This is a genomic window from Ruegeria sp. F12, assembly GCF_056533885.1.
The window spans coordinates 1-55,055 of record NZ_JBQFOV010000011.1 but is presented as its reverse complement, the minus strand read 5'-3'; the positions used below and the strand labels follow the sequence as shown (position 1 = coordinate 55,055).

At 57.0% G+C, this 55,055-nt stretch carries 61 protein-coding genes and 3 tRNA genes; 31 read left to right on the top strand and 33 right to left on the bottom strand.

The window, feature by feature from the left end:
• The first annotated feature begins 194 nt into the window (after positions 1–194).
• Positions 195–701 (top strand): hypothetical protein, encoded by a 507-nt coding sequence (locus ACR0CA_RS14785; protein WP_480504918.1) that lies wholly within the window; start codon positions 195–197, stop codon positions 699–701.
• Positions 702–710: 9 nt separating this feature from the next.
• On the opposite strand, the gene ACR0CA_RS14780 is transcribed toward ACR0CA_RS14785, so the two are convergent.
• On the bottom strand, positions 711–1,784 hold the full coding sequence (locus tag ACR0CA_RS14780; RefSeq protein ID WP_480899892.1) for an acyltransferase family protein: 1,074 nt from the start codon (positions 1,782–1,784) through the stop codon (positions 711–713).
• Between the two features lie 183 nt (positions 1,785–1,967).
• Positions 1,968–2,042: transfer RNA gene (locus ACR0CA_RS14775), tRNA-Thr, on the bottom strand.
• Positions 2,043–2,125: 83 nt separating this feature from the next.
• On the opposite strand from ACR0CA_RS14775, the gene ACR0CA_RS14770 reads away from it, so the two are divergent.
• The 10 genes from ACR0CA_RS14770 (at position 2,126) to ACR0CA_RS14725 (ending at position 8,740) form a co-directional block, all read left to right on the top strand.
• Positions 2,126–2,281 carry a hypothetical protein gene (locus ACR0CA_RS14770; RefSeq protein WP_480899890.1) on the top strand — a complete coding sequence of 52 codons (156 nt, stop codon included), beginning with the start codon at positions 2,126–2,128 and terminating at the stop codon, positions 2,279–2,281.
• A 6-nt stretch (positions 2,282–2,287) separates the two neighbouring features.
• Positions 2,288–3,556 (top strand): UDP-N-acetylglucosamine 1-carboxyvinyltransferase, encoded by a 1,269-nt coding sequence (murA, locus tag ACR0CA_RS14765; RefSeq protein ID WP_170786831.1) that lies wholly within the window; start codon positions 2,288–2,290, stop codon positions 3,554–3,556.
• Entirely contained in the window at positions 3,553–4,029 is a 477-nt protein-coding gene (locus ACR0CA_RS14760; RefSeq protein ID WP_170773990.1) for a DUF2948 family protein, read from the top strand. The genes murA and ACR0CA_RS14760 overlap by 4 nt, the downstream gene beginning before the upstream one ends.
• A gap of 46 nt (positions 4,030–4,075) precedes the next feature.
• Positions 4,076–4,579: a GNAT family N-acetyltransferase gene (locus ACR0CA_RS14755; protein WP_480899888.1), complete on the top strand. Its 504-nt coding sequence runs from the start codon at positions 4,076–4,078 to the stop codon at positions 4,577–4,579.
• Positions 4,580–4,600: 21 nt separating this feature from the next.
• The gene (gene hisD / locus ACR0CA_RS14750) at positions 4,601–5,902 is read left to right on the top strand and encodes a histidinol dehydrogenase (RefSeq protein ID WP_480899886.1); all 1,302 of its coding nucleotides are present in this window, start codon (positions 4,601–4,603) and stop codon (positions 5,900–5,902) included.
• Positions 5,903–5,937: 35 nt separating this feature from the next.
• Complete coding sequence (locus ACR0CA_RS14745; RefSeq protein WP_480899884.1) at positions 5,938–6,735, top strand: glycosyltransferase family 32 protein; 798 nt, start codon at positions 5,938–5,940, stop codon at positions 6,733–6,735.
• 76 nt (positions 6,736–6,811) lie between these two features.
• Entirely contained in the window at positions 6,812–7,291 is a 480-nt protein-coding gene (locus ACR0CA_RS14740; RefSeq protein WP_170786826.1) for a UPF0262 family protein, read from the top strand.
• A gap of 3 nt (positions 7,292–7,294) precedes the next feature.
• Positions 7,295–7,747: an arsenate-mycothiol transferase ArsC gene (locus tag ACR0CA_RS14735; protein WP_170353273.1), complete on the top strand. Its 453-nt coding sequence runs from the start codon at positions 7,295–7,297 to the stop codon at positions 7,745–7,747.
• A 2-nt stretch (positions 7,748–7,749) separates the two neighbouring features.
• Entirely contained in the window at positions 7,750–8,148 is a 399-nt protein-coding gene (locus tag ACR0CA_RS14730) for a ketosteroid isomerase-related protein (RefSeq protein WP_480899882.1), read from the top strand.
• The gene (locus ACR0CA_RS14725) at positions 8,141–8,740 is read left to right on the top strand and encodes a GNAT family N-acetyltransferase (RefSeq protein ID WP_480899881.1); all 600 of its coding nucleotides are present in this window, start codon (positions 8,141–8,143) and stop codon (positions 8,738–8,740) included. Before ACR0CA_RS14730 ends, ACR0CA_RS14725 begins: the two co-directional genes overlap by 8 nt.
• A gap of 15 nt (positions 8,741–8,755) precedes the next feature.
• On the opposite strand, the gene ACR0CA_RS14720 is transcribed toward ACR0CA_RS14725, so the two are convergent.
• Positions 8,756–8,971 (bottom strand): hypothetical protein, encoded by a 216-nt coding sequence (locus ACR0CA_RS14720; protein WP_170774005.1) that lies wholly within the window; start codon positions 8,969–8,971, stop codon positions 8,756–8,758.
• Positions 8,972–9,109: 138 nt separating this feature from the next.
• On the opposite strand from ACR0CA_RS14720, the gene ACR0CA_RS14715 reads away from it, so the two are divergent.
• The 7 genes from ACR0CA_RS14715 to ACR0CA_RS14685 all read left to right on the top strand — a co-directional run bounded on the left by ACR0CA_RS14715 (position 9,110) and on the right by ACR0CA_RS14685 (position 12,651).
• Positions 9,110–9,988 (top strand): carbon-nitrogen hydrolase family protein, encoded by an 879-nt coding sequence (locus ACR0CA_RS14715; RefSeq protein WP_480899879.1) that lies wholly within the window; start codon positions 9,110–9,112, stop codon positions 9,986–9,988.
• Positions 9,989–10,075: 87 nt separating this feature from the next.
• Positions 10,076–10,294: a translation initiation factor IF-1 gene (gene infA / locus ACR0CA_RS14710; protein ID WP_005978431.1), complete on the top strand. Its 219-nt coding sequence runs from the start codon at positions 10,076–10,078 to the stop codon at positions 10,292–10,294.
• Positions 10,295–10,305: 11 nt separating this feature from the next.
• Complete coding sequence (locus ACR0CA_RS14705) at positions 10,306–10,884, top strand: Maf family protein (protein ID WP_480899877.1); 579 nt, start codon at positions 10,306–10,308, stop codon at positions 10,882–10,884.
• Complete coding sequence (locus ACR0CA_RS14700) at positions 10,881–11,903, top strand: ribonuclease E/G (protein ID WP_480899875.1); 1,023 nt, start codon at positions 10,881–10,883, stop codon at positions 11,901–11,903. The genes ACR0CA_RS14705 and ACR0CA_RS14700 overlap by 4 nt, the downstream gene beginning before the upstream one ends.
• Positions 11,900–12,082, top strand: coding sequence for a DNA gyrase inhibitor YacG (locus ACR0CA_RS14695; protein ID WP_170790804.1), 183 nt, complete (start codon positions 11,900–11,902; stop codon positions 12,080–12,082). The genes ACR0CA_RS14700 and ACR0CA_RS14695 overlap by 4 nt, the downstream gene beginning before the upstream one ends.
• Positions 12,083–12,161: 79 nt before the next feature.
• A tRNA-Phe gene (locus ACR0CA_RS14690) sits at positions 12,162–12,236 on the top strand.
• Positions 12,237–12,528: 292 nt separating this feature from the next.
• Positions 12,529–12,651: a hypothetical protein gene (locus tag ACR0CA_RS14685; RefSeq protein WP_480899873.1), complete on the top strand. Its 123-nt coding sequence runs from the start codon at positions 12,529–12,531 to the stop codon at positions 12,649–12,651.
• 173 nt (positions 12,652–12,824) lie between these two features.
• Here ACR0CA_RS14685 and mgrA read toward each other — a convergent pair whose 3' ends face one another.
• From mgrA to ACR0CA_RS14670, 3 genes are all read right to left on the bottom strand, one after another.
• Entirely contained in the window at positions 12,825–13,892 is a 1,068-nt protein-coding gene (gene mgrA / locus ACR0CA_RS14680) for an L-glyceraldehyde 3-phosphate reductase (protein WP_480900043.1), read from the bottom strand.
• Positions 13,893–14,017: 125 nt separating this feature from the next.
• Complete coding sequence (locus ACR0CA_RS14675; protein WP_480899871.1) at positions 14,018–14,542, bottom strand: cysteine dioxygenase family protein; 525 nt, start codon at positions 14,540–14,542, stop codon at positions 14,018–14,020.
• A 224-nt stretch (positions 14,543–14,766) separates the two neighbouring features.
• Entirely contained in the window at positions 14,767–15,036 is a 270-nt protein-coding gene (locus ACR0CA_RS14670) for an HlyU family transcriptional regulator (RefSeq protein WP_480899869.1), read from the bottom strand.
• 325 nt (positions 15,037–15,361) lie between these two features.
• Between ACR0CA_RS14670 and ACR0CA_RS14665 the strand changes: the two genes are divergently transcribed.
• Positions 15,362–17,125: an adenylate/guanylate cyclase domain-containing protein gene (locus ACR0CA_RS14665; RefSeq protein WP_480899867.1), complete on the top strand. Its 1,764-nt coding sequence runs from the start codon at positions 15,362–15,364 to the stop codon at positions 17,123–17,125.
• A 380-nt stretch (positions 17,126–17,505) separates the two neighbouring features.
• Here ACR0CA_RS14665 and ACR0CA_RS14660 read toward each other — a convergent pair whose 3' ends face one another.
• The 5 genes from ACR0CA_RS14660 to ACR0CA_RS14640 form a co-directional block, all read right to left on the bottom strand.
• On the bottom strand, positions 17,506–18,633 hold the full coding sequence (locus tag ACR0CA_RS14660; RefSeq protein WP_480899865.1) for an HlyD family secretion protein: 1,128 nt from the start codon (positions 18,631–18,633) through the stop codon (positions 17,506–17,508).
• Positions 18,630–18,911: a DUF3302 domain-containing protein gene (locus ACR0CA_RS14655; protein ID WP_170452293.1), complete on the bottom strand. Its 282-nt coding sequence runs from the start codon at positions 18,909–18,911 to the stop codon at positions 18,630–18,632. The genes ACR0CA_RS14660 and ACR0CA_RS14655 overlap by 4 nt, the downstream gene beginning before the upstream one ends.
• Before the next feature lie 46 nt (positions 18,912–18,957).
• Positions 18,958–20,034 carry a DUF1254 domain-containing protein gene (locus ACR0CA_RS14650; protein WP_170452295.1) on the bottom strand — a complete coding sequence of 359 codons (1,077 nt, stop codon included), beginning with the start codon at positions 20,032–20,034 and terminating at the stop codon, positions 18,958–18,960.
• A complete protein-coding gene (locus tag ACR0CA_RS14645) occupies positions 20,031–21,077 on the bottom strand; it encodes a DUF1214 domain-containing protein (RefSeq protein ID WP_170452297.1) in 1,047 nt (348 codons plus the stop codon). Before ACR0CA_RS14645 ends, ACR0CA_RS14650 begins: the two co-directional genes overlap by 4 nt.
• A 455-nt stretch (positions 21,078–21,532) precedes the next feature.
• Positions 21,533–23,092 (bottom strand): acetolactate synthase large subunit, encoded by a 1,560-nt coding sequence (locus tag ACR0CA_RS14640; RefSeq protein WP_480899862.1) that lies wholly within the window; start codon positions 23,090–23,092, stop codon positions 21,533–21,535.
• A gap of 428 nt (positions 23,093–23,520) precedes the next feature.
• Between ACR0CA_RS14640 and ACR0CA_RS14635 the strand changes: the two genes are divergently transcribed.
• Entirely contained in the window at positions 23,521–24,153 is a 633-nt protein-coding gene (locus ACR0CA_RS14635) for a tyrosine-type recombinase/integrase (protein WP_170469282.1), read from the top strand.
• Between the two features lie 396 nt (positions 24,154–24,549).
• Here the strand turns inward: ACR0CA_RS14635 and ACR0CA_RS14630 are convergent, their stop codons facing one another.
• A complete protein-coding gene (locus ACR0CA_RS14630) occupies positions 24,550–27,693 on the bottom strand; it encodes an efflux RND transporter permease subunit (RefSeq protein WP_480899859.1) in 3,144 nt (1,047 codons plus the stop codon).
• A gap of 12 nt (positions 27,694–27,705) precedes the next feature.
• Positions 27,706–28,767 carry an efflux RND transporter periplasmic adaptor subunit gene (locus ACR0CA_RS14625; RefSeq protein WP_170789592.1) on the bottom strand — a complete coding sequence of 354 codons (1,062 nt, stop codon included), beginning with the start codon at positions 28,765–28,767 and terminating at the stop codon, positions 27,706–27,708.
• Positions 28,768–28,953: 186 nt separating this feature from the next.
• Between ACR0CA_RS14625 and ACR0CA_RS14620 the strand changes: the two genes are divergently transcribed.
• On the top strand, positions 28,954–29,595 hold the full coding sequence (locus ACR0CA_RS14620) for a TetR/AcrR family transcriptional regulator (protein ID WP_480550234.1): 642 nt from the start codon (positions 28,954–28,956) through the stop codon (positions 29,593–29,595).
• A 261-nt stretch (positions 29,596–29,856) separates the two neighbouring features.
• Here the strand turns inward: ACR0CA_RS14620 and ACR0CA_RS14615 are convergent, their stop codons facing one another.
• The 5 genes from ACR0CA_RS14615 to ACR0CA_RS14595 form a co-directional block, all read right to left on the bottom strand.
• Positions 29,857–30,843: a zinc-dependent alcohol dehydrogenase family protein gene (locus ACR0CA_RS14615; protein WP_480899854.1), complete on the bottom strand. Its 987-nt coding sequence runs from the start codon at positions 30,841–30,843 to the stop codon at positions 29,857–29,859.
• Positions 30,844–30,924: 81 nt separating this feature from the next.
• Positions 30,925–31,770 (bottom strand): enoyl-CoA hydratase/isomerase family protein, encoded by an 846-nt coding sequence (locus ACR0CA_RS14610; protein ID WP_480550238.1) that lies wholly within the window; start codon positions 31,768–31,770, stop codon positions 30,925–30,927.
• A gap of 91 nt (positions 31,771–31,861) precedes the next feature.
• Positions 31,862–32,650: an SDR family NAD(P)-dependent oxidoreductase gene (locus ACR0CA_RS14605; RefSeq protein ID WP_480899852.1), complete on the bottom strand. Its 789-nt coding sequence runs from the start codon at positions 32,648–32,650 to the stop codon at positions 31,862–31,864.
• 12 nt (positions 32,651–32,662) lie between these two features.
• Positions 32,663–33,628, bottom strand: coding sequence for an LLM class oxidoreductase (locus ACR0CA_RS14600; protein ID WP_480899850.1), 966 nt, complete (start codon positions 33,626–33,628; stop codon positions 32,663–32,665).
• 12 nt (positions 33,629–33,640) lie between these two features.
• Positions 33,641–34,417, bottom strand: coding sequence for a CmcJ/NvfI family oxidoreductase (locus tag ACR0CA_RS14595; protein ID WP_480899848.1), 777 nt, complete (start codon positions 34,415–34,417; stop codon positions 33,641–33,643).
• A 107-nt stretch (positions 34,418–34,524) separates the two neighbouring features.
• Here ACR0CA_RS14595 and ACR0CA_RS14590 point away from each other — a divergent pair, with 107 nt between their 5' ends.
• Positions 34,525–35,436, top strand: a complete 912-nt coding sequence (locus ACR0CA_RS14590) for a LysR family transcriptional regulator (RefSeq protein ID WP_170789599.1) — start codon at positions 34,525–34,527, stop codon at positions 35,434–35,436.
• A gap of 404 nt (positions 35,437–35,840) precedes the next feature.
• Here the strand turns inward: ACR0CA_RS14590 and ACR0CA_RS14585 are convergent, their stop codons facing one another.
• From ACR0CA_RS14585 to ACR0CA_RS14545, 9 genes are all read right to left on the bottom strand, one after another.
• Positions 35,841–36,128 (bottom strand): hypothetical protein, encoded by a 288-nt coding sequence (locus tag ACR0CA_RS14585; protein WP_480899846.1) that lies wholly within the window; start codon positions 36,126–36,128, stop codon positions 35,841–35,843.
• Entirely contained in the window at positions 36,125–36,622 is a 498-nt protein-coding gene (locus tag ACR0CA_RS14580; RefSeq protein ID WP_480899845.1) for a hypothetical protein, read from the bottom strand. Before ACR0CA_RS14580 ends, ACR0CA_RS14585 begins: the two co-directional genes overlap by 4 nt.
• Positions 36,623–37,129: 507 nt before the next feature.
• Positions 37,130–38,377 (bottom strand): AAA family ATPase, encoded by a 1,248-nt coding sequence (locus tag ACR0CA_RS14575; RefSeq protein WP_480899842.1) that lies wholly within the window; start codon positions 38,375–38,377, stop codon positions 37,130–37,132.
• Positions 38,328–38,822, bottom strand: a complete 495-nt coding sequence (locus ACR0CA_RS14570) for a hypothetical protein (protein ID WP_480899840.1) — start codon at positions 38,820–38,822, stop codon at positions 38,328–38,330. Before ACR0CA_RS14570 ends, ACR0CA_RS14575 begins: the two co-directional genes overlap by 50 nt.
• Before the next feature lie 210 nt (positions 38,823–39,032).
• On the bottom strand, positions 39,033–39,377 hold the full coding sequence (locus ACR0CA_RS14565) for a hypothetical protein (protein WP_480899838.1): 345 nt from the start codon (positions 39,375–39,377) through the stop codon (positions 39,033–39,035).
• Between the two features lie 71 nt (positions 39,378–39,448).
• Entirely contained in the window at positions 39,449–39,805 is a 357-nt protein-coding gene (locus tag ACR0CA_RS14560) for a hypothetical protein (RefSeq protein ID WP_480899836.1), read from the bottom strand.
• Between the two features lie 119 nt (positions 39,806–39,924).
• Positions 39,925–41,124, bottom strand: a complete 1,200-nt coding sequence (locus ACR0CA_RS14555; RefSeq protein WP_480900041.1) for a tyrosine-type recombinase/integrase — start codon at positions 41,122–41,124, stop codon at positions 39,925–39,927.
• Between the two features lie 458 nt (positions 41,125–41,582).
• Positions 41,583–41,658: transfer RNA gene (locus tag ACR0CA_RS14550), tRNA-Ala, on the bottom strand.
• A 141-nt stretch (positions 41,659–41,799) separates the two neighbouring features.
• Positions 41,800–42,126 carry a TIGR02300 family protein gene (locus ACR0CA_RS14545; protein ID WP_170775209.1) on the bottom strand — a complete coding sequence of 109 codons (327 nt, stop codon included), beginning with the start codon at positions 42,124–42,126 and terminating at the stop codon, positions 41,800–41,802.
• 100 nt (positions 42,127–42,226) lie between these two features.
• Here ACR0CA_RS14545 and ACR0CA_RS14540 point away from each other — a divergent pair, with 100 nt between their 5' ends.
• From ACR0CA_RS14540 to ACR0CA_RS14530, 3 genes are all read left to right on the top strand, one after another.
• Complete coding sequence (locus ACR0CA_RS14540; protein WP_480899833.1) at positions 42,227–42,922, top strand: M48 family metallopeptidase; 696 nt, start codon at positions 42,227–42,229, stop codon at positions 42,920–42,922.
• 30 nt (positions 42,923–42,952) lie between these two features.
• On the top strand, positions 42,953–43,600 hold the full coding sequence (locus ACR0CA_RS14535; RefSeq protein ID WP_170775205.1) for a GntR family transcriptional regulator: 648 nt from the start codon (positions 42,953–42,955) through the stop codon (positions 43,598–43,600).
• Between the two features lie 111 nt (positions 43,601–43,711).
• On the top strand, positions 43,712–44,839 hold the full coding sequence (locus ACR0CA_RS14530; protein WP_480899831.1) for a lytic murein transglycosylase: 1,128 nt from the start codon (positions 43,712–43,714) through the stop codon (positions 44,837–44,839).
• Between the two features lie 2 nt (positions 44,840–44,841).
• Here the strand turns inward: ACR0CA_RS14530 and ACR0CA_RS14525 are convergent, their stop codons facing one another.
• Together ACR0CA_RS14525 and ACR0CA_RS14520 are read right to left on the bottom strand one after the other, a co-directional pair.
• A complete protein-coding gene (locus ACR0CA_RS14525) occupies positions 44,842–45,804 on the bottom strand; it encodes an acetyl-CoA carboxylase carboxyltransferase subunit alpha (RefSeq protein WP_480552458.1) in 963 nt (320 codons plus the stop codon).
• An 89-nt stretch (positions 45,805–45,893) separates the two neighbouring features.
• Positions 45,894–46,490 (bottom strand): LysE family translocator, encoded by a 597-nt coding sequence (locus ACR0CA_RS14520; protein WP_480899828.1) that lies wholly within the window; start codon positions 46,488–46,490, stop codon positions 45,894–45,896.
• A 72-nt stretch (positions 46,491–46,562) separates the two neighbouring features.
• Here ACR0CA_RS14520 and ACR0CA_RS14515 point away from each other — a divergent pair, with 72 nt between their 5' ends.
• Both ACR0CA_RS14515 and ACR0CA_RS14510 read left to right on the top strand, forming a co-directional pair.
• A complete protein-coding gene (locus ACR0CA_RS14515) occupies positions 46,563–47,015 on the top strand; it encodes an Lrp/AsnC family transcriptional regulator (RefSeq protein WP_170775197.1) in 453 nt (150 codons plus the stop codon).
• Positions 47,016–47,133: 118 nt separating this feature from the next.
• Positions 47,134–47,712, top strand: a complete 579-nt coding sequence (locus ACR0CA_RS14510) for a PA14 domain-containing protein (protein WP_170775195.1) — start codon at positions 47,134–47,136, stop codon at positions 47,710–47,712.
• A 29-nt stretch (positions 47,713–47,741) separates the two neighbouring features.
• On the opposite strand, the gene ACR0CA_RS14505 is transcribed toward ACR0CA_RS14510, so the two are convergent.
• Entirely contained in the window at positions 47,742–48,704 is a 963-nt protein-coding gene (locus ACR0CA_RS14505; RefSeq protein ID WP_170775193.1) for an L-malyl-CoA/beta-methylmalyl-CoA lyase, read from the bottom strand.
• Between the two features lie 295 nt (positions 48,705–48,999).
• Here ACR0CA_RS14505 and dgcN point away from each other — a divergent pair, with 295 nt between their 5' ends.
• From dgcN to ACR0CA_RS14490, 3 genes are all read left to right on the top strand, one after another.
• Entirely contained in the window at positions 49,000–50,001 is a 1,002-nt protein-coding gene (dgcN, locus tag ACR0CA_RS14500; RefSeq protein WP_170787116.1) for an N-acetyltransferase DgcN, read from the top strand.
• A gap of 62 nt (positions 50,002–50,063) precedes the next feature.
• The gene (gene dgcA, locus ACR0CA_RS14495) at positions 50,064–51,029 is read left to right on the top strand and encodes an N-acetyl-D-Glu racemase DgcA (protein WP_480899825.1); all 966 of its coding nucleotides are present in this window, start codon (positions 50,064–50,066) and stop codon (positions 51,027–51,029) included.
• A 10-nt stretch (positions 51,030–51,039) separates the two neighbouring features.
• Entirely contained in the window at positions 51,040–51,900 is an 861-nt protein-coding gene (locus tag ACR0CA_RS14490; protein WP_170787120.1) for a D-amino-acid transaminase, read from the top strand.
• A gap of 43 nt (positions 51,901–51,943) precedes the next feature.
• Here ACR0CA_RS14490 and ACR0CA_RS14485 read toward each other — a convergent pair whose 3' ends face one another.
• From ACR0CA_RS14485 to ACR0CA_RS14475, 3 genes are all read right to left on the bottom strand, one after another.
• Complete coding sequence (locus ACR0CA_RS14485; protein WP_480505514.1) at positions 51,944–52,258, bottom strand: DUF1244 domain-containing protein; 315 nt, start codon at positions 52,256–52,258, stop codon at positions 51,944–51,946.
• 73 nt (positions 52,259–52,331) lie between these two features.
• Complete coding sequence (locus ACR0CA_RS14480) at positions 52,332–52,571, bottom strand: DUF6868 family protein (protein WP_170791402.1); 240 nt, start codon at positions 52,569–52,571, stop codon at positions 52,332–52,334.
• Between the two features lie 59 nt (positions 52,572–52,630).
• Entirely contained in the window at positions 52,631–53,368 is a 738-nt protein-coding gene (locus ACR0CA_RS14475) for an N-formylglutamate amidohydrolase (RefSeq protein ID WP_170356079.1), read from the bottom strand.
• 133 nt (positions 53,369–53,501) lie between these two features.
• Here ACR0CA_RS14475 and pyk point away from each other — a divergent pair, with 133 nt between their 5' ends.
• A complete protein-coding gene (gene pyk, locus ACR0CA_RS14470) occupies positions 53,502–54,947 on the top strand; it encodes a pyruvate kinase (protein ID WP_170787126.1) in 1,446 nt (481 codons plus the stop codon).
• The last annotated feature ends 108 nt before the right edge of the window (positions 54,948–55,055 follow it).

The window sequence follows — 55,055 nt, the reverse complement described above, 5'->3', positions numbered from 1 at the left end:
TTGTGCGACATGAAATCTACTTGGTGGGAATTGACCGACGTCTGATGCAGCTAATGTTTGCGTTAAATGTCTTTCTGTGACATTTTCGTGAAGACAGTCATTTAACACTTTAGGGAATTTTTGGCGAAAAATCACAATCGAATGTTTTTGGATGTACCCATGTCTTCAGCAGGAGTTAGAGCTGGAGGACGATTATGAACTTAGGAACCGCTGGTACCGCTGTCCCGTCTGCTTTGATCGCTGCGTCTGTGACGTCGCGCGAGGCACAGATTTGCCGAGCCTCTCAGGCGGCTGAGGCAGCTTTCGAACGGATTGCACAGACAGCGAGGGTCACCCAAGAGCACCCGACCGAGTTCCAGGATCGGGTGTTTTCGATCTTTCGTTGGTATTTCCTATCGGCCTTTTGTACCCGGCTTTTGTCGGGCGCGGCGCACAGGATGGAACATCAGACTCTTCAGATGTCGATGGATATCATCAGCGCTGTCAAAATGGTTTTGTCCGATCACGAGGTCGAAAAAGCGATGTCCCTGGTTCAGAAGGAACAGACCTGCCCGACCGAAGTGCGCGCAAATGGCATTGGTGCACGAGGCCATATGGTGGGCTGGGTCGCGGCAGGATTGCATAAGAAAGGCCGTGACTTTCCCAAAGAGATCGAGAGCGCTCTGGCCGGTGCTTTGGCCGCATCCGGGCGCCTGAACTAGACTGGTTCTTCAGGTCCGGGTTGCGGTTCCGAACGGCAGAGAAAGCGTGCGGTTCAACACTCGATCGGGCACTTTGATCAGCCATTGGAGTCTTGATCCTGTCAGCACTTTACAGAAGACGATTCCGAACACTAGCGCCGCCAGAACTGAAAGCGGGATCACCACCAGCGGCTCGGTAATACCCAAAATTTTGGATAGAATGATGCGCGTCCCTGCCACGGGAAGGAAATGGGTGAGGTAGATATACAGGCTGAAACTTCCGATTGTAACCAACCACTTGGCCTTACCCGCGTTCGAGGCCAGAACTACCGTTCCAATGATTGCCGAGGCGGACAGGGCCGATAGGGAAAAGTAGACCAGAGGAAGTTTCTCGAATCCTCCCGACAGCGCAGCGATGCTGAGGCCGAGGAACCCGATCCACAATGCGATCACCGGTAGCGCGCGCGCCTTGACCGCCGAAGATCTGATCCATTCAGACGCATATACTCCGATCGCGAAATAGACGAACAGCTTGGCCAGTTTATCGGCGATGACGACCACGCCTTCGGGCCAGACATTCAGCAGGAACTGCGCCTGTATGATGGCCGCAAACCCGACAATATAGACCGGGGGAACGCCGCGCAGCAGGCGCAATATTACGAAAGACAGCATGAGGGCGTAGAGAAACCAGATCGTCGGCAGCGGGTCCCAGGGGATTATCAGGATTTCCCACCAATAGGTGGTCGAATTGGTAATAGCGTTCAGTCCAAACCGAAAGGTGAAGATGATCATGGACCACAGAAGGTAGAAATAGAGGAAATAGATCACCTTGCCGCGGATGAACTTGTCTGCGGGGCCGTCGATAGCCTTTTTGGCAAACAGCCCGGCTACCAGAAAGAACAGGGGCATGCGCACGGGATCGAGGCTGTAGTTGAAGGTTCTGATCCATTCGGGGAAGGTCGGGTCGAACCGGAACCCGGCGATAGAATGGTGTAGAACCACGAAAATGATCGTCAGGCCTTTTACCGCATCAATCCAGCCCAAGCGCCCTGCCAATGGTTGCGTTGGGGCCGCGTTGCTATTGTCGGAACGAATATCAGTCACTCTTTAACTCCCGAACCTGCACACAAGGTTACAGAGAAATGCCACCTGAAATGGGAAGCTTATGAACACAATGGCGAAGGGTCCCATGCCGCGTTGGGCCGAGTCAACACTGTTGGTGCCGAGGGCAATTGGCCAGCGGCGCCGCAGCAGCGAGACGAGTATTGAAAATCAGTAATTTGGGAATGGTGCTGCTGGAGAGAATTGAACTCTCGACCTCTCCCTTACCAAGGGAGTGCTCTACCTCTGAGCTACAGCAGCGCTGTGGGCGGGTGATTAGACTCAAACGAAACGCGGCGCAAGGGTGTCTGGACGGTTTTTTTCGCCTCCTGTAGAGAAAGATCATGACGGAAAAAAATTCACCAAAAAAACAAGGCAAACCCAGTGATGCGCGCGAAAAGCGGCTGAAGGCCGCGCTGAAGGCAAACATGGCGCGGCGCAAGGCGCAGGCCAAGGCGCGGGCGGTCGCTGGGGGCAAGGCCGATAAGGACGAGGGATAAGAGCAAATGGATTCGATTCTGGTAACGGGTAACGGGCCGCTTAACGGTCAGATCCCGATTGCAGGGGCTAAAAACGCGTGTTTGACGCTGATGCCCGCAACGCTGCTCAGCGATGAACCGCTGACGCTGACCAACGCGCCGCGTCTGAGCGATATCAAGACCATGACCGCCCTACTGCAATCGCTGGGGGCCGAGGTGTCGTCGTTGCAGGACGGGCAGGTGATTGCCATGTCCAGCCATGATCTGACCAGTCAGACGGCGGATTATGACATCGTGCGCAAGATGCGGGCCTCGAACCTTGTGCTGGGGCCTTTGCTGGCGCGGTTCGGGCAGGCGGTCGTGTCGCTGCCCGGTGGCTGTGCGATCGGTGCGCGCCCGATGGATCTGCATGTGGAAGGGCTTGAAGCGCTAGGCGCCGAGATCGAACTGAAAGACGGGTACCTGCACGCCAAGGCCCCCGGTGGGTTGAAAGGCGCGGTGCATGAGATGCGTTTTGCCTCGGTCGGGGCGACTGAGAACATTGTGATGGCGGCCACGCTGGCCAAAGGTACTACCGTCCTGAAAAACGCAGCGCGCGAGCCCGAGATCGTCGATCTGGTCGAATGCCTGCGCAAGATGGGTGCGCAGATTTCAGGCGAGGGGAGCTCGACCATCGAAATTCAGGGCGTCGACCGTTTGCACGGCGCGACCCATCAGGTTGTCACTGACCGGATCGAACTGGGCACTTATATGCTGGCCCCGGCGATCTGCGGCGGTGAGGTCGAGTTGCTGGGCGGGCGGATGTCGCTGATCGCGTCCTTTGCCGAAAAGCTGGAAGCAGCGGGTGTCAGCGTGACGGAAACCGCAAATGGTCTGATGGTCGCGCGCAAGAACGGGCGTGTTCGGTCGGTGGATGTGGTCACGGAACCCTTCCCTGGTTTCCCCACGGATTTACAGGCGCAAATGATGGCGCTGATGTGTACTGCCGAAGGTGTGTCCGTTCTTGAAGAGCGTATCTTTGAGAATCGCTTTATGCACGCCCCTGAACTGGTACGAATGGGGGCCAATATCGAGGTGCATGGCGGCACGGCCACGGTAACGGGCGTCGAACGTTTGAAAGGCGCGCCTGTGATGGCGACCGATCTGCGGGCCTCGGTCTCGCTGATTCTGGCCGGTTTGGCGGCCGAAGGTGAGACGACGGTTAGCCGGGTCTATCATCTGGATCGTGGCTATGAACATGTGGTGCGCAAGCTGGAAGGCGTGGGTGCAAAGATTGAACGGATCAAAGGCCAATGACAGACGCAAGTTTCCATGACGGGCGCGAGGCCCCGCTGAATCTTGGTGCCGAGGATGCAGATGACCTGCAGGTGATCTCGACCCTGACACAGGACGCGGTGTTTCCAATCACCGAGATGACTTGGCGGCCATCCCAACGCCGCTTTGGCCTGCTGTTGAACCGCTTTCGGTGGGAGGACAAAGACGCCGCCACCCTGCGCGACCGCCCGTTTGAGCGGGTACAGTCGGTGCTGGTGTTCGACTCGGTGCTGTCGGTGGCAAGTCAGGGGATCGACCGCAGCGACAAGGACATGGTGATGTCCCTCTTGTCTATTGATTTTGAGCCGGGCGAAGATGGGGCGGGCCGCGTGGTGCTGACTCTGGCCGGGGATGGCGCGATCCGATTACTGGTCGAGGCTGTGGATGTGTCCCTCAAGGACGTCACGCGGCCCTATCAGGCACCGTCTGGGCAGGCGCCGCATCATCCGGAATAAACGGGGCATAGCGCAAGCGTTTTCCGGGCCTTCCACAGGCCTGGTTTTGCGCCGTGCGACCGTGTTCGATGTGTTCCAGATGAGCCGCGCTCTGATCCGCTCGATCACCTATCTTTGTGCGGCAGACCATCACAAGCAGCCCGCGCTGCTGGCGGCTTGGACGGCCAACAAGGACCCTCAGACGATCCGACGCTGGATACAATCCGGCGCCCAGCTTTGGCTGGCCGAGATTGACGGGCAGGTGGCCGGGGTCGGTGGGCTGCACAACCGTTCGGAAGTGTCGCTGCTCTATGTCGAACCAGCCTATGTGCGGCGTGGTGTCGGTTTGGCCCTGTTGATCCGGCTGGAAAGTGAACTGGTCGATCAAGGGTGTGCGGAGGCACATGTTTATGCCACTGCGACGGCACGGGAATTTTATCGCCGGTTCGGCTGGAAGGATGCGGGTGAGGCCGAAGAATGGCAGGGCGTCCTGCAATATCCGATGCGCAAATCGCTGCACCTGACCGACGAAGGGTTGAGGCCTTTCCCCTCGGGCGATATGTCCCGATGAAACGCCCCGGAGTGCAAGACGATGCCAGTTTTCCTTGAGACAAGCTCGACCGATTTCGAAACCGCCTTTGCGGCGCTGTTGTCGGCCAAGCGCGAAGACAGCCCCGACGTGGATGCGGTTGTGGCCGAGATCATTCAGGACGTGCGCGCGCGCGGCGACGCGGCGGTGATCGAGCTGACGGCCAAATTCGACCGGCTGGAACTGACCCCTGATACATTGGCGTTTTCGACTGATGAGATCGCGGCGGCAGTGGCTGAGGTCACGGATGAGGATCGCGCCGCGCTGGAACTGGCTGCGGCGCGCATCCGGGCCTATCACGAAAAGCAAATGCCCGCCGATCACGAATGGACGGATGAGGCCGGGGCCACGCTGGGCTGGCGTTGGTCGGCCGTGTCGGCGGCGGGGCTTTATGTGCCGGGTGGGTTGGCCTCGTACCCTTCGTCGGTCTTGATGAATGCGATTCCGGCCAAGGTGGCGGGGGTTGAGCGTCTGGCGATTGCCGTGCCCACGCCGGATGGGGTGGTGAACCCCTTGGTTCTGCTGGCCGCGCAGTTGTCGGGTGTGGATACGATCTATCGCGTGGGTGGGGCACAAGCGATTGCCGCGCTTGCCTATGGTACGGACAGCATCGCCCCGGTGGACAAGATTACAGGTCCGGGCAATGCCTTTGTCGCCGCGGCAAAGAGGCGGGTGTTTGGCAAGGTGGGTATCGACATGATCGCGGGCCCCTCAGAAATTCTGGTGATCGCCGATAAGGACAACGACCCCGATTGGATCGCGCTTGATTTGCTGAGTCAGGCGGAACATGACGAAAGTGCGCAGTCGATCCTGATCACTGATGATGCAGCTTTCGGTCGGTCGGTTGCCGCTGCCGTGGACAAGCGCCTTGAGACGCTCGAGCGCCGCGCCATCGCAGGCGCAAGCTGGCGCGATTTTGGCGCAGTGATCACCGCGCGCGATCTGGATGAGGCCGCCGCGCTGTCGAACCGTATCGCCCCAGAGCATCTTGAACTCTGCGTTGCCGACCCTGTGGCGCTGAGCGCAAAAACCGTCCACGCAGGCGCCATCTTTCTGGGCCAATACACGCCCGAGGCCATCGGCGACTATGTTGGCGGCCCCAATCACGTGCTGCCCACCGCGCGCTCGGCGCGGTTTTCTTCGGGGCTGAGCGTGATGGATTTCCTCAAACGCACCACGCTGTCCCAGATGACCCCCGCTGCGCTGCGCGCCATCGGTCCTGCTGCGGCGCAACTGGCGCGGTCTGAAAGCCTTGAAGCTCATGGCCTGTCCGTCACGGCCCGGCTGGATCGTCTGAACGACTAAAGGCGCGAACCAACAGATATCAGGTGGAGGGCAGTTTGGAACGCGTAGCAACCTTGTGGATCGGCAAACGGTTCAGCTTTCTCGAGCACCTGTGCCTTAAATCCTTCGCGGATGTGGACCAGACGCCCATCGTCTATCACTACGGCGATCTCGAGGATATCCCGGACTATATCGAGGCCCGCGATGCGCGGGAGATCTTTGACACACCCGAGATCTACCGCGACCCGATCATGCGCTCGGTGGCAGTCCACGCCGATCTGTTTCGCCTGAAACTGATGCAGCAGACCGACTATATCTGGGTGGACGCGGATGCCTATGCGGTACGGCCGTTCGAGACCCGTGAGGGGTATTTGTTTCCCAAAGCCAATCTGGCACGGCAGCGGATGATGAACGGGGTTGTGGCTCTGCCCAGCGACAGCCCGGCTTTGAAGAAGATGTGCGATTTCGCTTTCGACAGCGACCTCGTGCCGTTCTGGTGGTCGGATGACAGAAAGCACGCCTATCGGGACATTTACGGGCAATCCACCTACTGGAGCCTGCCTTTGTCAACGCTTGGGCCGCCGCTGTTTTTCCACAGCCTTTATGGGACGCCGGAGCATGACATGAGCTTGCCGAGGGTCGAGCTTTACGCCGTTCCACTCCGGCATCGCGGTCTGTGGAACGAGCCTGATATGTCCAAGCTGGAATTTCTGGATTGGCAAAGCAAAATGTCCATCCATTTCTTTGGGTCGTGGTTTCGAAAGATATTCAAGGACCGAGAGATCAATTCCGGATCTTTGGTCGACACCTTGTTGCGCAAACATGCGATTGACCCGTGCCTGTATCCGCTGTGACAAAAGCCACAGGGCCGCGTTGCTCATTCAATTTTCTTGCGATAAGTCTGACCCGACCTGAATGGACCACGTACGCATGACCCGCATTTCGCACATAGAACTGGATGACCGAAACCTGCCCCCGCCGACGCCCGAGATCGAGCAGGAGCGCAAGGTCGCGATCTATGATCTGCTGGAGGAGAACTCCTTTGCGCTGCCCGCGCGCGACGATCGCGTGGTGCCTGACGGCCCCTATCATCTGCAACTGTCCATCCGGGACAAACGGCTGGTTTTCGATATCGCCACCGAGACCGAGGAAAAAGCCGCCGAATTCCACCTGTCGCTGGGCCCGTTCAAGCAGGTGGTAAAAGACTATTTCCAGATATGCGAAAGCTATTTCGACGCGGTGAAATCGCTGCCACCCAGTCAGATCGAAACCATCGATATGGCGCGGCGGGGCATTCACAACGAAGGCAGCCGGGTCCTGCAAGATAGGCTGGAAGGCAAGGCCGAAATTGACACCGACACCGCCCGCCGCCTGTTCACGCTGATTTGCGTATTGCACTTTGGGGGCTGACGGGTGACGTCTCTGCCGCAGTCCATTCTGTTCTGTTGCGACCACAACTCGGTTCGGTCCCCGATGGCCGAAGGCATCATGAAAAAGTTCTACGGCACCGGTACCTATGTGCAATCTGCCGGTGTCCATAACGATCTGGAGATCGACGGTTTCTGCGTCGCCGTCTGCCAGGAAATCGGCGTTGAGCTTTCGCGACACAGGTCGCGTTCCTTCGACGAGATGCAGGAATGGGGCGATGACCTCAGCTCGTTCGACCTGATCGTCGCGTTGTCACCCGCCAGCCAAAGGCGAGCGTTGGATTTGACCCGTATTTTTCATCTGGATGTCGATTATTGGCCAATAATGGACCCTACCGGACTGGGCGAAAGTCGTGAAGACAAGCTAACGCACTACCGACAGACCCGCGATCAGATCATCAAACATCTGAAGGACCGCTGGGGCGAACCAACGGAGTGACCATGAACCAGACCGTCGAAACCTATTTCAAAGCCTTCAACGCAGGTGACGTTGATGGCATGTTGGCCTGCCTGTCCGACGACGTGGCCCATCATGTAAACGAAGGGCAGATTCGTGTCGGCAAAGAGAAATTCGCCGCCTTCTGCGCCCACATGAACCGCTGCTACCGTGAAAACCTGACCGATATCGTGGTGTTCGACGCGCAAGGCGGCACCAGGGCTGCGGCCGAGTTCATCGTGAACGGCACCTATCTGGAAACCGATGAGGGCCTGCCCGAAGCGCATGGTCAGACCTACCGCCTTCCCGCTGGGTCTTTCTTTGATTTGAAAGATGGCAAGATCACCCGCGTGACCACCTTTTACAACCTAGCCGACTGGACCAAACAGGTGTCCGGTGGATGAGGTCACAGACGTCCGCCCGCTGACCGGAGCGGCGCTTGAGGCCGCTCTGGACGATGTGGCGCGTCTGCGTATTCAGGTCTTTCACGCGTGGCCCTATCTCTATGATGGGGATCTGGGCTATGAGCGGAAATACCTGCAAGCCTACCGCGACAGTGCCCGATCCATCGTGGTCGGGGCGTTTGACGGCGACCGCCTGATCGGAGCCTCGACCGGTGCGCCGCTGGCCGATCATGCCGAAGATTTTGCTGCGGCTTTTGACGGGTCAGGTGTGGATCTGTCGGATGTTTTCTACTGCGCCGAATCCGTTCTGCTGCCGGACTACCGGGGGCAGGGTGTTGGTCACAAATTCTTCGACCAGCGCGAAGCTCATGCCCGCGCTTTGGGTTTTGCGAAATGCGCCTTTTGCAGTGTGCAGCGCCCAGCCGATCATCCGATGCGACCAGAAAGCTATAGGCCTTTGGATGCGTTCTGGCGGGCACGCGGGTATGAACCCCTACCCGGTGTCGTGGCGCAGTTTTCGTGGAAGGATATAGGAGAAGACGGCGAGACGCAGAAACCGTTGCAGTTCTGGATCAGGGATCTGAACGCGTAGCTGCGCCTTTCGGTCTCATCGTGTCTGTTTGCGGCTGAGAAGGCCGTACTTCACCGCCCATCCGCGAAAGGACCGCCGTTTGGGTTTTTCCAGTCGAACCTCGGATTTTGTCTGTGCCCCGCCTTTGCGATTGAATTCGAACACGTCAATGACACGCTCAGCGCAGCCGCAGGCCTCGCCCATACCGACCTTGGCGAAATAGAACTTTTCGAAGCTTTCGGGGTTTTGCATGGTGATCCTCCTGACCCTATTGAACCAAGTCTGGGCCGGCAAGCCAATTCACTTTCCCGTCGGGCCTGTGTCGGGTCTATACATATCGCGCGATCCTGCCCTAGGGTCGCGCCAATCCAATGCTGAAGGACGCAGCCCATGAAAGTCGCAACCGCCGCCTATGACCTCGACTGGCTCGACAGTTGGGCGCAGTATGAGGACAAGCTGAACCGCTGGGTCAGCGAGGCCGCCGGGCAGGGGGCCGAGTTGCTGGTCTTTCCCGAATATGGCGCGATGGAGCTGTCGACATTGGACGGGGCCGATGTGGCAGGTGATCTGGAACGTTCGATCCGCGCGGTGTCGGACCGGATGGCAGATGCGCAGGCCCTGCATCAACGGCTGGCGCGCGAATATGGCACCTATATTCTGGGCGCGTCCGCTCCGGTTGTGGATGGACCGGGCCGCCCGGTGAACCGAGCGGCGCTTTTTGCGCCCGATGGCCTGCAAGATCACCAAGACAAGCAAATCATGACCCGGTTTGAGCGTGAGGCTTGGGATATCGCGCCCGGCGGACCGTTGAAACTGTTCGACACCAAACTGGGCAAGATTGGTGTTCTGATCTGCTATGACAGCGAATTCCCCCTGCTGGGCCGCGCGCTGAGTGAGGCTGATCTGATCCTTGTACCTTCATGCACCGAGGCGCTCTCGGGCTATTGGCGGGTGCGGATCGGCGCGATGGCGCGCGCGCTGGAAAACCAGTGTGTGACGGTCATGGCGTCTCTGGTTGGCAGCAACGCGTGGTCCGAGGCCGTGGATACGAACACTGGCACGGGCGGTATCTTCGGCCCGCCCGACAAAGGCTTCCCCGGCACCGGCGTATTGGCCGAAGGACAGTTGAACCAACCCGGCTGGACTTACGCCGATATCGACTTGTCGGCCATTGCAGAGGTCCGCGCCGATGGCCATGTGCTGAACCGAACCCATTGGGATGAGCAAACGCCCCGAGTCGAATCGGTCACAATCTCTGCTCTTTCGTGATTCCGGCCTTGAAATAAGCCCGAAATAGGCTCATTTAAGCGCACATCCTCGCAGATTCTGCGAGTGCAACGTAAATGTGGAGACAACATGGCCAAGGAAGATACGCTCGAATTTCCCGGTGTCGTGAAGGAACTCCTGCCTAATGCGACGTTTCGGGTCGAGCTGGAAAACGGCCATGAGATCATCGCACATACGGCAGGCAAGATGCGCAAGAACCGCATCCGTGTTCTGGCTGGCGACAAAGTCCAGGTCGAGATGACCCCCTATGATCTGACCAAGGGTCGGATCAACTATCGCTTCAAGTAACGCCCTATCTCATGGCGTTTATCCTCGGATCGGGCAGCCCAAGGCGGCTGGACCTGTTGGCTCAGCTTGGCGTGCAGCCCGATGCGATCCGCCCCCCGGACATCAACGAAACGCCCCTGAAGGGCGAGCTGCCGGTTCCCTATTGCAGCCGCATCACGCGCGAAAAAGTGAGGGCGGTGCAAGCGGATGGCGACGATATCACGCTGTGTGCGGATACCACCGTGGCGCTGGGCCGTCGTATTCTGGGCAAACCTGAAAACGCAGGCCAGGCAGCTGAGTTTCTGCACGCCCTGTCCGGGCGTCGCCACCGGGTTATCACCTCGGTCGCGGTGCGACGCGGGGATCGGGTGCTGCAACGCGACGTGGTCTCACAGGTCAAGGTCAAACGCCTGTCGGATGTTGAGATCAATGCCTATCTGGCGACCGGAGACTGGCAGGGCAAAGCAGGCGCCTACGCCATCCAAGGCCCCGCTGGCGCATTCATACCGTGGATTTCGGGATCGTTCACCGGTATCGTGGGCCTGCCCTTGTCTGAAACCGCCGCCCTTTTGCAAGGCATCGGCTATCCCCTGTATCGTGAGGCATCATGAAGGGTCGCACCATCGTTCTGGATCATATCAAGGGTCGTGAGGCTGCGGCACTGATGGTCGACGGCAAGCTGGATGATTTCCTGATCGCCGCCGATGCGCCTGCACCGGGCACGATCTACCGCGCCCGCGCGGATCGGCCGGTAAAAGGGCAGGGCGGCATGTTCCTGTCTACGCCCAACGGCCCCGCGTTTCTGCGGCAGGTCAAGGGGCTTGCCCCCGGTGCGCTGCTGCTGGTGCAGGTGACGGGCTATGCCGAACCGGGCAAAGCCTTGCCTGTGACCGACCGTGTTCTGTTCAAAAGTCGCTACGCGATTGTCACTCCGGATGCGCCGGGCCTGAACATCTCGCGCTCGATCCGGGATGAGGACGAGCGTGACCGCCTGCTTGAGATCGCTCATGAGGTGATGGACGGTAGCGATTACGGTCTGATCCTGCGCTCGTGCTGCGCCGGTGAGGACGCGGGCGAAATTGCCGAAGATATCAGCGCCATGCTGGCCCACGCGGACGCAGTGGTGAACGACCCTGGAACCGAGCCGGAACTGCTGCTTGAAGGCGACGGCCCTCATGTTCTGGCCTGGCGCGACTGGACCGACCCGGCCGAGGTCGAAACCCGCGCAGGTAGTTTCGGCACCCATGGCGTGCTGGAGGCATTGGACACGGCCCGCGGCATTTCTGAGCCTTTGCCCGGCGGGGGGCACCTGTTCATCCAGCCCACCCGCGCGCTGGTCGCCGTTGACGTCAATACCGGCGTTGACACATCCTTGGCAGCTGGAACCAAGGCTAATTTCGCCTGCGCCAAAACGCTGGCCCGCGCCTTGCGTGTGCGGGGTTTAGGAGGGCAGATCACGCTCGATCTGGCACCAATGCCCAAGAAGGACCGCCGAGGGTTCGAGTCCGCTCTGCGCGCCGCCTTCAAGTCCGACCCGATCGAAACCACACTGGCAGGCTGGACGCCGTTAGGGCATTTCGAATTGCAGCGCAAACGGGCCCGGCTGCCGCTGAGCGAGGTGTTGAAATGAGCTGTCCGATCTGCGGTGAAGACACTGTTGCCACGTACCGCCCGTTTTGTTCGAAGCGCTGCGCGGATGTCGATCTTGCCAAGTGGCTGAACGGTTCTTACGCGGTGCCGTCGCAACGTGAAGAGAACGCTGAGGCGGATGCCGAAGTCGACGAAACCGGTCATTCGCGTCCGCATTGAAAAAATGTAAAAAAGGCTCTGGACACTGCCAGTGGCAAGTCATAGAACGCCTCCACCCAACGGCAGTCGCCGTTCCCGTGCCCGGGTAGCTCAGGGGTAGAGCAGTGGATTGAAAATCCTCGTGTCGGTGGTTCGATTCCGCCCCCGGGCACCATAAACATAATAATATCAGTAACTTAAATTGCGCTGGGGCCCGCGACGCTTTTTCGGGCGAAAATGGGTCCCGCATGGGTCCCAAACGGGCATTAACGGCGGATCCCGAGCGACAGCGTGGCTTAGCGTTGACTATTTACTCTAACATGTAATGCTGTTCCGACTTGGCCAGGCAATGCTGTGCGTGGCAAAGCAGGGCAGTGCTCGGAGTGGCACGGCTTGGCAAGGCAAGCAAAATACCACGACATCAGGTGCCCTCGGCCCAGGTCGTTTCTCACAGAGGAGCAATGACCGTGACCGAACGCGCGGACAATCTAGATGCCATGGCAGCAATGGCAGCGCCGTATCTGCTGGATGACCGGGAGCATATAGTAGCCGCCATCGAAGTTTACATGGACCGCATGCTGAACCGATAGGTTTTGCTAAGGAATTGGAAGGTCGGGCTGCACACGCGCGCATCTCGCGGCGTCCATCGGAAAAGCAGTCACTCAAGTAATTTGCGGCGATCGTCCTGATAGAGCCCAAAGCAGAAACGCCAAGCGATTTCGCAGAAAAACCTGCTTGCACCAAAAATCAGTGGTCAAAAATTCTACCCCGTTTCCGAGGATCGCGCCCAGAGATTGATTTCCTCTTCCGAACTGACCTCGTCAATCTTGGCGAGTTCCGCTTCGGTAAATTCCAAATTCTGGACCGCACCTACGCAATCCACGATCTGCTCAGGTCGCGAAGCGCCAATAAGGGCTGTCGTAATCCGGCCACCTCTCAGCACCCAAGCAAGCGCCATCTGAGCTAATGATTGACCGCGAGAGGCCGCTATGTCGTTTAGAGCCCTGACACTCGTCAGTGAACGTTCGTTGATCATGCCGTCCAATAGAGACTTGCCTTTAGTTGCACGACTGTCTTCGGGAATGCCGTTCAGATACTTCGATGTCAAAATACCCTGGGCAAGTGGCGTGAACGCAATCGATCCCACGTTCAATTCGTCAAGTGTATCCAACAGCCCGTCCCGCTCAACCCAGCGGTTGAATAGGTTATACGACGGCTGATGAATCACGCACGGCGTGCCAAGGTCTTTCAAGATGGACAGCGCTTCGCGCGTTCGTTGCGAGTTGTAGCTTGAAATTCCGACGTAAAGCGCGCGCCCAGAGCGCACTATATAGTCTAGTGCTCCCATAGTTTCTTCCAGAGGGGTATCTGGATCATAGCGGTGGGAATAAAAGATATCGGCGTATTCTAGCCCCATGCGCTTGAGCGACTGATCACAAGAGGCCACAAGATACTTTCGAGATCCCCACTCCCCATAGGGGCCCGGCCACATATCATACCCCGCCTTGGTAGATATGATGAGTTCGTCCCGATAGCCTGCGAAATCAGTTTTTAAGATTTCGCCGAATGCTTCTTCCGCCGATCCCGGCGGCGGGCCATAGTTATTTGCTAAATCAAAGTGCGTTATACCCAAGTCAAAAGCAGTGCGGCAGAGATCGCGCTTTGTCTGGTGCGGGATGTCCCCACCAAAGTTGTGCCATAGCCCAAGGCTGATCGCGGGTAGCTTTATGCCAGACTGCCCACAACGGCGATAGAGCATTTGCTCGTAGCGGTCCGGATTGGGAAGAAAAGGGCGCGGCCGAGGCTTCGGGGGGCGTTGTAATTTGCTCATTTGTCCATAATCCGAGATCATCACCCCGTGTCAATTCAACGAGATATTAATCGGCAATCAGCAAAGCCTGCCGTATAGACGGAACATGCCTCAGGCATTGTCAGCGTAGATTTTCAAACTGCAAACTAGTCCTCAAACAATGCGCGAACCTTCGACATGTCATACGCATGTTCCGTCAGGTTTTCAGGATCCCATTCGCTTCGCTCAGCTTCAAAAAAATCCCCGCCGTATACGTGGATTGCTCCGGTCAACTTGGGGATAGGGTTTGTAACCGAGTGAATGAGGTCCTTACCGAGCGGAGCATATTCACCCGTCGACAATGCTCGAGCCCCCGCCGCTTCAATGCGTCCGTTAGGGTCATCTGCTACGCGCCGCCAAAAAATGTTATCTTCTCTACCACCATAAATACCGATCACAGCCCACATTTCGTGATTGTGGGGCATTATGGTCATTCCCGGCTTCCAGACAACGTTGACGATTGTCAGATCACCTGACTTGTATATGGGAAAGATACCGCTTTCGGTCGGCTCCCCTAAGGCTTGCGTCACGCCTGCGGGATTGCGCATCGCCCGGTCCACCACCTCAGCCACCGATTTGTGAGACTTGTCCTGATCCACTGCGGTCCGGCAGTCCGCTACAAACTGTTCCATGTTCCACATATCTTCAGCCCCCAATTGCATACACTAAATACAACAGGGTAGCACAGGCTACAAAATAGACGAAATTGGGACCCAGATTGCAGCTGCATGTATCGGGTATCTAAGACTTCAAATGACTACTTGGCCTGCTGCGCGGTCGTTCGCTAAATCGGGACGGATGTCTACTTTGCGGGACGTCCGTCGATTGCATCGAATACATTAGGCTGTCTGTTTGCTTAATCGAAAATGCGATCGCCCTGCTCGTCAATCACCTGTTTCGCCTTTGCGGTGCTGAAGCTTTCGCCCTGATCCCGGGTTTCAAATACATCCGCCCGGATCACTGTATGGGTCTTGCGATCTCCTTCGATGGTCTTTTCGATACGGGCTAAAAGACGGTATTTGCCACCTTCGGGCATCAAGTCCGGAAAGATTTCGAACCCTCTGTAAGAGACCGACTCCGGCTCCGACTTTTCACCGCCACCGAAGAGTTTAGAGAAGAGGGACATTGGGCGGCTCCTTTCAGCGTTGCTATGTCGGGAGACTAGCGCCGCCTAGGACAGGCGTGAAGCATGTCGTGCTATCAGAACATTTGTCTTCGATCCGTTGGCGCGCTTCTTGCGTAGCTTAATAAGTCCAGATACGCGATAAAAGTCCATTCCTCCGCACCAGTCTCCCATGCTTGGAAAGTCCAAGTCCGCAACTCTGACACGTTGCCGCCAACGATCGCGCTGAGCCCAAAGCAGTCTTGGTTTAGGGTTGGCCAATCCTACGATTGCGCAGGGTTCAACATTTCACTGTTGAATTTGGCGTATCCGACTGCGACAGTTTCTTATGCAACGTCGACTTACCACCATCGTCGCCGCCGATTTGGCGGAATACTCTCGTCTGATGGCTATCGATGAAGAAGGCGTTATCCGGCGATTGCGCGCAGCACGGAGCGACGTGATAGACCCGGCGGTGGCCCAAGCCAACGGGCGGATCATCAAGACGATGGGCGATGGCATCTTGGTCGAATACCCCTCGCCGGTCGAAGCCATGCGATCGGTGATTTCAGTCCAGGAACAGATGGTGGCGCGAGAAACCGGTCCCGCGGACCAGCGCCTGCGCTTTCGCGTCGGCATAAATGTCGGCGACGTTGTCGAAGACGGCGATGACATCCTCGGCGACGGCGTCAACGTGGCGGCACGGTTGGAAAGCCTCGCGCCGCCGGGCGGGATTTGCATCTCGCGCAGCGTCCATGACCAGCTTCGTGGTAAGATTGATGCCCCCATGACCGAGCTTGGCCAGCAAATGGTCAAGAACATCCCCGAACCGGTCGAGGTTTGGCGGGTCGAGATCAATGGCGTTAATGCGCCGGTGCAGGAAGAAATAAGCGAGCGCCCCTCTATTGCCGTTCTGCCATTCGACAACATGTCTTCGGATCCCGAACAGGAGTTTTTCGCCGACGGAATCGTCGAAGACGTGATTACCGAACTCAGCCGGTTCCGAAACCTATTTGTCATCGCCCGGAACTCGACCTTTGTTTACAAGGGCACCGCAACCGATATCAGGCAGGTCGCGCGCGAATTGGGCGTGCGCTATGTCGTCGAAGGCTCCATACGGCGTGGGGGCAACCGGGTGCGCCTGACCGCTCAGCTAATCGAGGCGGAAACCGGATCCCATGTCTGGGCCGATAAATGGGACCGCACTCTGGATGATCTCTTTGCTGTTCAGGACGAGTTGACCGCTGCCATCGTCACGGCTGTCGAACCTGAACTGGGTGCCCACGAACGCACGTTGGCGCGCAAGAAACCCTCTGAGAGCCTCACAGCATGGGAAATGTGCCAAAGAGGGATTTCCGAACAAGTGAAATTCACGCCTGAGGCAATAGACACCGCGGACACCTTTTTCCGGAAAGCAATTGAGAGCGACAGTACCTTTGCCGATCCGCATGTTATGTTGGCGCGCAATGGGTGGGTGCGCCTTGGATCAGGGTGGAGCAAGGATCCCGCGTCGGAACTCAAGAATGCGATAGACAGCGTGAAACGCGCATTGGAGTTGGACGACCGACAGGAAGTGGCGCATCTCGTACTGGGTGTCTTGCTGGCAATGGCGGGAGAGCCGCGCGATGGATCTGTCTCGGTGAACCGTGCCCTTGCGCTTAATCCAAACAATGTTCAGTGCCATTATGCGATGTGCATGGTAAGCTTGTTCGATCCCGCCACAAATGGGGACCTAATGCTCAGAAGCGCGCAAGAATGCCTCAAGCTGAACCCCAAGGATCCGCGCGCCACAATGTACCATTTTTTTTCCGCCTTGGGGCGCTGGGTCGAAAACGGGTTGGTCCCTGATGACGCCTATATTGCAGACATGGAAGCAGCGTGCAGGTACACAAATGCGCCTTGGTTCGTATTTATGATCTGCGCGGTGGGTTGTGTGCGAATGGGGTTCACAGATCGTGCGAAAAAGCATCTTTCGGCAGCGCTGCAGCGACGTCCGGAGCTGACAAAAGAAAATTACAGGGACGCGTTTCTTCAGCCAAGCTGGCCGGAATGGTATGAGAACGATCTCGATGCGCTTGAGACACTTGTCGAATTAGGATTGCCTCGCGACTAATGCAGCTTTACCCGCGTTGCAGCCGTTGGCTGTTAGTGCAGCGAACGACTGCTCCGAGCCCAAAGTGACAAATGCTGCAGCTTGTACCGATGTCCGCTTCCACTTTAGCGCTAGGGGTCGGTCCTCAAAGTCTCTTGCTTTGCAACATACAAAGCACTTCTCGATAAGACCTATGCAAAAAGTGGATCTCTGATCGGGGATTTTGGCTATGCCAGCGGCAAATCGAGTCGGTTCCTGGTTGCTACACAGGTCAACTATCGCGCTAGCATGAATTTGAGATGTTTCTACAGCCCTAATGACGGGCTAAGCATGGCTAAAATATTTCTGGTTCTGCCGAAAACACCTAGCGAATGTACTAATTTCGAGTGGCGTCCGTGCGCCTACAGTCCTGGTCTGATGTAATTCAGGATCGAATTCATCCTGACAATTACTTTGCGGATCACGTGCGTTGCCGCTGCTGAATCAGTGTACATCGCCGCCAAACCGGCTGCGCCCGGAGGAATCGATGCCAGTACATCAGGGTCGTCCGGAATAATGGTAACGATGAAGGGCTCGCTTACGATCCCCCCAGCCTGAAAGACAGTTCCGCTGACTTGAGCTTGTCCCTGTGAAGAAATATCGAAGATCGTATCCACCGTGCCGGTTACCAGCTCTCCCGGTCTGATCTTGAAGGCAATTTCAGCAGGTTGACCTGGCCGAAGATAGCGGAGGTAGATCTGATGTACCTGAACGACCAAGGCTTTTTCAGCAGTGTCAACGAACACTCCCGCGGGCGAAAACGGGAACGATACCACTCTTTGACCTTCTGTGATGGCAAGGTTGTTCACAAAGCCTTCCGAAGGAGCACGGACAATTGTCTCTTGCAGATTCCACTGCGCCTGATCAAGCGCCGCTTGCGCCTCCGCAAGCTTAGCGACAACGCCATCCGGTGTGAGGGCATCGAGTTCGACCTGTGCCCGAGACACGGCCGCCTGTGCTTGATCAACTGAGCCTTGTGCCGCTTCGAGATTGGATTGACGGGTTTCAAGCCGATTTTCCGAAATAGCCGCGCTTTCGACAAGCCTACTATCATCCTCAAAGCGTGATTGAGCCAAGTCTCTTTGCGCAATTGCCTGACGCAGTTGCGCCTCGGCAGACGCAAGGTTCTCACGGTCCTGCCGAATTTGTGCCTCGACACGTGAAACAGTTGCTTGCGCTCGTTCAACCGCAATTTCGAAGGGTTCCGAATCAATACGGAACAACACGTCACCCTCTTGCATCGGAACATTCGGTTCTGCCACGACCTCGACAACTTCGCCAGCAACGTTAGGCACGATTGAAACTGCTCTGGTTAGAACCTTGACCGGCCCGGAGGGTGCACCCCACTGCATGGGAATGAAAAGGAAGACGAGCAGGATAACCATCCACCCAATGGTGGAAAGCCACGTCGCCTTGGAGTTTGGAAGAACCTTGAGTTTTACAAGAATGAAAAGGACAGCAACATATATGAGGGTCAGGAAGACAATCATGACGCGCCTTTCGACCGAGCACTGGTTTCAGCTTCGGTTGCTGAATTCGTTATTGTTTGCAGCGGCGACTTTGTGAATGCCCAAATCAATGCAAGCGGCCAAAATATGCCAAAAGTAATCGCTCCCACCCAGCCAGCGACATTGATCGCATCTGCTTGGGGATGCTCGCGTTGCTTCGCGATTTTCCCCGGTAACATTGCCAGGATCACAAATCCTACGATGGCTGTGAGGATCAGTATGACAAGCACGACCCACGCAAAAATGTCCAAGCCGCTCACTCTAAATGCCTCCCTGTATTAGCTGTGCCCACCGAGCTATGTTGGTCTAATTCGCCGGAACAATTTCCGGAACACGGTAGGCTCGAAATTCTTCGACATCCGGTCGATATGCCCGAAGCAGCAGGTTCCAACCGTCTTCGGGTGTGAAGGCGAAGTTGGGAGCAAGTGCGCGACAGTCCTCGCCACCGAATGCAACGTCAAACGAGCCGTCGTCGTTGCTGACAACGCCCTGGTTTGAGCTGACGATGCTATCCGTGTCCGACATCAAGTATTTCTGCGGCCCATATACCGTGATGGAAAAGAATGCATCGACTGGCACTTTCGGGAAAGTTGCAGTGTAGCAAGCGCCTCCCACAGCGTTTTCAGGACCACCGATAGCGTACATTGCGTTTTCGTCCGCTGACAAACCCCAGGCGCCTGCCGTCACATAGGTGAAATACTCCCAGTCCTCAACATCGGCGACCCGCTTCTGCATCGCACCGAACGATGAAGGCAGCTTGGAATACTCAGCCAGCAGGGCGGCGCGCACCCTTTCAAGCACCTCCGCGTCAAAGCTCGGCAGATCATTCTCTGGTGCGGCGCCAGAGATTACATATTGTGGCTGAAGTTCTTCTGTCACAACACGCACATCATCTGCCGTAGCATCCGTTCCGGTCCGAATGCCAACGGCAACGAAATCGGTCTCGAAATCCTCGGACGAAAACGTGTATTGGCCGTCCCCGTACAGGTAGAACGGCGTCATGTGGTCTTCCGTAATGATCTGGATCGATAGAAACCGGTCGCCCACATCTGGCACATCCAGCGTAAACCCCTGTCGCGCGTTAACGATTGCAATCGAATAGATCGTGTCGTTATTTGGCGAAACGACCCAGCGGTCGTCGGCAGTAGACAAGTTCGTGAAGTGAAAGAATTGGTTTATGCCAGAGCGGCCCATGAAGTTCGCGAAAAACGCCCGGCTATCTGCGTTGATGTATTCGGCGGCGCTCATCCCGTAATCGTTCGGATCTGTGGACCAGCCGGAACTGTCTATGTCCGGGATATCCGCTAGCACCGTCGGTACGATCAGAGTGCTGCACAACAAGGCGGCTGTAATCTTGTGGAACTTGCTGGATGCGCTTTTCATTTTGTTTCAACCTCGACTGTCAAGTCAGCGCCGGGAACGGGAACATAGGCGCGAAGGACGCCATAAAATGGCGTTCCGGTCGGAATGCCGTTCTGCCCCTCGCCGGACGGGCTGAGCGTTACGGTATAGGTGCCGTCTTCATTCGGCTCGGCTGTATAGCTGGTTTGATCATAGATGCCCTTGTCGTTGGGGATCAGCAGTTTGTTGGCGGACGCATAGACCGTAACGGAGAAATAGCCGCCTTCTTCGACGATGTTTGCAGGGACTGTCAGAACGTACGTGTCTTCACCGTTGAACGGCTGGCTGTTTTCGTCAAACGCAAGCAGGCCGTACCTCACCACGTTGGACGGCGTGCCAAGCTGTCCTTGGAACACGCCGACCGCAGCGTGAATCTCGCCCACATCGCCTGAAACCGACCCGAATATCTTGTCGGTATCTACAAGCGGCACCGCTGTTTCGATGAGCGTCAGTGCCGCCGCCTCGGTTTCAGGCGAAAATCGCTGCACGTCGCGGTCCATGTCACCCTGGCCGCCTTCCATCACAATCTCGCTGCTCAGCGCCATGACCTCGTCAAGATTGTCGACGACGACCATGCGGCTAAAGGCAAGCCCTTGGTCGGTTTCGAGAGCCAATTTGTGGAAGTTGCCCTCGGGCAGGGATTGCCCGGGTCGGTACAGCAGGATCGGCAAATCCGGGTTCACGATGACGCCCGGTATGTTGTGCTTCATGTCGAAAATCGACACCGAGAAGTAGCGGTCGTATTGCGGCGTGTGGATGATCGCCGGGCCTTCGGACAGGCTGAACCAGTTATAGCCGTAATTTACCGTCGCCTGGGGCGTGATCACCGTGTCATCGGTGGGATCGACGAGTCCCGTGAACTGAAAGCTGCCCGGCTCGTTGGTTTCGAGCCAGCGCTGCATCATGCGCACCTGTTCCTGGTTGGGATACTCGCGGATATAGTTTTCGATGGTGTCCTGAGCAAATGCAGGAACAGCAAAGAACGGCAGAAACAATATCAGATTGCACAGCTTGCGTATCAACATGTCGTTTCGTACCTTCTTGATCCAGTGATTTCGAGTTTATCACCTTGAACGTAACACTGAGCCAATCTAGGTCAAACTTCTGGGGATTGGGTGCTGTTGTGACGCACAATTCATACGGGAGTTGTATGTCCGTAGAAAACGGATGAGTTTGACGTGGCCCAAAACCCTTCAAGAATGAGCCTTTGTCTCACCAAGTTTCGGCACCATTGTTGATCATATACCGCCGCCTTCGACTGGCTTCCCCAAAAGCGGTCGTTGGCAAACTTGCGGCGAATGGCCGTTTCGTCCGCAAAGCGGACACTGGAGCATGCTTCATCGAACGTCTACTCTGCGGACAAAGCGGTAATTTGGCCGCCGTTTGGTCCATCGCAAAGTCATTTCACAGTATCAAATAAAATTGATCCTCAATTTGCACCCCTAGTCTCATCTGCTTTTCAGGTTCCGTGTCAGAATACTCATGCGGGCGGTGGACACACAACTTCAATCAGCGATGGCCCTTCGCTGGAGAGACCGGCGGAGAGCGCCTTTGCGAAGCTGTCCATGTCATCTGCGCGTGTCCCCGGAACACCATGGCCTTTCGCCAGCGAAACCCAGTCCAACGTCGGGTTCACCACGTCAAACATAGCCTGAGCATTCTGACCATAGCTCGCCACGCCGACGTTTGTGAGTTCATCGCGCAGGATTTGATAACCGCGGTTCGCAAACACAACGATTGTCACGTCCAGATTTTCGCGGGCCATGGTCCACAATGATTGAAGAGTATACATGGCGGACCCGTCGCCGGTTAGGGCGATGACTTTTCGGTCGGGGCAGGCGATAGCCGCACCCGTCGCACAAGGCAAACACAACCCAATCGCGCCGCCGGAGCCTGCGAGTAGGTCATGCGGGTGGGCGGTAGCTGTCGGTGGCATGACATGAAACCCGGACGTCACGGATTCATTGCAGATGATCGCGTTTTCCGGGATCAGCGCGGCCAACGCCAAACCAACTTTTTCGAGGGTCAACTGTCCGATGGGAATGTCTGGCAGGTCGAGCGGATGGGTTTCCGTCGCCGTTTTGCTTGTGACCCCGACCGTGTCGGCGAGCGCTTGCAGCGTCCACTCGATATCATCCGTGGGCTTGCACAAGTCCGTAATGGGGCAATGCGGAGGTTCGGGCACGCTCGGTTTCCCGGGATAGGCAAAAAAGGCGACTGGCCTATCTGCGCCAAGCAGAGTGACCGAAGAGGTTGCTTCAAGCTGAGCGATCTTGGGCGATATCGGATAGACCAGTTGATCTAGCCTTGCTGTTCCTGCGCCTTTGGAAATGCGCGGTATCAGAGTATCAGCCAACAAACGGCACCCCGTCGTGGCAGCGATCTTGCCAGCCAGTTCACGCTGGGGTCCAAACAGAGCTGATCCGCCAATCATTAGCGCGGCGTTCGGCGTCACAAGCCTTGCCGCCGCGGCCTCTATATCGCTTGTTGACGGTCGATGAAGGCTTTCTTGGTTGTCTAATCGGTTTACCGCTGCGTTCGCTTTGTTCCAAGCTGTGTCGGCAGGCAGGACCAGCGTTGCGATCTGACCGTTGCGCGCGCGGGCCGCCTGAACCGCAGCCGCTCCGTCCGTGGCTACGTCGGTGGCATTGGACGACACACGTGTCCAATGACTGACCGCCTGGCTGATACCGAGGATGTCTCCCTTCAAAGGACTTTCATAACGGAGGTGATGCGTTGCGTGATCGCCCACTACATTCACGATTCCGGACCCCGCTTTTCGGGCATTGTGCAGATTGGCAAAGGCGTTGCCAAAGCCGGGTGCAAGATGCAGGAGCGTGCCGGCGACGTCTCGCTTCATGCGAAAATACCCGTCTGCAGCACCCGTCGTGCCGCCTTCAAACAGGCAAAGAATGCAATTCATTTCCGGGTGTTCATCCAAGGCAGCGACAAAGTGCATTTCCGAGGTGCCGGGATTTGCGAAGACCGTATTTACACCATTGTTTAATAGGGTTTTTACGAGTGATTGAGCGCCGTTCATTTTATCCCTAGCCTGATTTCAAGCGATCATTTGATGACAATGCTCGCACGAAAAGGCCTTCTTTCTAAACATATTTTCCTCCCGGCACGATCACTTTTGACGCATAGTACCGAAGCCGCTCGCGACGTGGAGCAGTTACCGGATTTACGACCGTACCTTTTTGGCGGAGCCAGAACTTGGAGCGAAAGTATTCGTACTTGAGGTGAGATGGGCCTACGCATCACCAATTTGGTACACACCTCAGGGATGAGTGATATTAGGTTAAGACTAAAAACCACTTAGTCTGCTCTGGGCTCGATGCGGTCATACGCTGCGCTGCTAACGAACGTCGCGTACTCTGATGAAACCTGTCTTTAGCTCCCTGATAGATTCAGTTGGTCGACACGGTGTCGGTGCCTGGAGAGGGAGGGAAGGATGGAGGACAAACGATGTCCATTATTCAACTTCCTGCCATCACACCGAAGCGCCCGCCGTGGAACAAAGGTCGCCATATAGGCCAGAAACGCCCGCTTCTCGCGAAGCAGGTCTGGGCCATCCGCGCCCGGCTTGAACTCTCGGACAATCTCAGGGACTTGGCACTCTTCAATCTTGCGATCGATAGCAAGCTGCGAGGCTGCGATCTCGTTCGTTTGAACGTAGCCGATCTTGTTGCTGGTGATCGGGTCCGCGAACGCGTGACAGTTGTCCAGAGCAAAACAAATCGGCCAGTCAAATTCGAGGTTTCGGAAAATACCCGCCAGTCCATCTGGACCTGGGTATGTCGCCCGGAGATGCTTGGACGCAATTTCCTTTTCCCAAGCCGCTTCCACGAAAGGCCGCATATATCGACGCGACAGTACGCGCGTTTGGTCCGCGATTGGGTGTCGGCGATTGGTTTGGAGCCAAACGGTTACGGCACGCATTCGCTGAGACGCACAAAAGCGGCACTGATCTACCGGAAAACGGGCAATCTACGCGCGGTGCAGCTCTTGCTTGGCCACACCAAGGTTGACAGCACAGTTCGATATCTTGGCGTTGAATTGGAAGACGCGCTGAGTATCGCAGAAAAGATCGACGTGTGAAGATTAAGCGGGCGGCAAGAGTCGCCCGCTTTTCGTGACTGGCAATTGTCGCATGAGTGTCGACCATCCACCGGGCTTCTGAGCCGAAACGAGCGTCACCATCGTCGTCGATTGAGTTGAATCTCCCGCCCGGATCGCTGGGCTCAGGTCAGTAGCTGGGGCGTCATCACACCCAAGTGACTGCTTGTGCGAAGTAAGCAGTCACTCATGAAAAGTGCGGCGAACATCCTCTTCGAGCCCATAGTGACCGATGCTGCGCGATCAACCGACGGCGGCTATGCGCAGAAATCAGACTTTGCAAAGTTCAGCGTGCGACCCATAGCAGAAATTGAACCTTGCTTCGAACAACGAAGGCTTTGAAACATAACAACTCGCAAGGAGAAGTAGTCTCGATCCTCACTCTGCTACAAGCGCAACACTAGCTTCTTGAGGCTGGGAATGCTGGTTTTTTGCGTCAAGCCGTTTGTCGAACTTTCCACGATACACCAACGCGAACACGGGTGGGGTGAAATAAAACGATACGACAGTCGACAACAGCACACCCCCGGCGATTGCAACGGCGAATGGTGGCCAAAATGCTCCCCCAGCTATGATCAGGGGTAGGAAGCCGCCAAAGGTTGTGATCGTTGTCGAGATGATGTGCCGACTTGAACCAGTCACGACGCGCGCCATGGCCGCTCGGTCACCTTGGCTTGCGTCAACGTCTTGTTGCAACCCGGTCAGAATTATGATCGCCGCGTTGATCGAAACCCCGATCGAGCCGATGACTCCGATGATCGCCGTAATTCCGAACGGGAATTGCATGACGGCCAGCGACAGCATTGAAAGGCCTGCAGACAAAACGCACACGACCAAGGTCACGAGCGTCAGCCGGAACGAGTTAAAGGTCAGAACGATGGTCGCGATGGAGAGTGTGACAATCAAACCAACAGAGGCAAGCAGATTGCCCACGGTGTTCGATCGGGAATCACTGTCGCCGCCTAAGGACATCGAATAGCCTAGCGGCAACGCAAACCCGGACGCATCAAGCGCTTCTAGTATGTCCTGCAAAGCCTCTTCGGGCAAAACACCAGGTACGATAAACGCCTGTATGGTGTTTTCGCGCACGCCATCCGTTCGGGTTATAACGCTTTCCGCAGGTTCGATCACCGGTCTGGCTAGTTCCGACAAAGGTACAGCGGGGAAAACTCCGATCGCGGATATGGAGGCAGCATTGGGCAGCAAGATCGGCATACTGACAATGGCGCTTAGGTCTGATCGCACCTCGTCGCCGAGACGAACACGCACCGGCAACTGTTCAGTCCCTTCGATCAGTGATCCACCGGTGATGCCAACAAGCGCCGTGTCCAGCTGAACAGCTATATCGGCCACGTCCAGTCCCAGCAGACGCGCTTTGACCTCATCAATCTCGAACCGGATTTGAGGGTTGCCGCCGTTCACGCTGGCGCGCGCCTGGGTCACCAGATCGAGATTGGCCATGACTGAACGCACCTCGTCGCCCAGATCACGCAAAACCGTGATATCCTGTCCCTGAATTTTGACTTCAACCGGTGCGGCGACCGGAGGGCCCTGAACAAGACTGCGAACGATGATCTGCGCGTCGGGAAAGTCGGTATCCAGACGACTCTGCAACGTTCCAACAAGGCGGGCGGCGTCGTCGGCCGTGTCGGTCGTGATCATAGCTTGTGCAAACCCAGGCTCGCGTGAGCGGTTTCCAACGATATTGTAGTAGAATGCCGGGCCGGACTCTCCGACGGTCCAGTAGACGCTTTTGACGCCGTCGTCAGCCAGCAGCATTTCATCGATCTGGCGGGTGGTTGCTTCGGTGGTGGCAATTGACGCTCCACCCGGCATGTCGACTTCGATATAGAATTGGTTGCGGTCGACGCCCGGGAAGAATTGCGCGGTCAGCGTTGGAAAGGCGGCAAAGCCAAGCACCGGCAAGATCAATGCCAACGCGATAGATCGCACCGGATTGGCGACTGACAATCGAATTGAGGCCTCGAACATACGGGCAAGTGGCGGGATGCTGATACCGCGGCTCAGCATTCCTGCGTCTGGGCGATCGGACAGTAGCCAGCCCGCAATCGCCGGAGTCACAGTCAAGGCCACAACTAGGGACCAGACAAGCATAAGAACCACGGCGATGGCGATGGCGCCGACAAAATCGCCTGCGGGTCCTGGCAGCAAGATCATCGGCGTGAAGGCAAGCGCCGTTGTCACGGTCGATGCCAGCAATGGCGCGGCCAACCTGCGAACAGCATCTCGCACGGCTGCCAGTCGCTCCATCCCATCCTGCAGACGACGTCGAATTTCATCGGTCATCACGATGGCTGCGTCAACGAGCAGACCGAGGGCGACAATCAGTCCGGTCACAGACATCTGATGGATTGGCAGTCCAATCATGTTCATCGTCGCCAGGGTTGCCAATGAGACAACCGGCAAAACCAAAGCCACAATCGCGGCTGCCCGAACCCCTAACGTAACAAACAAAACTGCCACGACCAGAGCCACGCCAATGGCCATGTTGGCCCCAACCTCTGACAAACGATCCGTCGTGTACTGGCTTTGATCAAACAGCAGTATTTCCTGCATGCCCAAAGGTACCGACGCGGCACCGGCATCAAGCTCATCCCGAAGGAAGCCTGTCCAACGGTCGATCTGTACGCCGTCCTGCGCCAGAATCCCGACCAAAACGGAGGGCTTTCCGTTGGCAAACGCGATTGAGGACTGCGGTTCGCGTGCGCCCCGGTCTACGCTGGCAATATCTCCGAGCTTCACCACGGCGCCGCCTGCGTTTTCACGCAGGACGATGCTCCGAATGCGATCCAAACTCTCAATTTCTCCGCTGACGCCGATGGTCAGGTCGACATCAGATTGCAACCGCCCAGACTGAACCTTTCCGTCTGCTTCGGTGATCCGCTGGGAAATCTCGGCAGCGCCAAGCCCAAGTGCAGCGGCCTTGTCCATATCCACACTTACGAGCACCTCTTCTTCCGGCTGACCGAAATAGTCCACTGCTCGTGTGGCAGGTATCGCACGCAATCTGTCGCCCAGTGCTTCGGCATGGCGTGACAGCAAAGTTAACGGAAAGTCTGGATCCTCGGCCGCAACTGCAATGACCGCAGAATAGGCAGAAATGCCCTCGGCATCGAATTCCGGTGGCAATACTCCTGTGGGAAAAATCTGGCGCGCATCTTCAACGGCGTCCCTAGCCTCGGCCCAAACCTGCTCAATGGTGGCTTCATCTAGCGTTTCCAGCAACTCTACCGAAACAACCGACACGCCCGAACGGGATACAGAACTGATCTCATCCACCTCGGCGATTTTCCGCAGCTCTTCTTCGATTTCTGCAGTCACCAGCGCTTCAACCCGTTCTGGATCTGCACCCGGGAACTGTGTCGTTACAGTTGCGAAGAGGTTGGTGATCGTAGGATCTTCCTGCCGCCCAAGTGATAGGAACGAAGACAGACCTGCAGATACAAGCAATAAAATGATCAGGGCGACCAGTCGGGGATGGCGAAAGGTAAGAGTTTCCATCAAATCGCTCCGTTACTCGCCAGTGTTGAAGACAACGCGCTGACCAACGCTGACTCGCTGCGGCCCCTGATCAATCAAGACGGTGCCTTTCGGAAACGCGCCACGCACAAAGACGCGGTCATCTTCGGCATGTAGCACTTCGACAGTCGCCAGGCGCACAGTCTTTTGCGCATCGGCAACGAGCAGTGTCCATTGCCCGCGAGTTCCTTCCTTCAGAGATGTTGTAGGCACCCAGGTCCCCGCACTTTGGACGGGTTCGAGTACATGCACACGTGCTGTTTGTCCGAAAGCAACGTCCGGCGCGTACTTCAAACCGAACAGCGCGGTGCGGGTTCGGGTCACCGGGTCAATATCGGGCCGCAAAGTTGCAAGCTCAGCCTGATAGCTTTGACCTGCAATTTCGATTTCAACGTCAGTCAACAGCGCCGGATCAACATCGAGAGGGATACCGATCCGAACCTGCGGCGACACGACCTCGACCATACCCAAAACCAACTCGCCCGAGCGCAGAGTTTCACCGCCATCCACGTGTCGCGCGGTTATTTGACCGGCAAACGGAGCCTCGATACTGGATTTCTCGATCCGAACGGTCACATCACTTAAGGCGGCATCTAACTCGCCAATCCTGGATAGCAATTCATCCTGCTGAGAAACGGCCTCGTCCAAACGGGCTTGACTGGTAAAGCCTTCTTCAATGAGTTTCGCGTTTCGCTCGACTGTTTTCTTTGCAAATGAAAGTTGGGCTGCAATGGCGTCACGTGATGCTGTCAGACGGTCGCGTTCGACCTCCAGCAGTGCGATGTCCAGTGTCGCAAGAAGTTGACCCTTGGCAACCTCGTCGCCCTCATCCACCAGAATTTGATCCAGCGTCCCGTTCAGTTCGAAAGAGATATCTGCCGAACGCTGAGGTTCGACCTGCCCGATGAATACACGGTCGACTGTGTATGCGCTCTCGGACGTGATCGGTGTCACGGACACCGGTGTCACAGCAGCGGCATCTGGTGCGGGTACAGCGTCCGCTCTACGGGTGAGCTCGGATGCGCCAAAGTAAACGGCGGCCGCTGCAACGGCCATAATACTGACGGTTACTCCCAGGCGCACAGTGCTGCGCAACACACGTGCAAGTAGGCTCGGTTTGGTCGCTTCAGTAGATGAATTTGCAGGATTCGGCATTTGGGGACCTCATCAAGTTAGCGTTTCTAACATATGTTAGAAGTTCTCACTTTGACAAGAGATACGTGATCTGGCACATGTTGGATCATGAGCAGCACCGAAAAAAATCATCCGACAAACAGACAAGCGGCTGGTCTGTCCGTTAGCAAGAAAGCCTATCATCACGGCGATCTCCGCGCTGCACTGATCGAAGCAACCCGACAGTTGGTTGAAGAAAAAGGTCCGGAGAGTTTTTCTGTATCCGAGGCGTGCAGACGCGCGGGCGTATCGACCGCGGCACCTTACAAGCACTTCAAAGACAAGACAGAAATGCTGGTTGCCACTGTCCTTGAAGGAATGGATCGGCACCGAGACAAAATGCTGGCTGCGCTGGAAGGTGTTCCTGAAGGAACTCCCGAGCGCATTACTGCCATAGGAATGGAGTATATTGCCTTCGCGTTAAATGAGCCCGGGATCTTCAGACTGAAATTTGGCGGCTTCACAGACCGTATCGCGGACCTCCGGCTGGAGGAAGGCGGCCAGCAAAGCTTCGGGATTCTTTTGACTGAGGTAGCAAAGTGTCTCGGTGAACCGGGAATCACAGGCGAAGTTCGCCGCCGTGGTTTTTTGTTGTGGAGTTTCGTGCACGGGCTGTCTTTCATTCTGCATGACAAAGGGCTTGCGGAGAAAGGCGAAGAGTTCGATCTTCATACCCTTCTTGAGGACGTTTCGGAAAGAATGCTGAGTTGAGCGTTATTACGCCAAAACGAACTCAACCAAGCACTGAGAGCAGACGATCCAAGCCGCTATCACGCCTACGCCTAAACGATTACTCTGCTCCGCGTAGCAGACGTTCAACGAATTCTGCCGAACATCTGCTCCCAGCCAAAAGCAACCTGTTCTGCAATTTGCACCAAAGCCAGCTATGCAATGATAGGCGACGTCAACTGCAGCGAAAACTGATTTGGTGTGCCAAGTAATTATGCGCGCCCTAAGTCCAACCGGATCAGATCACAATTCCACAACGACTTTTCCGACCGCAGATCCATTCGTCAGATGCGCGTAAGCTGCACCGACGTCGGCCCACCCAAACTTATGTTCGTCAACAATCGGTTTGAGCGCGCCATCATCCGCCAGATCTGCCAGTATCCTCAGGATGTCGCTATGTGTTTGCCGCCCGACATCGTGCAACATCGGGATCAGCATGAAGACAACATGCAGAGATAGACCTTTGAAATGCACAGGAGTCAAATCAATCTCGACCATCGCGACCGTTGAGGCCACATGGCCATTAAGCTTGGCTGCTTCGAAAGAGTTCGTCATGTTCGACCCACCTACGCTGTCGAACACCACGTCGAAGCCGACGCCACCGGTATGCTCCGCAACATAGTCCTCGACACTCTGCGTTGTGAAATCCAGAGGGCGCGCGCCGAGACCCTCGATCAGTGACATCTGATCTGCGCCGCGACCTGTCGCCCACACTGTTGCACCAAGGTGGCGTGCGATTTGAACCGCAACATGACCCACACCACCAGCGCCGCCCTGGACGAGCACGGTTTGCCCTTCGCTCACATCTGCGCGTGTCAACCCTTCATAGGCGGTGATACCGACGAGAGGCAGCGCTGCAGCTTCCCGCATGCTAAGCGTCTTGGGTTTGTGTGCGATCAGACGGGAATCCGCGTTAATGTATTCCGCGAGAGAGCCAGGCAAATCCATCAAACCTCCAGCGCAGCCATACACCTCATCGCCTATGGCAAAGTTAGTCACGCCTTCACCAATTGCGATAACCGTGCCTGCAAAATCCATGCCAAGCAAAGCGGGCAATTTGGGGGACAGCGGCAGGTCCGCACCCATGCTTCGGATCATAGCGTCGACGGTATTAACGCTGACTGCGGCCATTTTGACCACCACATGTCCAGGTGTCGCCACCGGATCAGGCATTTCTGCGAGCTCGAACGGTGCTTCGGGTCCATATGAATTTAGAACCATTGCTTTCATTGGTGTATTCCTTTTGTAACGCCACGCCAGAGGCACGTCGAAACAACGCACACCTGACTAGATACTTGTGTTGGGGGTAGGTCAGTTGATGTCCTGTACCTGCATCACCAGATCGCCCCATTTACGCTGGTTTTCGATGTCGTGCTCCAAACCTTGTTCATCCGCGATGGCGAACCGTTTGACGGCCGGGGTTTTGCTGGTGGCCTGATAAAGCCAATAGGCTTCGGCTTTCAGCGCTTCATCAATTGGTTTGTCTATCGATTCGTAGACCATCTGTTTGCAGGCATTGATCGACTCTGCTGGAAACTGTGCTATCCGCTCGGCCAGCGCGGCTACGTACGGACCAATTTCATCCGGCTCCAAAGCTTTATTGATGGTGCCCAAGCGCTCTGCATCATCTGCGTCAAAGTCTTGAGCGCTCAGAATGATCTCAAGCGCTTTTCCAAGGCCGGTTTGACGCGCCATACGTGAGGCACCGCCGCCGCAGGGAAGAATGCCCATTCCGACTTCCATCTGCATGAACTTGTACCTGCCCCGCGCGGCAAAGCGCATGTCGAGTGCTAATGCCAATTCATGTCCGCCGCCGCGCGCAAACCCTTCCAGCTTTGCGATAGTTGCCTGTGGTACCTTGCTGATCCTCTCGCAGACCGATTGCAGGTCCAAAAGTTGCGCATCCTCGCGGGACACGGCCTCAGTCGACATATCCTTAAGTAGTTCGGTATCGTAGTGGCAGACCCAGATTTCCGGATTGGCCGATTGAAAGATCACGACCTTGGTGTCGCGGTCCCGCTCTAGCCGCATGGCCAGACTGTTCAGGTCGGCCAGCATTTCCTGGCCTTGCACATTCACAGAGCCAAAGTCGAATGTCACTGTAGCGATACCGCTCTCAACGGCTACGTCAAAGGTTTGAAAGTTTTCGTATTTCATCAGGCAGTCCTTTCTTGGGCCTCGACGCGGCATGCGTGAGGGTAGAGGGGTGTTAAAGATGGAAGTGCTTGGCGTTTTAGCGCCGAGAGGGTCAGTTGGTCTGTTTAATCAATTCTTTGATAGTGCTCATGACGTCAGCAACGTGATCTATGTCCAGTGCTGCGGCATGCGGGTTTGCGAAAGCGCCGCTGTCATTGTCGAAATAGGTCCCTGATGCGTCAGCAAACCGCGCGCCCAGGGCGGCCTCGATCAGGATATCCGCGCCGATGTTCATGTCATTCCCGGCAACGCCAAAGCCTTCTTGCACCATTTTCGAGGCCAAAAGTGATCCGGGATTTACCGCGACCACCACAGGCGCATCAGCTTGGGATTTGGCCCATTCCCGGGTCCAGATGGTGATCGCCAACTTGCTTTGGGCGTAGGCCTCCATATCCGCCAGTGGCACATTACCTTGCATGGCCCTGATGTTCACCGGGGCTTGTGCGGCAGATGAGAGGTTCACGACACGCCCGTTTGCCGGAATATTCGGCTGCAGCAAATCGGTCAGCAGATACGGTGCAAGAGTGTTGACGACAAAGCGGATATCCTGCCCGTTCTCAAGTACGGTTTGCGGGGCTTTCAGCACCCCCGCGTTGTTGATCAAAACATCCAACCTGTCATGTCTGGCCCGCACGTTCTCGGCCAGTTCACGCACCGCGGACAGGTCGCTCAGATCAGCGGCATAGGTTTCGACATTTTCACCGACTTCGGCAGCTGCGCTCTCCAGTTTGGAAATGCTGCGGCCATGCAACAGCACGTTGTGCCCGTGAGCGGCCAACTTCTTGGCCGTCAGCAAACCAATGCCGTCGGTCGAACCTGTTATGAGAATGGTCTTGGTCATCGGTCTGATCCTTTAAGAAAAGTCAGGCAGCACAGTGTCTGCCAAGTGTTCAAGGGTTGCGTCGATAGGTGCTTGATTGAACCTGAGGTTCAGCGCGACGTGGTTGATCCCGAGCGTTTCAATCTCGCGCAGATAGCTGCGAAGGAAATTTGTGCCAGACTGAAACCCAAGGTGGATCGGGCGCGGAGGCTCGTCAGGGTCGGCAACAACATCGACATAGAGCGATTGCATGACAGGTTTATCCAGTTGGCCCGCTTCCCTAACGCGTCGTCGGTAATCTGCGATGACTTGGCCCTGAGCCGCCGCATTCCGCGGATATGTCATCCAACCGTCGCCGTTCTGCGCCACCCAATCGGGGGATTGCTGGCTACCGCCGGTAATAAGCATCGGCAGTCGAGTACCATGCGGCTTTGGCAATAAGTCAATTCCGCCAGACAAAGTGCCCTGGGCGTTTTGATGAGTAGGATAATCCGACCCAGCCGCCCGTATGTAGTCAATGCTGTCGCGGAACCGTGCCCCTCGGTCGTCAAAGCTGTGGTTCATCGCCGGGTATTCCTCGGGGCGGTCACCTGAAGCAACGCCCAAAAGCAACCTCCCCCCCGAGAGCACATCGGTCGTCGCCGCCGCCTTGGCCACATGCGCGGGGTGACGCAATGGCAGGATTACACTCGACGTTCCCAGCGCAATTCGATCCGTCGCCATTGCCAATGCCCCCAGATAGACAAATGGATCGAAAACTTGCCCGGGATCACCAAAGCTTGGAACATTAAACGGCACGTCGCGCAGCCAAAGGGCCGCAAACCCAAGTTCCTCTGCCCTCTGAGCCGCTTCTAGATGTCCAAGCATATTCGGCTCGGCGCCGACTGCGTATGCTTCGAGCGGCAGCACGAGGCCAATGCTCAACCGCCCGCGACGGAACACCCGGTTATAGGCCACGTTGATCTGGGCAAACTCAGTAGGCTGCATTTTATCCAACATCTCGGGGTCCTTTTAATAGCGCACCAGTGTGCGGCTTTCGATGCTTTTGCGGATGGTGGAGATGCGTGGATCTTCGACCATGTCGAGCGCGCTATGCGCGACCGATGGTAGGCCTTGGTTGTCATAGATGTTGAAGATCGCGACCTCATCTGGTGTCATCTTGGATTGATAGACCCAGCTATGCTTTGGGTTTTCCACCAACCCCATGATTTGTCCCTTGCGGTCGGGATAGATCAGGTCCAGCAGAATCCAGTCGGACGGGTCAACCGATGAAGGGCGCACAAAGCCAAGCGGAGCGGAGTTGATCGGATGCTCTATGGGGCGCCACACGTTAACAAAAGCATAGTGGCCTTGCGCCCATTCCGCCGCGACCTCGGCACCCAGCAGGTCAGCAAGCCGCTGTTCCGCTCCGTCCTTGCTGTAGTCACTGTGAACGTTACGTGCGGGTTTGCGCGTCGCACTCGGGTCGTCTTTCCGAACCGTATGGTCGAAAACCAAAACCTCGCGCGCGCCCAGCCTGTCAGAAAGCATCGCCGTCAACTCGGCATCGTATATCGGTTTCCAGGCGGCTCCTGAAAAGTGCTGAACCTGCGTTATAAGCGCTACGAATTCAACAGAATCAGACGCAAATTTAACTGTATTGGTCGTCGCGCGATTATCGACCAACGTAACGCTTGTTGTGCCTAATTCGGGGGAAACCAGGTTACCTGCAATCCCGCCTGCATCCAACTCAAAGGCTTGCCGATAGGGCTTATGGACGTGGTAGTTGACTGTGGCTGTCCGCGTCATGTGCGCCTCCTGTCCATGCTGTGTTGCATCGATTACAGGGATTTAACGTCAATCTATTTGCATATAAACTGCCCATCGGTGGAATGATAATTCGGGTTTGCTATATAATGGGACTTGATACAGATGCGCTGCGATTGTTTGTCAGGGCAGCAGAAATACTGAACATAAGCGCGGCGGGGCGCGCATTAGGCATGGCACCGGCCGTGTCCAGCGCAAAACTCGCCAAGTTGGAGCAAAACTTGGGTTCCGAATTGCTCCACCGCACAACGCGCAAAGTGTCACTGTCGGTCGAAGGTGCTGACTTCCTGCCCTTCGCCCGAGAGATCATCGCGCAGGAAGAGGCCGCACTTGCTGCTTTAGGCAAGCAAAGAACAACCATCAAAGGAACGTTGCGCTTCGCCGCGCCTAGCAGTTTTGCACAACTCTATATCGCGCCAATTCTGCCCAAGTTCCTTGAACAGCACCCCGACCTCACAATCGATCTGCGTCTGTCGGATGTGCAGTTCGACTTGATCGAGGGAAGTTATGATCTGGCACTCAGGAACGCGCCACTTGTCGACACTAGCCTCAAGGGTCGCAAACTGGCCGATGACCAGCGTATTCTTTGCGCCGCACCAAGCTACCTCTACACGCACGGCACGCCCAAAACTCCTGATGATCTAAACAACCACCACTTGATTGCTTTCCAAAACCGCCAACCGCGCCTGTTGACAGGACTGGAAGGTGAGAACGCGGTTTTCGACCCCGCATCGGCGAAAGGTCAATTGATAATTGACGACGGTCAAAGCCAGGTCCGCGCCACATTGGCCGGGGCCGGTATTTCCTTGAACGCTCTATGGAGCGTGCATGACCAACTGAAATCAGGCCGTTTGATACGGGTTCTTCCAAACTTTGAAGCCGCAGAGGACAATGTCTTGTGGCTGATCTATCCCAAGTCCAACGTACTGTCCCCCAAAGTGCGGGTGTTCATGGACTTTCTCGTCGCAGAGATTGGCGCAAAGCCTCCTTGGGAAACATGAGCTCAAATTAAGTTTAGCGCGCTGTCAAATACCCCGACGCCAGTGTTGGAGATAGGCGTTGAGCGTATATGCCTTGTCAAATCACAAAAGTCCGCTTTGTCCGCATAGCAGTCGTCCGACTTTATCGCAGCGAATGACTGCTTCGGGCCCACTGAGGTCATTTGTGTTGATCCAGACGATAACGCCGCGTCTAACCAACGTCCAGTTCCAGCACAAACGGTCGTTGGGACGTCGAAGCAGACGTAGCTGCGGAGCCAACAAGAATTTAGAGTCCGGTTTCGGTCGCATATCTGCCGCTCAACACTTTTATCGAATGTCCGGCTAGGAGCCAGTGGCACTAAAAATCTGTTTGTTTAATGTTAAATAATATTGGCACGATGTTTGCCGAATGAAAGCCGCCAAATTCACCCAGCCGCTTTAACCTCGTTCTTCGCCATGCGCTTGAGTTCCGCTTTAGACTTACCTCGCAGGTGGGCTACCTCGGTCTGAACCTGTCGAAAGATCGGCGGGCGAAAACCACCGAGCAAAGCGATTGCCTTCGCCCGTTCCTTTCCGACGCTCTGTGCCATCGTCTTCCAACAGTAGTCGTATAGCAGCCGTTTTGAGGCCGGGCCGGGACAAAGGTCAAAGCGTGGTTCACCGCCCAGAATCCGTATCAGTTCGTCATCCGACATTGGAGACACGCCGCTCATTGGATCAGGTTTCGTAGGTGTTTAGGCAGGCTCTTTTTCGCGTCGTCGTTAGGCTTTGACAGTGGTTCGTGATACTGCCGTGGCCGGTTGTTGATCAGGTTGCGCGGATCGATGGCGAGATGAAGGTGCAGCGCCCGCGCCAGCGCCATGCGTCGGCGGCTAAGATCACCTTCGACAGACACCAGCGGGTTTTCCTGCGGTGTGCCATCCTTGCTTTTGACCAGAACCCCGAGGCTGTCCATCTGCTCCTGAATGATCAGGATTTGAACCTGAACTCTGGCGTATTCAGCGATGACGGCGGTGTCCGTCGAAAGCCAGTCGTCTGGCATTCGGGTCTGCCAAACGCGGTCGGCGACAGCCAGAACCTTATCTCTGTGTTCCGGGTCAATAGGCAGAGCAACGAGGTCAAGCGGCCATGGGAAATTCCCAATTCGGGCTTGCGCGCGCTCCTGCGCTGCTGCGATACTGTCACTGCGTCTTCTTCTGCTGGCCATTCTCGTTCTCACCTGCTGTTAGTTGCAAATGTAACCGCCAAAATTTTACAATAGCAATTCTTCCGTGCTCCCCTGTGCGGTGACGCCTCAACGCAATTTGTTTTAACCTTACCCCCCCCGGCGCTCCTGTATTCGCCAGCCGATTTCTGCGGGCGACAGGTCCGACGGTATCGATGGAGCCGATTGCGCTGGTGTCGCGTCCACGGCTGGGCCTTCAATGGGTGTTTCGACGTTCTTGGGTAACTCATTCCTTGTAGGTGCTTGGAACTGAGCGGCAGCTTTGAGCGCCGGTGGTGATGGTTTCTTCGGTGGCCGCGGGTCATAGTTTCCCTTTTGTTTAGCGCGCACCGGCGCACCTAAGCGCGCACGTAAAAACACTTGGTGCTACTCCCCCTGATGTTGGTGACGGTTGCAGCCTTGTACCCTTTGCTTAGAAAAAGGGTGTAAGGTGCTATGCGCGTAGCGCACCGCGCCGCACTTGGGGGGTATGGGGGGTGCGCGCGCACATCAATTTGATCCCATCGGATGGTTAGGTCCGGCGTCGTAAATGGGCACGTTTCGACGCGCACTTTTGTCTTTGAACTCGCCCTTCTTCAGCACTCCAGACGCGCACCAAGTTTTCAGCAATTTGGCGATTTTCTTGTAATTTGCCTTTTTGCGTTTTTCGGCGTCGGGCTCTAAATCTACGTTGCAGATGCGGGCCACCGCGTGACCAAACCATCCTTCGCTTTGTGCGCTGGCGCGGCGATACTCCGGATCAAGACTTTGCGCGCTATCGAACACCTGAATGGTCATGTCGATGGTTATCCCGGCGAAATCGTCCGGCCAGTCCCATGGCATCGCCGCCCCCACAAACTCGCCATTGGCAATTTTGACAGATTGTTTCTCGAACCACTGATTGGCCGTTGGGTCCGGCGGGGCGAGATTGCTTTCTATTTCGCCAATTCGAAAATAACGCCGGTGGTCGTCCACGTTGGCCGAGACTGCTTCGTCGGCGTCCATTCCTACAAGGATGCGATTAAAGCGGCTTATGCCTCGCAACGCGCTTCCACCGCGCGCGTCATCCATGGTGGGCGTGATCCCGTTTTGCAATTTGCGAGTGTGGTGAACGATGCCAACAGCAGCCCCAGACTCCCTTGCAAAGCGGCGCATCCGCAAGCCCAGCGCGCGAAAGGTTTCATTCGTCTCGTCGGCGCGAGATAAGTCCTGCAAAGGGTCGAAAACACCGACGGCAAATCTGTTTGCCTTGAATCGGTCCAACAGGTGCGAAAACGCCGGTTCGTAAATCTGCACGTTGCGCTGATTCTGCCCAACCAAATAGAAATCGGGCCAATCGTGACCACTTTCCAGTGACAGTTTTTCACAGATGGTGTCTGGATCGATGCCGCCTACTTCACACGTGGCTGCGACGCGGGCCTTCAAAACGTCAATGTCGTCCTCGGCATTGAAATACAGAACCGGCAGCGGATCAAATTCTGGTCCTCCCAGCAACCTGCCACCGCTGGCCATGTCCACCGCTTCCGCGATGCCAAGAAGCGACTTGCCAACCTTCGGAGGCGCAACCGTCAGTGAAATATAGCCGGGCGCGTAAAACCGCCTGTAGGCAAATTTCAAAGGCGGGATTTCGGCGACATTCAATGGACCCATGAAATCCAGCGGCGGAAACTTAGGCGGACCATTTTCTCTCGACCTGGCCCCATTGGTTCTAACCTCGCGTTCGGCGTCGGTTCTGGCCTGTAGCTGATCGGAGGTCATTTCGGTTTCTGGCGGTCTCATCAAATCGCGGACTAGCTGCATGTCGGATTTTTTGGCCATCGATGTTACCTTTCAGTTGGGCGCGATACGCTATGTCCTCGTCCGAGAGTGTCAGTTTTGACAGACGCTCCAGCGTGGCCCGTTTTTGATCCGGCGTCATGCGCCAAAAGAGCGCGTCAACTTCGGCCAGTAACTTTTCGGCGGGCGTGTTTGCTGCGCGTTCGGCAGCTTCCACTCTGAAATCGCCAAGGCTCCGAAATGGTCGCTCTGCCCATGCAGCGATGTGCAGCACGACATGAAACCGGAGCCAGCGCGATAGGGCGTAGAAGGATGCCAGACAGAGTTTGATCAGTTCGGCAGATGTTCGTTCCTCGCGCAGGCGGTCGCTGAAAGCCAACCACTCTTTCGCGGTATTCCCAAAGTGGTGTCTGCCCGGTTTGCTCATAGTCGCCCCTTACGCTGCCCGGTTGGGCTGGCATCGGTGACACCGGCCATTTTGATCCATCATGCTTTCCGGGTAGCGGCGACTGCAGCTTGTGCAGGCGGCAAACACGTCCTTTAGAATGTCCGATAGCTTGGCTTTCATTGTCTCGTTCTATGGCTACGCCTTCCCCGTTCGCCCAAGGGCGTGATGGGTTCCAGCTATTTTGGATTGTCAGGCTGCGCGCTCTTTCGCGGCTTTCCGCTTCCGTTCCCTGAGTGCCTCAAGGTCGGCGCGGGCTTGAGGTAAGAGCGCTTCGACCTCATCGGCAAACGCGTCCGGCAATCTGCCCAGCGCCATGTTCAAAGCGGTGTCGTCCTCATAGTGCGCCGCAGCGCAGGCCCAGACGTTGACGGTTGCGGGTTGCACTTTTCCGTTGATGCGGGATTTAGGCAAAGGCCAAGCCTCCATCGTGCGCGGAGATACTTGGAACCAGTGTTGTGCAAGCGTGGCCGCGTGTGCGCCTAGCGTGGCGTTGAGCGGAGGCTTGGGGTCAATTGGGTATGTATCGTGTGCCATGGTTCGACCATACCCAGCGGAATTTAAACTCCAAGGAACCTAGCCATGGCTAGGTTCCATTTTCGTGGCCGTCACCGCTTTTTGAGACGCTTTTTCTCTGCCCGAATCCAGTTTGCAATGGATTTCTCAGAAGGCGGGACGATCCCCTCACGCTCCATTTTGGCGGCGATCCGCGCGGCAACGGTTGCTGGCTTTAGAACGGGATTGTTCGCTGAAATGCGCTCTGCCAAGCGCAGGGCGTCTGCGCGCAATGGATGTCGTCTGGAAGGCCGTGGACGTTTGGCAGAGCGTTTTTGCTTCCGGCGTCGGTCGATCTGGCGGGCCAGATGTTTTTGAGCGGCGCTCTTTGTATTGATCATCGCCAACACGACCTCGATTGCGGCGCGCTCATCCAGATCAGGAAGGCCGATCAATTCCGCAAGGGTCATGTCGTCGTTTTCGGTCGTCCGTGTGGGCCATCCGGTCTTAGGGCGCGCGCTTCCGGCTAACAATCCGTTGCGGTGACAAAACAGAAGTAGGGCAAGTGGCCCGCGTGAGGCGGGAAAACTCATGCGCTTAGACGGTCCATTTCGACAATAGTAGTTTGCGGCTCTGTTTCGCCTTGGACCAACTTTTGCCAATCGTTCAGAAGTTCGCGGCGCTCCTCCAACTTGGCTGCTTTATTGTAGAGCCGAGAAACCTTGCTGCGCGTCGCAGATTGCTTGTGATTCAAGCAGCGATCAACGAGAGCATCGTCATAGCGTTCGTTTGCCATGGTCGTTGTAAAGGTCGAGCGGAAGTCGTGCCAAACGAAATCCGGCATCGTCATGTTGCCGTCCTCGTCGGACAGTGCTTTGCGCAGACGTGTCGCCGCTTTGCCAAATCCGGAGACAGGGCGTTTGCCTTTGGTGGTCGTGAATACAAAACCTGTCCGGTCGCCTTCCAGACTTTCCAGCATTTCAATCACCGCCGGTGGCAACGGGATCAACAGGGCTTGCTTGTTTTTGGCTTGCGAAGCGGGGAGGTCCCATACTTGCTTTTGAAGGTCGATTTGGTCCCAGCGCATTTTGCTCGTTTCGGTGCGGCGTGTACCCAAAAGCAATAGCGTCTGGATCAGAGGCCCAAACGGTGCGCCGAGGGTTCCAGCCGCCGTGTAGATTTCGCGCGCCTCCTCCAAGGTCGGTGCTACGTCGCGCTCCGGTGTTTGCTTTGCTTTGATGTTCGCAAGGACGGGTTCGACATATTCGCGCTCCTCGTCCGCCGCCCAATTCAGGATGGACCGGATTTCGCGCAAGCGGTTTTCGGCGGACGTCGCCTTACCGTCCAAGCGCATTTTCCTGATCGGTTTCATCCAGTCTTCTTTGGTCAGTGACTTTGCCTGCCGCTCAAGAAACGCGGAGTAGGTGCGGCGCATGTTCTGACGCTCTTTGTCACGGGTCCTGTTTTCGATACCGTCGCGTCGAGCATCGAAAAGTTCGGCAACCGTCAGGCCGTCTTTTTGACTGCGCATTGCGGAAGCCATGGCGCGCACGTCGTCACCTTGAGCCAACCGGCCCGCCCAAACTTGCGCTGCTTTTTTTGCGGCGTCCAAGTCGAGCATGGGATACGCGCCCAGCGGAATTCGGAAGCGTCCATGAGCGTCGCGCATCCGGATGGACCATTGCGCCTCGTGGCGATTGCCGCGCACTTGCAGCCCGGCGAAACCGGGGATTGTGATTGCATCGCGACCAGTGGCCGGAAGGGTGTTTCTTAGTTTTGCTGCCGTCATTTCCGGCGTTCGTTTCGGTGCCATTGTCTCGTCCAATTCGGGTCTGTTTTCGTGGTCCCACACGGGTCCCACAGTGTCCATTTTTCCAGTGGGTCCCGACGGGGGTCCCAGTGCCTTAGCGGAACATAGTCCACTGACCCTTGCATTTAAACCCCTATTTTATTGGTGTTCGACGTTGTCGAACGTAGGCTAACGGGTCCCAACGGGAAACTCAGAGTGTGGGACAAGTGGATTGAAAATCCTCGTGTCGGTGGTTCGATTCCGCCCCCGGGCACCATTTTCCCTCAAAAGAGAGCAACTCTTTTCGGTTCGTTTAGGCGCTTGTCCGAAGTGGAATTCCCCGCATTCTTAGCCCAAAGATCCAGAAAAATACTCTTTAGTCCTGCAACCGGAGAATCGCGAAACAGATTTAGTCGAAATACCCGAGCGAATGCTATCTAACAATAGATTTGAAGTTTTGGTGGAGCCTAGGGGAGTCGAACCCCTGACCTCTTGCATGCCATGCAAGCGCTCTCCCAACTGAGCTAAGGCCCCATCAAGGTACTGCTTAAGCAGTGGGCGGACGTTTATGAGACGGCGGCGATGAGTGCAAGTCCAAAAAAGGAATTCTGGAAAAAACTTTCGCCCCAATATCCGGGATGGTTCGAGGCGACGCAGGGTCGCCTCTGAACGGGATCAGTTTTCGTCTTCCGACGACATGTCGGTGATGTCGTCCAGCGAAACATCATCATTGCTGTCGTCATCATCATCCAGCAGGTCATCGTCCAGATCGACATCGACATTGTCGTCATCGTCCAGAACCAGATCTTCGTCCGACGCTTTCTCGCGCGCTTTGGCCGATGCCGCATCTTCCGCGTCAGCAGCAATCATCCGGCTTTTGCCGGTGTCCAGTTCCACGATCTCGCCGGTATAGGGGCTGACGATCGGGTCCTTGTTCAGGTCGTAAAACCGCTTGCCGGTTGTCGGGCAAACGCGCTTTACGCCCCATTCTTCCTTGGGCATGTGAAATCCCCTTGATATCAGGTGAGTCGTAATAACGATTCAGGTCACGTGCCACATGCAGCGGGCACTGTCAAAGCCTTTGAGCAGGAGAAACCGACCCATGGGGGATCACGCCTTACCGGGAACACCTCGGGTCCCGTTGACGTTGCGAAAATCGGCGCGGGCGCGGCGGATCAGTCTGCGGATTTCCCAACTGGACGGGCGAGTTACGCTGACCTACCCGCAAGGGGTGTCCGAGGCCGAAGCGCTGAGTTTTGCGCACGCCAAGGAGGACTGGATCAGGCAGCACCTGCAAGACCGTCCTGACCCCGAACAGGTTCAGATCGGCCAGAGCATACCGGTGGAAGGGGTCGAACGGCGAATCGTTGCTGCACAGGGGCGTCGCGTTGCCTTGATGGGCGGTGAGATCGCGGTGCCCAAAGGGTCGGAGGGGCGCAGGCTGGCTCGGTTCCTCAAGGAATTGGCACGCGACCGGCTGACTGAGGCCTGTGATGATTATGCGGCAATGCTGGGGCGGGACTATTCTAGCCTGACCATCCGGGACACGCGGTCGCGGTGGGGCTCATGCAGTTCGGCGGGCGGGTTGATGTTTTCCTGGCGTCTGATCCTCGCCCCGTCCGAGATCCTGCATTATGTCGCCGCGCACGAGGTGGCACATTTGGCCGAGATGAACCATTCTCCAGCGTTCTGGGCGCAGGTGGAAAGGATTTTCGGCGACTACCGGGATCAAAGGCGCTGGCTGCGCGACAACGGGGCGCAGCTTCATCACTATAGATTTGATAGCCCGCCGAGTTGACGGCGGGGCTGGATGTGATCACATGGGCACATGCAGAGCCCTCGTTCCTCCGACTCGCAAACCGCGACGCATGACCGGATCTATCGGGCGCTGCGCGCGCGGATCATGCATGGCGAGATTGCACCGGGCCACGCGCTGACCTTGCGTGGGATCGGCAAAGAGTTTGGTGTATCCATGACGCCCGCCCGCGAGGCGGTGCGGCGGTTGGCAGCCGAAGGGGCGCTGTTCCTGTCCTCGTCCGGGCGCGTTTCGACGCCTGAGTTGACCAATGACCGGATCGAAGAACTTGCCGCCCTGCGCGCACTGCTAGAGGTCGAATTGGCTAGCCGCGCCTTGCCGCGTGCCCATATTGCCCTGATCGACCGGTTGCAGAGCATCAACATGACCGTGGCCGAAATGGTCACGAAAAGGGACGCGGTGGGCTATATTCGCACCAATCTGGAGTTTCACCGCACGCTTTATCTGCGGGCGCAAGCGCCGGCGATGCTGGCGATTGCCGAGACGGTCTGGTTGCAGTTGGGGCCGACTATGCGCGCGCTTTATGGGCGTTTGCGCCGGACCGAGCCGCCGCATTACCACAAGCTGATTATCGCCGCACTGAAAGCAGGGGACGAGCCGGGATTGCGTCTAGCTGTGCGGTCGGACGTGACCCAGGGGCTGCGGATGCTGGTCAGCTAGGCGGCTTGCCGCCGAAGGGCCTGTTGCTGGGCGAATGGATGACACTTTGCTGGCTTGGGTCCGGCCGCTGCTGTAGTCTGGTTCCAATCAAAACAAGAGCAGATTTCAGCCATGATCAATCGTCGGGTATTTTCCATCGGCCTCGGGGCGTCCCTTTTGACAGCTTGCACGGAAGGGGCGCAGACAACCGCCCCCGCATCGCGGATGCGCGCTGTTCCGAATGCAGGTTGGGACTCTTGGGTCGCAAGCTTCAAAAACCGCGCTGCGGCGCAGGGCATCTCGCAAAGCACACTCGATCGGGCCTTTCAGGGGGCGGGCTATTTGCCGGGCGTGATCGAGCGTGATCGCAATCAGGTCGAATTCAAGCGCTCGCTTGAGGATTATCTGGCCATCGCCGCCTCGGACGAACGGATCGAGACCGGCAAGCAAATGATGGTGCGTCACGCCGGAACCCTGTCGCAGATTGAATCGCAATATGGTGTCGACAAAGAGGTTGTGGTTGCTGTTTGGGGGCTGGAGAGCCGCTATGGCGCGCGGCGAGGCGATATACCCGTGATCTCGGCGACGTCAACGCTGGCCTATGACGGACGGCGGGGTGCCTTCTTTGAAAAGCAGCTGATCGCGGCGCTTCAGATCATACAAGAGGGCGACACGACACCTGCCAACATGACCGGCAGTTGGGCCGGGGCGATGGGGCACACGCAGTTTATCCCGACCTCGTATCTGGCCTTCGCGGTGGATCATACCGGCGATGGACGGCGTGATATCTGGTCTGATGACCCGGCAGACTCATTGGCTTCGACCGCAGCCTACCTTGCCCGTTCGGGTTGGGTGCGTGGCCAGCCTTGGGGGGGAGAGGTTGGGACTGTGTCCGGCACGCCAGTCGCGGTGCTGCAACCGCAGGTGCCGGGGCCGCGCATTGCTGTGTTCCGCAATTTTCAGGTGATCAAGCGCTATAACAACTCGGATAGCTACGCGATCGGTGTTGGGCACCTGTCCGACCGGATTGCCGGCGGCGCACCCTTTCAGGCCTCATTCGGCCCGGACAAGACAGGTCTGACTTTGGAGGATCGGAAAGAGTTGCAGCGTCGCCTGACCGCGGCGGGCTATGACACGCAGGGCGCGGATGGAGTGGTTGGAAATAACACCAAAACCGCCATCAGCGCCTATCAACGCGCCAACGGCCTTTCGGTGACGGGCACGCCCTCGGTCGCGTTGCTGCGTCGGTTGGGGGGCTAAGCCTACGCGGCTAGCCCTTTCGCGCCGATATCCAGGAATTTCTGGCGGCGGTGCTGAAGCAGCGCGGCGGCATCCTTGCCGTCCAACTCTTTCAGCATGTCCGTGATGGCTGCGCGCACCGATTCCACGGTGGCCGGACGATCGCGGTGGGCACCGCCCTTGGGTTCCGAGATGATCCGGTCGCATACGCCCAGCTTATACAGATCCTGCGCCGTCAGGCGCAGTGCCTCGGCCGCTTCGCGCATCTTTTCAGCGTCCTTCCAAAGGATCGAGGCGCAGCCCTCGGGCGAGATCACCGAATAGACCGAGTGTTCCAGCATCGCCACCTTGTTGGCCGTCGCAAAGGCAACCGCACCGCCCGATCCACCTTCGCCGATGATGACCGAGACCAGCGGTACGCCGATCTTCAAGCACATCTCGGTCGACCGCGCGATAGCCTCGGACTGGCCGCGTTCTTCGGCCCCTTTGCCGGGGTAGGCGCCAGCGGTGTCGATCAGGGTGATCACCGGCAGGCCAAAACGCCCCGCCATCTCCATCAGTCGCACAGCTTTGCGATAACCCTCGGGGCGCGCCATACCGAAATTCCGTTCGATCCGCGATTTGGTGTCGGACCCCTTTTCGTGACCGATCACCATGACAGGCTGGTCGTTGAAGCGGGCCAGCCCGCCGATCACGGCCAGGTCGTCGGCAAAGTTCCGGTCGCCCGCCAGAGGGGTGAATTCGGTGAAAAGCTCTTTGACATAGTCTTGGCAGTGAGGGCGTTCCGGGTGACGTGCGACCTGGCATTTCCGCCAGGGGGTTAGATCGCTGTACAGCTCATCCAGCAGTTTGACAGCCTTGGCGTCCAGCGCAGCGGCTTCTTCGGCCACGTCCATCTCTTCGTTGGCGCGGGCCAAGGCGCGCAATTCCTCGGCCTTGCCTTCGATCTCGGCCAGGGGTTTTTCGAAATCCAGATATTGGGTCATGACGCCTCTCAACGCGGAAATTCATTGCTATATGACCTGACGTCGCGAGGGATGCAACTCAACAGCAGTTTTCCGCACCAAAAGGCTGTCTAGCCCGGCCACAGGATCGGGTAGAGCGACAGGACCAAAAGCGCGGCCATTGTCCAGTTGAACACCACCAGCCTTCGTGCGTTTGTCAGCAGCCGGGCCATCTGCTGTCCCAGCACCGTCCATGTGCTGACCGAGGGCAGGTTCACCGCACCAAACACCAAAGCAACAGTGATGATCGCGCCCATCGTGTGGTTGGGCGTGTAGACCGTCGTCGCCGTCAAGGCCATTGTCCAAGCTTTGGGGTTGACCCACTGGAAAGCGGCGGCTTGCCCAAATGTCATGGGCGTTCCTGCGATTTCGCCCCCGGTCGCTGGCGCGGCGTGGGCGATTTTCCATGCAAGCCAAAGCAGATAGGCGACGGACAGAATTTTCAGTGCGCTATACAGCAGGGGGACCCGCATAAAGACCTGCGCCAGACCGGCCCCCACCAATAGAACCATAACGGTGAACCCGATCCCGATGCCCAGCATATGCGGGACGGTGCGGCGAAACCCGAAATTCGCACCCGAGGCCATCAGCATCAGGTTATTCGGCCCTGGCGTGATGGACGAGACGAAGGCAAACATCATCAATGCGAAAAGCAGATCATAGGTCATTGCAGGATAATTGTCCGATCCACAGCAAATGAAATTGCGAAATCGCGCAAGTTTTTCTAAGTTTCGCAATGAATGGCGAAGATTGACCAAATAAACCAACATTTATTGCGCGAGCTGTCACGCGACGGGCGCATCAGCAATCTGGAGCTTGCCGACCGGGTTGGCCTGTCTCCCTCGGCCTGTCTGAGACGGGTGCAGGAGTTGGAGCGCGTGGGTGTCATCCAAGGCTATCGGGCGGTTCTTAATCCGGCGGCGTTGGGTGTTGGGTTCGTCGCCTATATCGGCGTGGGTCTGGGCGAGCATACCAAAGCTGCACAAGAAGGGTTCGAACGCGCTTTGCAGCGTGCACCTGAAGTGGTGGAGTGTCACAACATTACCGGAACGATTGAATACCTGCTGCGGGTGGAGTGCGCGGACCTTGCCTCGTACAAAACGTTCCACACCGAAGTGCTGGGTACATTGCCGCATGTGACCTCGATCACGTCCTATGTGGTGATGGATTCGCCCAAGGATTTGCGTGCCTAACAGCGCAAATGTGAATTTTAACTGTCTTGCGAGGTTAATTCTCACATCCTAGTGTTTATCCAATGTTCTGACCAAAATGGGGGTTAACCCCAATGGGACCACACTCAGGGAGAAGACCATGAAATTCGCTCAGACCGGAGCGCTGGCCGTGACCCTGGCGATGATCGCCGGGATGGCTGTGTCCGCGCCGCTGAAATTGCAACCTGCCAATCCTCAGCCAAGCCCCAAAGCGGGTTTGAATGTGAAATATGCGTGGGAGGGGAACCCGCCGCGCAAAATCCAGAACCTGTCAAAAGTTGAGTTTTTGTTGAAAAAGGCCGAGCCTGGCCCGCCTTTAATTGGGCTCGACTATCGCGACACGAATGAAGGGGACCCGGTTCTGACTTACAATCAGGCGTTCAATGTGGCGGCTGAAGTCACCGGTTATATCAAGTTCGATTCGCCTGGAATCTATGAATTGGAAACATGGTCCAATGACGGCATTGACGCTTGGGTCGGCGGTCAGCAGATCGGCTATGTAAATGGTCGACAGGGCTGTGAAGCCAATCAACGCACAGAGGTTGAGGTGCCCAAGGCCGGTTGGTATCCGCTCAACATCAAGTATTTCCAGAAATACGGAACCTCTTGCCTGATGATGAAATGGGGCAAGCAGGGCGAGCGGTTCACCTGGACGCCAAACAACGTGTTCGGAAGGTAAGAAAGGCGCCCCGCGGGGCGCCTTTTTCGTCAGCCATTTGCAGCGATCAGCTCAGCCTGTGCCACGATTACCTCGGCCTGCTTGATCGAGGCGATATCGACCAGACGTCCTTTGTAAACGGTTGCGCCTTCGCCATTGGCCTTGGCCTGTTCCATTGCCGCCAGGATCTCGCGCGCCTCTGTAACCGCCTCGTCCGAAGGGGTGAAGACCTGATTGGCCAGCGAGATCTGCTTGGGGTGGATCGCCCATTTGCCCACCATGCCCAGCGTGGCCGAGCGTTTGGCCTGTGCGATATAGCCCTCATCATCCGAGAAATCGCCGAACGGGCCGTCGACCGGTAGCACGCCATGGGTGCGGCAGGCGGCGACGATGGCCGCCTGTGCCCAATGCCACGGATCGGACCAGTGCATTTCGCCCTCGCGCAGCATGTAATAGTTTTCCTGCGTGCCGCCGATACCGGTGGTTTGCATCCCCATCGAGGCCGCAAAGTCTGCTGCCCCAAGGCTCATGGCCTGCAGGCGCGGGGATGAGGCCGCGATGGCTTCGACATGGGCGATACCAGCGGCGGATTCGATGATGACCTCAAAGCTGATGGGCTTGGTGCGGCCCTTGGCGCGCTCGATCGCCGTGACCAGCGCGTCAACGGCATAGACGTCCTCCGCACAACCCACCTTGGGTATCATGATTTGGTCCAGACGGTCGCCGACCTGTTCCAGCAGATCAACCACGTCGCGATACCAGTAGGGCGTGTCGAGGCTGTTGATGCGGACGGACATGTATTTGCCGCCCCAGTCGATTGTGTTCAGCGCCTCGATCACATTGGCTCGGGCCACATCCTTGTCAGTGGGTGCAACGGAATCCTCAAGGTCCAAGTTGATCACGTCGGCGGCCGAGGCGGCCATTTTCGGGAACAGCTTGGTGTTCGAACCGGGACCAAACAGCTGACAACGGTTCGGGCGGGCAGGGGCGGCGGGTTGAAGGCGAAAGCTCATCTGGACCTCGTGCGGGAAAGGAAATTGCGATTTTGTTGGCTTATCTGGTATTAAATTGCGCAACGCTGCGCAAGCGTCTTTGTGCAGGCGCGGCAATGCATTCGCAGCATTCTCCAAAATACGCTGCGTCGTGGGCGGTTAAAGTTTAATCACTTTGGAAACTTGAAAAGTCTTTGCGCATTTTCGGCAAACTGCGCAAAATTCTCCCAACCCAACTGACGTTGACAGAAGGATTCGCGAAACTCTCGCCTGCCGGCTCCACTAGCCTGCGTCGGAATCAAAGGAGTGCACCGCAATGATCGAGACACCGTATCTGTTGTTTTTGGGCGATGCGCCCGACCAGTTGGCCGCAAAAGTCGCCATCGGCATCCGGGACTGGCGTCCCGAGAACGCCGTGGGCCAGTACCGGATGGAGGGTTGCAAGGCCGATCTGGGTATGACCGACCTGACTCTGGCCGAGGCCAAAGCCGCCGGCGCGAAAACGCTAGTCATTGGCGTTGCCAACCGGGGCGGCGTGATCAGTGCGGCGTGGAAGAAAGTGCTGATCGAGGCGCTCGAGATGGGGTTTGATCTGGCCTCTGGCCTACATAACCTGTTGCGCGATGAGGGCGATCTGGTGGCCGCGGCGCAAACCCACGGCTGCACGTTGCACGACGTGCGTGTGCCGACTGTTGGCTATCCGATTGCCAATGGTAAAAAGCGCAGCGGCAAGCGGTGTCTGGCCGTGGGGACCGATTGTTCGGCAGGCAAGATGTACACCGCCATGTCGATGGATGCCGAGATGCGCAAGCGGGGCATGAAATCCACTTTCCGCGCCACGGGGCAGACGGGCATTCTGATCACCGGGCAGGGGGTTCCGCTGGACGCGGTCGTGGCCGATTTCATGGCCGGTGCGGTCGAATACTTGACGCCAGAGAATGACGCCGATCACTGGGATCACATCGAAGGGCAGGGGTCACTGTATCATGTGTCCTATTCCGGTGTGACTATGGCGCTGATCCACGGCGGTCAGCCCGATGCGCTGATCCTGTGCCACGAGCCTACGCGGACGCATATGCGTGGCTTGCCCGAGTATTCTCTGCCGTCGCTGCCGGATCTGCGTGACGCGGCGCTGCCGCTGGCGCGGATCGCCAACCCGGCCTGTCAGGTTGTCGGTGTGTCGATTAACACCCAGAACCTAAGCGAAGACGACGCGCGTGCCTATATCGCCGAGGTTGAGGCCGAGTTAGGCTTGCCCGCCACTGACCCGTACCGCTTTGGCGCGGGTAAGCTGGTTGACGCGCTGGCGGCGCTGTAACACGGTCTGGCAAAGATTTTTCGTCGAAAAATCTTGGTCGCTCTGCTGGGGAAAGGTGTGTGATGCGGATAGACATTTCGCGGGATGTGTTTCGGTTGGCGCAGGTGTTCACCATCTCGCGCGGGTCGCGGACCGAGGCCAAGGTGCTGACCGTTCGGATCTCGGACGGGGTGCATCAGGGCTGGGGAGAATGCGTGCCCTACGCGCGCTATGATGAAACGCTGGAGTCGGTTGAAGCCGAGATCGCGGGTCTGCCGGCAGACATCACCCGGCAATCGCTTATGGACCTGCTGCCCGCTGGGGCGGCGCGAAATGCCGTAGACTGTGCGCTGTGGGATCTGGAATGCAAGCGTGCGGGCAAACGGGCGTGGGACTTGGCCGGTTTGCCAGTTCCGGGCCCCGAGATCACCGCATATACTCTGTCGCTGGACACGCCCGAGGCGATGCAGGCGCAAGCAACCGCCAACGCGCATCGTCCGCTTCTCAAGATCAAGCTGGGCACACCGGACGACATGCCCCGGCTTGAAGCTGCGCGCGCGGGCGCGCCGAACGCACGGATCATCGTCGACGCGAATGAGGGTTGGTCGGCCGCTGTTTATGCCGACCTTGCCCCGCATCTGGTGCGATTGGGTGTGGCGCTGGTTGAGCAGCCTCTGCCTGCCGGTGAAGATGACGCACTGATCGGAATGGAACGTCCGGTGCCCGTGTGCGCCGACGAGTCCTGTCATGATCGCAGCAGCCTACCCGGTCTTAAAGGCAAGTACGATGTCGTCAACATCAAGCTCGACAAAACCGGCGGTCTGACCGAGGCTCTGGCGCTGCGGCAGCAGGCGCTGGCCGAGGGCTATAGGGTCATGGTCGGTTGCATGGTCGGCAGCTCGCTTGCGATGGCACCTGCGACCTTATTGGCGCAGGGTGTGATGGTCACAGACCTTGACGGCCCGCTTCTTCTGGCCGAAGACCGCACCAACCCGCTGATTTTTGATGACGCCGGAGTGCATCCGCCAAAAGCGGCGCTCTGGGGCTGAGGAGAGTGACATGACCCGCACCGTTTACGTGAACGGAGAGTACCTGCCCGAGACCGAGGCCAAGGTTTCGATCTTTGACCGTGGTTTTCTGATGGCCGACGCCGTTTATGAGGTGACCAGCGTGCTGGACGGCAAGCTGATCGACTTTGAAGGCCACGCGGTGCGTCTGAAACGCTCGCTGGACGAGCTGCAGATGGCCGAGCCCTGCAGCAAGGATGAACTTCTGGCAATTCACCGCAAACTGGTCGAGCTGAACGGGATCGAAGAAGGCCTGATCTACCTGCAGGTCTCGCGTGGCAGCGACGGGGACCGGGATTTCGTGTTCCCTGCTGCCGATACCAAGCCGACGCTGGTTTTGTTTACGCAGAATAAGCCTGGCCTGGCCGACAGCCCGGCCGCGCAGAAGGGCGCCAAGATCATCTCGATTGATGACATTCGCTGGGGCCGCCGTGATATCAAGACAGTGCAGTTGCTGTACCCGTCGATGGGCAAGATGATGGCCAAGGCTGCCGGGTGCGATGATGCGTGGATGATCGAGGATGGCTATGTCACCGAAGGCACCAGCAACAACGCCTATTTCGTCAAGAACGGCAAGATCGTGACCCGTCCGCTGTCCAACGACATCTTGCACGGGATCACCCGCAAGGCTGTGTTGCGTATGGCTGCCGAGGCGCAGATGGAAGTCGAAGAACGCCTGTTTACGATCGATGAGGCGAAAGAGGCGGATGAAGCGTTCACCACCTCGGCCAGCGCCTTTGTCATGCCGGTAGTTGAGATTGATGGGGTTTCGCTGGGCGACGGCACACCGGGGCCGATTGCCAAACGCTTGCGTGAGATTTATCTGGATGAAAGCCGCAAGGCGGCGATCTAAGCAAAAGGCCCGCCAAACCGGCGGGCCTTTTTGATTTCAGCGTTCAACCTTTTTTGGTGACGTTTTCGTCAAAGGCGACCTCGAAGGCGGCCTGTTTTTCGGCACTGGCTTCGGTCTGATAATTGGCTTTCCACTCATCCATGGTCATGCCGTAGAAAATTTGACGGGCTTCGTCTTTGCCCATCTCGATGCCCTTTTCACTAGCAGCTTCCTGATACCAGCGCGACAGGCAGTTGCGGCAGAACCCGGCCAGATTCATCATGTCGATGTTCTGCACGTCGGTGCGGTCTTCCATCAGGTGCTTTTGCAACCGGCGGAAGGCTGCGGCCTGAAGTTCGATTTCGGTTTGCTTGTCCATGCGCTGACTCCGGATGACAGTATCGTTGTCCTTGACCTAGCGGCCCGGAGGCGATGTTTCAACAAACAGGATGTCAGGCCAGTTTCAAGGCCAGCCAAGGTACGATGCAAAAGATCAATGTAAGGACCTTGTAGTTGGCCAGATATCGGAAATACGCTCGTTTCACTTCCGACCGCTCCATCTGGAATAACTTGCTGTGAACGCCCGCAATCTGCTCCTGCAGCAGCAGGACCATTAATGTTGTGAACAACAGCACTGCGATGTTCAGCGCGGCCATCCAACCAAACACAGAGGTTACGAATTCCTGGGTCATGGCGATCCCCTTTCGACGAATATATGGCGATCAGGTGGTATACTCACAATGACGTGTGATCAAAGGTCGCTGGTATCCAGTGCGTCCTGTAGCACAACGGCCAAACGTTCCGCCCAAGCCCGTTGTCCAGCGTGATCGGCGATCAGATCATTGCGCAGCTCGATCAGGGCATTGGGGCGACCAAAGGCGGTGCAGTGCTTGTCGATAGCATCTCCGGGCAGGACACCGGTATAGGGTTCGTTTACGCCGACGCACAGGTCGTCTTCTGCCTGCAACCGGGTGATCAGCGGGCGCGCAAAACGCTCGTCCGGGGTGTGCAAAACGCCCACATGCCACGGGCGTGGGTCGCGCCCCCGCAGCTGTCGGGTAAAGGAGTGCATGGACACAATCACCGCATGGGGTAAGGCCGCCAGCTCGGCCAAAGCATTGTGATAGGGGCGATAACACATGTTCAGCCGCCGTTCCCGCTCGGCTGCGTCGGCGTGACGATTGCCGGGGATGATCGACCCATCATACAGCTTCATCAGCAGGGTCGGGTCATCCTCACCCCGGTTCGGGTCGATCACAAGACGCGAGAAATTGGCCGCGACCACAGGCGCGTTCAGGATTTCTCCAAGATGTTTCGAGACCTCGTACGCCCCCACGTCATAGGCGATGTGACGCTCCATATCCTCGCGCGGCAGGCCGAGGTCTCCGCCATTGATGTCATGCGGGACGGTGTTAGTGGCGTGGTCACATGTGATTAGCCAGCGCGACGGGCGATCAGCGCCGTGGATAAAAAACGGAGAATACGTCATAAGCCTGTCATCTTGTTTGTCGCAGGTGTAGGGCAGTTGCTTTGAAAAGGGAATTGCGCAATAAGCAGCTTGAAGTGATGTTTGCGGTAACATTTACGCGACACCTAAAGAAAACGTGAGGAGAGCACCACCAATGCGACGCCTGAGAAATGTGAAAATCGTGGCGACGCTGGGTCCGGCGTCGAATGACTATGACATGATCCGAGCTCTGCACGAGGCCGGGGCGGATGTGTTCCGCCTAAACATGAGCCACGGTAGCCATGATGAAATCCGCGAGCGGCACAGGATCATCCGTCAGGTTGAAAAGGATCTGGACAGCCCGATCGCCATTCTGGCCGATTTGCAAGGACCGAAACTGCGTGTCGGCGTTTTCGCCAACGACTCTGAAGAATTAGAAGAAGGCGCGGCCTTCCGGCTGGACCTTGACCCCGAGGCCGGGGATATCAACCGCGTTTGCCTGCCGCACCCCGAGATTTTCGCGGCGCTGGAACCGGGCGCGCGTCTGCTGGTCAATGACGGTAAAATCCGCCTGATCGTACAGGATTGCGGTCAGGATTTCGCCAATTGCACGGTTGAGGTCGGGGGCACGATCTCGAACCGTAAAGGGGTGAACGTGCCCGATGTGGTGCTGCCGCTGGCGGCCCTTTCGGCGAAGGACCGTGACGATCTGGAATTTGTCTGCCAATTGGGTGTCGACTGGTTGGCGCTGAGCTTTGTGCAGCGTGCCAAGGATGTGTTCGAAGCCCGCGGGCTGGCGGATGGGCGCGCTTCGATCCTGTCGAAGATCGAAAAGCCAGCGGCGGTTGAGGCGTTTGACGACATCCTCGATGCGTCTGACGGGATCATGGTCGCGCGTGGCGATCTGGGGGTCGAACTGCCGGTTTCGGCCGTGCCGCCGATCCAGAAACGTTTGGTGCGCAAGTGCCGGGGCGCGGCCAAACCGGTGATCGTGGCCACGCAGATGCTGGAAAGCATGATCGAAAGCCCGATGCCCACGCGGGCCGAGGTCTCGGACGTGGCGACGGCGATATATGAGGGCACTGACGCTATCATGCTCAGTGCGGAATCGGCGGCGGGCTCTTACCCGGTCGAAGCGGTCCAGACCATGAACAAGGTCGCCATCGAGGTTGAGGCCGACCCGACCTATACCCAGATCATCGCGTCATCGCGGACCGCGAAAGGCACGACTATTGCAGACGGTATCGTGGCGGCGGCCCGCGAGATTGCGGAAAAGACGGATATCAAAGCGATCTGCTGTTTTACTCAAAGCGGGACCACGGCCTTGTTGACAGCGCGCGAGCGTCCTGGAGTGCCAATCATCGCCATGACCCCCGCGAAGGGCACTGCCCGCCGCTTGTGCCTTAGCTGGGGCTGCCACTGCGTCATGACACCAGAATTGGAGCGGTTCAAAGGCGCGGTTGTGAACGCGGCCCGCGCCGCTCGGTCGGGTGGGTTCGCAGCTGAAACCGACCAGATCGTGGTCACCGCAGGGGTGCCATTCAACGTTCCGGGCACGACTAATATTCTGCGGATTGCACCGTGTGATGAGCGTTTGATCTATAACACAGATCCCGGGTGATAGGTGATTTGCCTTAATTTTGGGCAAAAAAAGAATATAAAAAACATATATATAGAAAAATAGGAAGGGAAACTTTCAGTTTCCCCTCTATTTGTTGGTGTTTTTCTC

Coding starts and splice junctions, on each gene's coding strand:
- ACR0CA_RS14785 (WP_480504918.1), top strand. CDS start 195: ATGAACTTAGGAACCGCTGGTACCGCTGTCCCGTCTGCTTTGATCGCT.
- ACR0CA_RS14770 (WP_480899890.1), top strand. CDS start 2,126: ATGACGGAAAAAAATTCACCAAAAAAACAAGGCAAACCCAGTGATGCG.
- murA (WP_170786831.1), top strand. CDS start 2,288: ATGGATTCGATTCTGGTAACGGGTAACGGGCCGCTTAACGGTCAGATC.
- ACR0CA_RS14760 (WP_170773990.1), top strand. CDS start 3,553: ATGACAGACGCAAGTTTCCATGACGGGCGCGAGGCCCCGCTGAATCTT.
- hisD (WP_480899886.1), top strand. CDS start 4,601: ATGCCAGTTTTCCTTGAGACAAGCTCGACCGATTTCGAAACCGCCTTT.
- ACR0CA_RS14740 (WP_170786826.1), top strand. CDS start 6,812: ATGACCCGCATTTCGCACATAGAACTGGATGACCGAAACCTGCCCCCG.
- ACR0CA_RS14730 (WP_480899882.1), top strand. CDS start 7,750: ATGAACCAGACCGTCGAAACCTATTTCAAAGCCTTCAACGCAGGTGAC.
- ACR0CA_RS14720 (WP_170774005.1), bottom strand. CDS start 8,971: ATGCAAAACCCCGAAAGCTTCGAAAAGTTCTATTTCGCCAAGGTCGGT.
- ACR0CA_RS14715 (WP_480899879.1), top strand. CDS start 9,110: ATGAAAGTCGCAACCGCCGCCTATGACCTCGACTGGCTCGACAGTTGG.
- infA (WP_005978431.1), top strand. CDS start 10,076: ATGGCCAAGGAAGATACGCTCGAATTTCCCGGTGTCGTGAAGGAACTC.
- ACR0CA_RS14705 (WP_480899877.1), top strand. CDS start 10,306: ATGGCGTTTATCCTCGGATCGGGCAGCCCAAGGCGGCTGGACCTGTTG.
- ACR0CA_RS14700 (WP_480899875.1), top strand. CDS start 10,881: ATGAAGGGTCGCACCATCGTTCTGGATCATATCAAGGGTCGTGAGGCT.
- ACR0CA_RS14695 (WP_170790804.1), top strand. CDS start 11,900: ATGAGCTGTCCGATCTGCGGTGAAGACACTGTTGCCACGTACCGCCCG.
- mgrA (WP_480900043.1), bottom strand. CDS start 13,892: ATGAGCAAATTACAACGCCCCCCGAAGCCTCGGCCGCGCCCTTTTCTT.
- ACR0CA_RS14675 (WP_480899871.1), bottom strand. CDS start 14,542: ATGGAACAGTTTGTAGCGGACTGCCGGACCGCAGTGGATCAGGACAAG.
- ACR0CA_RS14670 (WP_480899869.1), bottom strand. CDS start 15,036: ATGTCCCTCTTCTCTAAACTCTTCGGTGGCGGTGAAAAGTCGGAGCCG.
- ACR0CA_RS14665 (WP_480899867.1), top strand. CDS start 15,362: ATGCAACGTCGACTTACCACCATCGTCGCCGCCGATTTGGCGGAATAC.
- ACR0CA_RS14660 (WP_480899865.1), bottom strand. CDS start 18,633: ATGATTGTCTTCCTGACCCTCATATATGTTGCTGTCCTTTTCATTCTT.
- ACR0CA_RS14650 (WP_170452295.1), bottom strand. CDS start 20,034: ATGAAAAGCGCATCCAGCAAGTTCCACAAGATTACAGCCGCCTTGTTG.
- ACR0CA_RS14645 (WP_170452297.1), bottom strand. CDS start 21,077: ATGTTGATACGCAAGCTGTGCAATCTGATATTGTTTCTGCCGTTCTTT.
- ACR0CA_RS14640 (WP_480899862.1), bottom strand. CDS start 23,092: ATGAACGGCGCTCAATCACTCGTAAAAACCCTATTAAACAATGGTGTA.
- ACR0CA_RS14635 (WP_170469282.1), top strand. CDS start 23,521: ATGTCCATTATTCAACTTCCTGCCATCACACCGAAGCGCCCGCCGTGG.
- ACR0CA_RS14630 (WP_480899859.1), bottom strand. CDS start 27,693: ATGGAAACTCTTACCTTTCGCCATCCCCGACTGGTCGCCCTGATCATT.
- ACR0CA_RS14625 (WP_170789592.1), bottom strand. CDS start 28,767: ATGGCCGTTGCAGCGGCCGCCGTTTACTTTGGCGCATCCGAGCTCACC.
- ACR0CA_RS14620 (WP_480550234.1), top strand. CDS start 28,954: ATGAGCAGCACCGAAAAAAATCATCCGACAAACAGACAAGCGGCTGGT.
- ACR0CA_RS14615 (WP_480899854.1), bottom strand. CDS start 30,843: ATGAAAGCAATGGTTCTAAATTCATATGGACCCGAAGCACCGTTCGAG.
- ACR0CA_RS14610 (WP_480550238.1), bottom strand. CDS start 31,770: ATGAAATACGAAAACTTTCAAACCTTTGACGTAGCCGTTGAGAGCGGT.
- ACR0CA_RS14605 (WP_480899852.1), bottom strand. CDS start 32,650: ATGACCAAGACCATTCTCATAACAGGTTCGACCGACGGCATTGGTTTG.
- ACR0CA_RS14600 (WP_480899850.1), bottom strand. CDS start 33,628: ATGTTGGATAAAATGCAGCCTACTGAGTTTGCCCAGATCAACGTGGCC.
- ACR0CA_RS14595 (WP_480899848.1), bottom strand. CDS start 34,417: ATGACGCGGACAGCCACAGTCAACTACCACGTCCATAAGCCCTATCGG.
- ACR0CA_RS14590 (WP_170789599.1), top strand. CDS start 34,525: ATGGGACTTGATACAGATGCGCTGCGATTGTTTGTCAGGGCAGCAGAA.
- ACR0CA_RS14585 (WP_480899846.1), bottom strand. CDS start 36,128: ATGAGCGGCGTGTCTCCAATGTCGGATGACGAACTGATACGGATTCTG.
- ACR0CA_RS14580 (WP_480899845.1), bottom strand. CDS start 36,622: ATGGCCAGCAGAAGAAGACGCAGTGACAGTATCGCAGCAGCGCAGGAG.
- ACR0CA_RS14575 (WP_480899842.1), bottom strand. CDS start 38,377: ATGACCTCCGATCAGCTACAGGCCAGAACCGACGCCGAACGCGAGGTT.
- ACR0CA_RS14570 (WP_480899840.1), bottom strand. CDS start 38,822: ATGAGCAAACCGGGCAGACACCACTTTGGGAATACCGCGAAAGAGTGG.
- ACR0CA_RS14565 (WP_480899838.1), bottom strand. CDS start 39,377: ATGGCACACGATACATACCCAATTGACCCCAAGCCTCCGCTCAACGCC.
- ACR0CA_RS14560 (WP_480899836.1), bottom strand. CDS start 39,805: ATGACCCTTGCGGAATTGATCGGCCTTCCTGATCTGGATGAGCGCGCC.
- ACR0CA_RS14555 (WP_480900041.1), bottom strand. CDS start 41,124: ATGACGGCAGCAAAACTAAGAAACACCCTTCCGGCCACTGGTCGCGAT.
- ACR0CA_RS14545 (WP_170775209.1), bottom strand. CDS start 42,126: ATGCCCAAGGAAGAATGGGGCGTAAAGCGCGTTTGCCCGACAACCGGC.
- ACR0CA_RS14540 (WP_480899833.1), top strand. CDS start 42,227: ATGGGGGATCACGCCTTACCGGGAACACCTCGGGTCCCGTTGACGTTG.
- ACR0CA_RS14535 (WP_170775205.1), top strand. CDS start 42,953: ATGCAGAGCCCTCGTTCCTCCGACTCGCAAACCGCGACGCATGACCGG.
- ACR0CA_RS14530 (WP_480899831.1), top strand. CDS start 43,712: ATGATCAATCGTCGGGTATTTTCCATCGGCCTCGGGGCGTCCCTTTTG.
- ACR0CA_RS14525 (WP_480552458.1), bottom strand. CDS start 45,804: ATGACCCAATATCTGGATTTCGAAAAACCCCTGGCCGAGATCGAAGGC.
- ACR0CA_RS14520 (WP_480899828.1), bottom strand. CDS start 46,490: ATGACCTATGATCTGCTTTTCGCATTGATGATGTTTGCCTTCGTCTCG.
- ACR0CA_RS14515 (WP_170775197.1), top strand. CDS start 46,563: ATGGCGAAGATTGACCAAATAAACCAACATTTATTGCGCGAGCTGTCA.
- ACR0CA_RS14510 (WP_170775195.1), top strand. CDS start 47,134: ATGAAATTCGCTCAGACCGGAGCGCTGGCCGTGACCCTGGCGATGATC.
- ACR0CA_RS14505 (WP_170775193.1), bottom strand. CDS start 48,704: ATGAGCTTTCGCCTTCAACCCGCCGCCCCTGCCCGCCCGAACCGTTGT.
- dgcN (WP_170787116.1), top strand. CDS start 49,000: ATGATCGAGACACCGTATCTGTTGTTTTTGGGCGATGCGCCCGACCAG.
- dgcA (WP_480899825.1), top strand. CDS start 50,064: ATGCGGATAGACATTTCGCGGGATGTGTTTCGGTTGGCGCAGGTGTTC.
- ACR0CA_RS14490 (WP_170787120.1), top strand. CDS start 51,040: ATGACCCGCACCGTTTACGTGAACGGAGAGTACCTGCCCGAGACCGAG.
- ACR0CA_RS14485 (WP_480505514.1), bottom strand. CDS start 52,258: ATGGACAAGCAAACCGAAATCGAACTTCAGGCCGCAGCCTTCCGCCGG.
- ACR0CA_RS14480 (WP_170791402.1), bottom strand. CDS start 52,571: ATGACCCAGGAATTCGTAACCTCTGTGTTTGGTTGGATGGCCGCGCTG.
- ACR0CA_RS14475 (WP_170356079.1), bottom strand. CDS start 53,368: ATGACGTATTCTCCGTTTTTTATCCACGGCGCTGATCGCCCGTCGCGC.
- pyk (WP_170787126.1), top strand. CDS start 53,502: ATGCGACGCCTGAGAAATGTGAAAATCGTGGCGACGCTGGGTCCGGCG.